The following is a 54,776-nucleotide window of genomic DNA, read 5'->3' as shown; positions in this document are numbered from 1 at the left end:
CTCGCCGTCGAGCGTCGCCGTGGCGTGCGCGAGCGACAGCTCGCTCCCCACGTCCAGCACGAACTCGCCGTCGTCGACGACGAACGGATACCCGTCGACGGTCTCCGCGAGGTCGACCGCGTCCGCGAGCCGCTCCAGCGCCCCAGCGTCCGTCTCCACGCGCGTCGGCGCGACCGAGCCATCCTCCAGCCGGAACCGGTCCTCGTCGTCGAACCGCGACGGCAGCTCCGTCGTCACCGTCCCGAGGACCTCCGGCCCGTGCCGACACGCCACCTGCACGGTCTCCTCGCTCGTCCGCAACTCGAGGGTCCCCGCGAACGCATCCTCGGGGTCACCGAGCAGGACGACGTCCACTTGCTCCGCCGCCAACCACTCCAACCACCCGAGCGCCGCATCGATATCGAAGATCGCGACCGCCGGACCATCGATGTGGACCGTCACGTCGTCGAACGCCTCGTGCGCGACCGTACAGTACGCCGCCATCGACGTGTCCCGCTTCCCCGCCGGCGTCTCCACGCGCTCCCCAGTCACGCGAACCAGCATCTCGTCGTAGTACACCCCATCGTCGGTCCCGAGCGCCGCCAGATCCACCATCTGCCGCAACCCCGACCGACTCGCTGACAACGTCGCCAACGGCTCCCGCGTCATACACCAACGCACCGAGTCCGTCGACAAAAACGAATCGCCTCACCGACAACCACCCCATACATCCCACCAGCAAGAAGCGACCAGGCCGCTACACCCAGACGCTCGCGCAATCAGACACCCCAGAACAGAAACAGCAACCTCGCGGCCGTCATATGCTCGTGCGGGCAGAAGAGGTAGAAACGGCGGCGTCGCGGCCGCCGTACGCTCGTGCGGGCAGTCTCTCCCAGAACAGAAACGGCGGCGTCGCGGCCGCCGTACGCTCGTGCGGGCAGTCTTCTCCCAGAACAGAAACGGCGACCTGGCGGCCGCCGTATGCTCGTCCGGGCAGGTTACTCGAACTTCTCGAACGGCTGCTCGCAGCTGTTACAGTAGTGCATCGACCGGCAGAGCGACGGTCCTTTCGGGTGTTCGCGCTCGGTCTCGGTCGAGCCACAGTACGGGCACTCCGCGCCCTCCATGTCGCCGCTCGTCTGGACGGATGGGTCGAGTCGTCGACTCATGCTAGACGCTCAGGCCGAAGTCGTTCAGGTCGGCCTTGCCCTGTTCGGTCACCATCTCGAGGCCCCACGGCGGGTTCCACACGAGGCGGAGCGACACGTCCTCGACGCCGTCGACGTCCGCGACCGCATCCTCGACGTCGCTCATCAGCATCTCGCGAGCGGGACACCCCGAGTACGTGAGCGTCATGTCGACCTCCGCGTGCCCGTCCTCGACGGTCACGCCGTACAGCAGGCCGAGGTCGACGATGCTCACGGGCATCTCGGGGTCCTCGATCGCGTAGAGGGCGTCCCAGACCGCGCGCTCGACGCCCTCGGCGTCGGCGCCCGTCGCCGGGAGCTCCTCCGTGTTCGGCGCGTCGACGTACTCGTACTCGGTGTACGCACACGCCGTCGCAGCGGGTTCGTCGCAGTCGTCTGGTGATGCGTCGACGTCCTTCGGGACGTCGCTTGGGTCGTAGGGTACGTCGCTATCCATCGTGTGGTATCTCTCTCAGTTTGTGACGAGACCTCAGGCCTCGTCGGGGTCTTTCATGATGCGGTTCGCCTCGTGGCGGTCGAGCTTCTGGTACGTGTGCGTGAACTCCTCCTGGAGGTCGAACCACGCGTCCGTATGGGACTGGTCGCGGCCGACGTGCTCGGGGAGGTCGAACTCGCTGTGGTGGACGTCGTACTGCTCGGGGAGTTCCGCGTCGTCCACGCTGACGCCGAGGTCCTCGAAGAACGGGACGACGACGTCCAGCCACTCCTCGCGCATGACGTCGAGCGGGTCCGACCGCAGGCCGAGTTCGTCGATCCGGTCCTCGACGTCCTCGTCGGTCGGCGCGAACAACGTGAGCGCGTACGGGAACAACCGGTCGAACGCGGTCTGGAGTCGCTCGAGGCCTTGCTTCTCCTCGGCGAGCCGGCTCATCCAGTTCTCCGCGTGCTCGCGGTGGTAATCCTCTTCCTGGATGATCTTCTGGATGCGGTCGCGGATACGCGGGTACGACGACTCCTCGAGGGCCTCCAGTCGGATGTACTCCGCCTGGTCGTAAAGGTACGATCGGACGATAGCGTCCGCCCAGTCGCCCTCCGCGAACGGCTGCTCGACGAGCGTGCTGTGACGCCACTCGCTCGGGTCGCGCTCCCAGACGAGCTCGCTCTCGGTGTACCCGAAGTCCTCGAGCAGGTCGTACCAGAGGCGAGCGTGCCCGAGTTCGTCCTGCGCGATGTTCGCGAGCGCCAGGTCCGATTCGAGCGTCGGCGACCGCACCTGCCACTCCGTGTACCGCTCCGCGACGACGAACTCGTCGTCAGCGAGCCGATAGAGGAGGTGCTCGACGGCCTCCTGCTGCTCGTCGGTCAACTCGTCGGGCGCCGGCAGCGACTCTTTGACCGCCATCAGTCACCACCCTGCGCTTCCTGCTTCTCCTGCTGGACCTTCCGGCGACGGTCGGCCTCGGCCTGCTCGTCCGTCGACTCCTCGACCTCCGACGCGGCGGCCTCGAAGTCGTAGGTGACCGCCCACCGGTAGGACTTGTCGGTCGTCCCACCGAACTTCGCGTCCTCGGTGTCGACCTCGCCGATCTCGTCCTTCGGCGCGACCCACAGGCTGTTCGTCGGCTTCCGTCGCGCGTGCTGGACCTCCGCGAACATGAGCGCCATCTCGCGGTCAGGCGCGTGCACGTTCCCGCAGTGCTCGTGGTAGTCGCCAGCGTTCTCCTGGCGGAATACTTCCCAGATCATGGCTGTATCAGTCCGCCGCCTGCTGTTGCGTAGACCCGAACTCTCGGGCCTCGTGCTCGTCGAGGACCTCGCGGACCCAGTCGACGGCCTCTTGGGCCTTCTGGCGGCCGTTTATCTGCTGGTGGCTGCCGTCGTAGTCGTTCTTCGCGATGGTGAAGAACTCGTCCCAGTCGAGGTCCTCCTCGACGACCTCGTACGTCCCGTCGTCGTTCTTCCGGATGCGCGGTTCGTCGGGGATCTCGAGCCCGTACTTCTCGGCCTTCGGGATGTACGCGTTCAGGAACGCGGTCCGGAGTTCGTCGTTCCCCATCTGCTTGAGGCCGACCTCGCTCGCGAACCCGTGGTGCGTGGACTTGTCGTTCGTCGGCCCGAAGAACTGGATGATGCGCGGCCACCAGACCTCGAAGGCCTCCTGGGTCATCTCCTGTTCCTTCTTCGAGCCCGTCATGAGCTCGTGGAGGATGGCTTCGCCGTGCTTGACGTGGAAGCCCTCCTCGAAGCAGACCTTGTCCATCGCGTGGGCGTACGGCTCCCAGCTGGTGCGCTTGAGTGTCGCCTGCCGGCGCATCGCGGCGCCGTCGACGAAGAACGCGATCATCGGCGTCTCGACCCAGCTCTCCATCGGGTAGTGGAAGCAGTTCAGGAACTTCCCTTCGCCGTTGGCGAGCTCGTCGAGCATCTCGTCGCGCGTCTTCAGGCCGAGGGATTCGGCCGCTCGGTAGAGGAGCTGGCCGTGCCCGATCTCGTCCTGGACCTTCGCGCTGCAGGCGAGCTTCCGGTCGAGGCTGGGCGCTTCGCGGATGAAGGGGCGTTCGAGGTACGCGCCCATGATCTCGGAGTTCGCGTGGAACTGGATCATGCGGGTCGCGGCTTTCCGGTACTCCTCTGGCAGGTCGTCCTTGGGGCTGAACTCGCGCGGGCCCGCTCGACGTTTGACCTCCTCGATGTCCATAATGGTTCATCATCACCTAGCACGTCCAGGGACAAACGAGTACACCACCACATGTGCGGGCCTTAAGTACCCGTGGGTGGTAGTGGCTGTCGTGATGGTCGCGTGATAGAGGAGTGCCTGGTCGTCGAATTCCGCGTCACCGGCGACGACTGCCCGCTCGCCGCCGCGACGCGCGAGACGGAGACGACCGTCGAAGCGAACCCGCCACAGTTGCGCCAGGACGGCAACGTGCTCCTGCAGTGCTCGACGAGCGCGAGCGACGCGGACGCGCTCGCGGACGTCCTCGACACCGACGACCGCCTCCGGTACCTGCACGCGGCCCGGGTCGGTGAACGCGTCAACTTCCGGTGTCTCTCGAAGCATCCCTGCGTCGTCCAGCGGCTCACCGACGCCGGGTTCATGGTGGAGTCGCTGCGGTACGACGAGGGCGAGGAGCGCTATACGGGCGCAGTCGTCGGCCGCGACGTCCTCGACGGCGTGATGGCGGCCGCGGGCGAGACGGTCGGCGTCACGCTCCAGCGCATCTACCCGCTCGGGTCCGAGGACGATCAGGCCGTCGCGGAACGCTGGCCGTTCACGACCGCACAGGAGGAGGCGATGCGGACGGCGTACGACCTCGGGTACTTCGAGGTTCCCCGTCGCGTGGACGCAGGCGAGGTCGCCGACGCGCTCGGCGTCAGCAAGTCCGCGTTCCTCGAACGACTCCGTCGCGGACAGGCCGCGGTGTTCGACCAGCTGTTCGGCTGACACCGACCCGACACCGCGTCGGTCGTCCGCGTGCTGGCCGTCCACGTCACCGCGTCGGTCGTCCGCGTGCTGGCCGTCCACGTCACCGCGTCAGCCGTCCGCGTGCTGGCCGTCCACGTCGCCGCCTTCGCCGTAGGCATCGCGGTTGCGGTCCGCGTCGATGTCCACGACGAACCGTGCACCGCCCGTATCGCTCTCGGTTGCACGAACGGCCCAGTCGTGTGCGTTCGCGATGGTCTCGACGATGGCGAGTCCGAACCCGGTCCCGTCCTCTCGGGACGTGACGCCGGAATCGAAGATGGAGTCGCGTTCGGCCGGCGGGATGCCGTCGCCGTCGTCACTCACGGCGAACGCCACGACTGGACGGTCCTCGGGCGCGTGCACGTCGTCGCCGTCGGCTTCGTCTCCGTACTCGACGTCGACGGTCACCGCGACGTCGCGGCCGCCGTGTCCGGGTGCGTTCCCGGACGCGCTCCGGGAGCAGGGAGAGCCGTGCTCGACGCTGTTCCGGAACAGGTTCTCGAGGAGTCGCTGGAGCCGCGACCGGTCGGCCTGGATGATCGCGCCCGTGCTGGCCTCGAGCGTCGACGCTTCGGTCGCGACCGAATCCCAGGCGTCCTCGACGACCGCATCGAGCGACACCGTCGTCACGCCGTCGACCGAATCGCCTTCGCGAGCCAACGCGAGCGCGTCGTCGATGATCCGCTCCATGCGGTCGTGCGCGGACGCGACCTCGTCGAGCGCGTCCAGGTCGCCGTCGCGCGCCATCTCCAGATAGCCGTTCCCGACCGTCAGCGGGTTCCGGAGGTCGTGACTGACGACGCTCGCGAACTCGTCCAGCCGCTCGTTCGTGCGTTCGAGTTCCCGCTCGCGGCGGTTCCGGTCGGTGACGTCCCGCGAGTTCAGGACGACGCCATCGACGACCGGGTCGTGCACGAGGTTCGACGCGAACGTCTCGAAGACGCGATACGAGCCGTCGGCGTGCCGGATGCGGTACTCGACGCGCGTCTCGTAGCCGGGGTTGTCGACGCCGTCGCGGAACTCCGCGACGATGCGGTCGCGTTCGTCCGGATGCAGGCGCTCGCGACCGGCGCGCCCGACCCACTCGTCCTGGTCGTACCCGAGGAGCGACTCGATGGCGGGACTGTCGTACTTGATCGTGCCGTCCGCGTCGAGGACGGTTATCATGTCCGAGGAGTTCTCGATGAGCCGCTGGTAGCGTTCCTCGACGCGACGACGTTCGGTGACGTCCCGGAGGAGAACGAGTCGCGTCCCCCTCTCGTCGTTCGAGAGCGACTGCACGTTCACGTCGAAGTGCTTCGTGACGTCGTCGGACTCGACCGTCACCTCGTCCGGCGTCTGGACGGCGGGCGAGACGGCGGGTTCGAGGAACGGGAACGCGTTCGTCACGTCCTTGCCGACGACTTCGGCGGCCGCCGGCGTGCCGAGCGTGGCGACGGCGGGGTTCGCGTCGACGATGCGGTCGGTGTCGTCGACGACGACGACCGCGTCCTGCATGTCCTCGATGACGGTGTCGCGAGCGACCGGCGAGATACGGAGCAGGTCGTGCCGGGAGACCGCGTACCAGAGCGGGAAGACGGCGAGCCCGAACCCGACGACGGTGAGGTCGACGTTGTTCTGCGGGCCCCGCCCGAGGAACCAGACGACGTTCGTGAGGAACGGGAGGGTGACGCCGACGACGACGGCGAGCGATTGCGCGCGGAAGAGGCTCTCCGACCGGACCGCCGACCGGACGAGGAGGCTGATGGACGCGAGGATGACGAGGTAGGAGACGACGACGTGCGCGCGAGCGGCCGGCCCGAGTGACCGTTCGAGTTGGACGACGCCCGCGACGGTCTGGGTGTCGACGGCGACGACGTAGAGCTGGTGGTGTCGCGGGCTCGTGAGGAGTAACGCGAGGACGACGAACGCTTCGGCGACGAGCGGGCCGACCGTCCACCGGTTCACCCAGCGGTCGTTGTCGGTGTACGCCAGCGCGAACGCGAGTAATCCCAGGGTGCCGCCGGCAGCACCGACGTACTGGACGGCGAGGAACGCTCGCTTCGCGGCGAGCGTCGTCGCGCTGAGCTGGAGGACGTCACCGAACCCCCAGACGGCGATGGAGAGCGTCAGGAGGACGAAGCTGCGGACGACCAGCAGGTCGAGTTTCCGTCGCCGGATCGTGACGATGTACGCGAACAGCGCGAACGAGAGCGTCGCGGAGACGGCGGTCGGGGTGACGTACGGCGTGAACTGCCAGGCCATGTCGACGGTTCTAGCTACAGACCGCTCTGCGCGTGCTTTAGTGTGATGGGCACGAGGGCGGCCAGCGCCGACGGTACTGGCCGATGTCTCCGTCTCCGGAGGTGGTTCGTCCTGGAACCGTCCGGGTTTCCGGCGGCCACCGGACCGCCGGTGCCGTTATCCGGTCTTGTACACGCCGCGAGCGTCGGCGACGAGGGTGTCGTCGGCGGCGGCGTACACTTCGACGTCGACGGTGCCGACGTCGCCGCCGACGCGGACGACGTCGGCTTCCGCGCGGAGGTCGCCGGTGCCGGCGTCTAGGTAGTCGATGCGCATGTCGATGGTGGGGACGGGCTGGTCGACCTCGGAGACGAGCGCGGCGCCGCCGACGGTGTCGGCGAGCGTGAACGTCACGCCGCCGTGAGCCATGAGGCGGTCGGCGTTCCACGACAGGTCCTCGCGCATCTCCAGGTAGCCTTCCGCGTGGCCGGCTTCGGCTTCGGTCACTTCCACGCCGAGCAGGTCGGCGAACGGCATCTCCTCGAAGAACGCTTCGATGTCCATACCGGGTCTGCGACGGGTGGCGAGATAAAACGTGGTGGGTCGACGCGAGCGTGGTGAGTAGACGCGGGGGCGGGTTTATCGGGTCGCGGGGTCGGCTGTCGCGGCCCCGTCACCGAACCGGTCGACGAGCGCGACGACGGCGTACACGAACGGCGTGTCGACGAGCGCGACGAGGAGCTTGAAGACGTACTGGCCGACGATGAGCGAGAGGATGACGTTCGTCGGCGTGCTCCCACCGGTGCCGAGGACGGCGGGCGCGAGGGAGAACGCGACCGACACGAAGATGACGGTGTCGAGGAACTGGCTGGTCGCGGTCGACCCGATGTTGCGCAGCCAGAGCTTCTCGCCGTCGGTGTACTCGCGGATGCGGTGGAAGACGAGGACGTCCCAGTTCTGGCTGACGACGTACGCGAGCAGCGACCCGAGGACGATGTTCGTGCTCGCCCCGAGGACGGTCGCGAACGTCGACGGGTCGATGGGCTGGTCGGGGAGGGCGGGTGCGGCGATGGTCGACCAGACGAGCAGCAGGACGACGAAGTTCATCGCGAACCCGACGTTCACCATCACGGTCGCCGCGCGACGCCCGTACAGTTCGGCGTAGCAGTCGCTCGCGAAGAACGTGAGAGCGTACGCGAGCGCCGCGCCGGGGAGGACCAGCGCGCCGCCGGCGAGCGGGAGCTCGAAGGGGAGGCCGAACATGAGGAGTTTGCTTGCGGTGAGCTGTGCGGTCGCGAGTGCCGTGACGAAGAGTCCGATGAGCGCGACCTGCCCGATGGCGGCCGCATCCCCGGCGCGAGGCGCCCGTGCTGTCATGTCGGATAGCCGTGCGCTCGGGAAGCTTTTCAGGGTTTCTATCCGCTGCGGCGAAATCCGGTGAGAGCGACCGGGCGGTTCATCGAGTCGCACCGAAGGAACCCTCGGTGGTGACCTGGGTCTTCCTCGAAGGCTACTGGCGTGCTCCGAGCGCGGGGGTCGGGACGACGAACCGTCCGGTAGCGACCCCCGAACAATTAAGCACCAATGGAGAGTTCAACGAGGTATGCGAGTAGAGGACGAAGACGGCGTGCGCACGATAACGTTCGACCGGCCGGGGATGATGAACGCGATGGACATCGAGGTCGCCGAGGAGCTCGCCGACGCGGTCGACGAGACGACCGTCGAGGAGCACGACGCGGTCGTCATCACGGGCGACGACCCGGCGTTCTCCGCGGGCGGGGACATCCAGGCGATGAAACAGCGCGAGGAGGGGCCCCACGAGGCCTACGAGCGCGTCGCGGAGTCGTTCAATCGCGCGGCGGCGACGATCATGCAGTCGCCGGTGCCGGTCGTGGCGAAGGTCAACGGCGACTGCGTCGGCGCTGGCCTCGCGATCGTCGCGGCCGCTGACTTCGCGTACACGGTCCCGGACGCGACGTTCTCGTGTGCGTTCATCCGGATCGGGCTCATCCCGGACACGGGCGCGACGTTCACGCTCCCGAAGCTCCTCGGGCTCCGGACCGCGAAGCGGTTGACGATGACCGGCGAGTTCTTCGACGGCGAGGAGGCCGAACGCATCGACCTCGTGAACGAGGCGGTCGACCCCGAGGACCTCGACGAGGCCGTCGACGCCATCTGCGGGAAGCTCGGTCGCCGGCCGACGCGCACGGTCGGGATGACGAAGCAGGCGATCCACGAGAACCTCGACAACGACTGGCGGAAGGCGCTGGACTACGAGAACCACATGCAGGTGCAGGCGTACATGATGGACGAGCACGAGGAGGGCGTGGACGCGTTCCTCGAGGGCCGCGACCCCGAGTGGGACTGAATCGGACCCGATTCCTGCGCGCTCGTGTCGTCAGTCCGCGTCGGCGAGGAACCGTCGGATGGCGCCGTCGAACGCCGCGGGGTGCTCGATGACCGCGTCGTGACCGACGCCGTCAAGGAGCGCGAGCCGGCCGTCGGGGAGGCGACGCGTGGCGTCGCGGAACCCGTCCTCGTCGAAGAACGGGTCGGCGGTGCCGCCGACGACGAGCGTCGGCACGGGCACGTCGTGGAGCGCGTCCCGGCCGTCGTGCGCGAGACTGGCGTCGACGGACGCCGTGAAGTCGCTCGGATGCCGGGGGGTCGCGACGAGGTCGTACCCCGCGCTCCCGGCCTGCATCACCCTGGCACGTAATCCGGTGGCGACGAGTCCGTACGCGTCCCGGTATATCGGTCCCCAGCGTTCCTGCCTGGCGAGCGCACGCCACCGCTGGAGGCGCGTCTCGCCCGCGGTCGACAGTTCGGTACCGGCGAGGCCGAGTATCGCGCGGTCGACGCGGTCCGGGCGGTCCGCGGCGATGTGCTGGACGACGAACCCGCCGAGGGACAGCCCCAGGAGGTCGACGGCCTCGACGCCCTCCGCGGTCGCGAGCGCGTCGAGCGCCGTCGCGTAGTGCCCCGCCATCTCGCGGGTCGTCCGCGCCCCGGCGAGCCCCGGCGGTCGGGACAGCATGTAGACCGTGCGGGCGTCCCGGTATCGACGCAGGTAGAGCGCCATGAGGCCCGCGAACCAGCGGGCGTCGCCGACTCGCTTCAGCGGGTCGTTCAACCCGGGAACGACGACGAGGACGCCGTCGGCGTCGCCGCCACCCTGGACGCGAACGTACGAATGGCCGTGTATCGACCCGGTGGCGACGACTCCCATCACGCTCCCGGTAGCGAGCGCACGGAGAAAAGGCGGTCGACTTCCCCGCGTCCACGACCGGTCGACGACGACGCCGTCCACACGGGGTCGCGACGACACGGTCCGCGCGGGGTCGCGAGCGAGCTAGCCCTGGCCGACCATCGACTCCTCGCCGTCCCACTCGCGCTGCCGGAGCTCGTACTTCTGGACCTTCCCGGTCGCGGTCTCGGGGAGTTCCTCGACGAACTCGACGCGCGTGATGCGTTTGAAGCTCGCGACGCGGTCGGCGACGAAGTCCTTCAGGCCGTCCGCGTCCACGCTCGCGTCCGCGGCGAGCACCACGAACGCCTTCGGCGTCTCACCCCACCGATCGCTCGGCGCGGGGATGACCGCGGCCTTCGACACCTCGGGGTGCTCGTAGAGGACGTCCTCGAGTTCGATGGTGGAGATGTTCTCGCCGCCGGAGATGATGATGTCCTTCTTGCGGTCCTGGATGGCGACGAACCCGTTCTCGTCCCACGTCGCGAGGTCGCCCATGTGGTAGTAGCCTTCGCGGCGTTCGCTGAACGCCTCCTCGGTCGCCTCCGGCTTGTTCCAGTACTTCTCCATCACCTGGTTGCCGCGGACGACGATCTCGCCGATCGTGGAGCCGTCCCGGGGGACGTCCTCGCCGTCCTCGTCGACGACGCGGACCTCGGTGCCGAGGTACCCGATGCCCTGGCGTTTCATGAGGCCGAACCGCTCGTCGTCGGACTTCCCCTCGAAGTGCCGGGGCGTGTGCGAGGTCGTGATGAGCGGGCCGGTCTCGGTCGCGCCGTAGACGTGCATGAGCGTCCACTCGAACTCGCCTTCGACGGTCCGGAGCGTCGACTCGGGCGGGGCGGCACCGGCGGTGGCGGCACGAACGTCGTTCGCGCCCGTGGTCTGGACGTCGCCGTCCTGCTGGTCGTAGTAGTCCATGAGCATGTTCAGGACCGTGGGGGCGGCGCAGAGGTAGGAGACGTCCTCGGTCTGGATGGCGTCGAAGACGTCGGGGGCGTCGACGCCGCGCGTGCAGACGTGGGTCGCGCCGTTGCCCGTGATGGAGTAGATGTGCCCCCAGCCGTTGACGTGGAACATCGGGAGCGTCCACAGGTAGACGTCGTCGTCGCTGATCTCCTGGTGCGCGGTGACGAGGTACGAGTGAAGGGTTTCGGCGCGGTGCGTGCGGCAGACGCCCTTCGGGTCGCCCGTCGTCCCGGACGTGTAGTTTATCGTGACGACGTCGTCCTCCGTCATCTCGGGACGCTCGTAGTCGGCGCCGGCGGCGTCCAGTTCCGTCTCGACGTCGCGCCAGTCGCCGTCGACGGCGTCCGGGTCGTCCGTCACGAACAGGTCGGTCGGGACGTCGTCGCGGACGGCCTGTATCTTCTCGGCGTACTCGTGATCCGCGTAGACGACGTCGACGCCGGCGTCCTCGAGGATGTACGCGTAGTCCGCGGGGGTGAGTCGGTAGTTCAGCGGCGTGTGGACGGCGCCAACCTGCATGATTCCGTACGCGGCCTCGAGCTGGTAGTGGGTGTTCGGGTCGAGGACGGCGACGCGGTCGCCCTTCGCGACCCCCTCGGACTGGAGGAACGCGGAGAACGCGTCGGCGCGCGCGCCGAACTCTCGGTACGTGTAGCGGTCGCCCGTCGTCGCAACGATGGCTGTCTCGTCGGCGTAGTGCCGGCGAGCCCGGTCGAGGAAGTCGGTGACCAGTAGCGGCTTGTGCATCAACGATGGTTACGTTCAGGCCCGTTCAATAACCCCGGTTTGATTCAATAGTTACCGGAATGCGGAACCGAGTGAACCACGCGACCGAACGCTGGTCGGTGCACGTGCCGTACTACGACGGCGTTCGACGTCCTGCGTCACCGCTCGACGTGCTTCGTCGGCGTTCGACGTGCTTCGTCGGCGTTCGACGTCCTTCGTCGGCGTTCATGCGTCAGTGCGCGTACTCGACGACGCCGAGCCACGCCTCGAGCGCGGGATGGTCGAACCACGCGACGGCGTCCTCGCCCCACCGCGTCGGGTCCCCGATCGCGAACGCGTCTCGCGCGGCCGCCAGGTCGGTCGTCTCCACGAGGACGGCACACGGCGCGGGCCCGTACGCCGCGAGTCGTTCGGTGAGCCGCTGGGCGTCCGGTTCGGCGAGCGCGACGCCCGCCCCGGCGAACCGATGGACGGTCGCGCCGAACGTCTCCGGGTCGACGACTTCGGGGCGAGGGACGCCGAACAGGCGGTCGAACGTCTCCGTCGACCGACTCGCGTCGTCCGCGAGCACGACGACCTCGGAGATACCGCGAAGGGGCCCGCCGGCGAGTTCGGGGTCGGGCGTGATGCGGTATCGTCGCGGGGTCCGGTCCTCGATGAGGAACGGGAGCGTCGCCCCGAGTGCGTCCCCGAGAACGGCGGTCTCCCACTCGACTGAGACGCCGTCCGGACGTTCCCGGCCGTCGCGGTCCGGACCCGCGACGCGGACGCCGGCGTCCAGTGCACGCGAGAGCGCGCGTCGAACGTCGTCGACCGCGACGCACCACGCCGCCGGCCCCGCGTCGCCCGCGATGAACGACGGCCAGCGCGCGGGCGTCGCCTCGCCCGTGTTCGTGATGAGTTCCAGGTACGTGCCGTCGGGGAACGCGACGAGACTCATCTCGGTCGTCCCGTCGGCGTGCTCGCCGCCGTCGGTCGTCGGCAGTCCGACGGCGTCACACGCGCTCTCGCCCGCCGTCCGGTCCGCCCAGGCGCTCGCGACGTGGTCGATGCGGATGTCCATAGCTGGTACGCGCACGGCACCGAGAAAAGGGTCGCGGCGGTCTCGTGAAGCGAACCGGCGCCCTCAGAGCCCGAGGAACTCCTCGGCGTTCTCCCAGAGGAGCTTGCGCTGGACCTCCTCGCTGTACTCGAGGTTCGCGAACTGCTCCATCCACTTCTGGGGGTCGAGCATCGGGTAGTCCGTGCCGAACATCACCTTGTCCTTGAGGACGGTCTTCGCGTAGTGCAGGACCTGGTCGTCGATGTACTTCGGCATCCATCCCGAGAGGTCCATGTAGACGTTGCCCTTCTGCTGGCAGATGGCGAGTTGCTCCTTCTCCCAGGGGAACGCGGGGTGTGCAATCAGCATCTGGAGGTCGGGGTGCTCGGCGGCGACGTCGTCGAGCAGCATCGGGTTCCCGTACTTGATCTTCAGGCCGCGGCCACCGGGCGCGCACGCGCCGAGCGTCGAGTTCCCGCCGTGGAAGACGCAGGGGACGCCGAGGTCCTCGATGGTGTTCCAGAGTTCCTCGTGCTCGGGGTCGCTCGGGTCGAACCCCTGCGCGATCTGCTGGAACTTGAACCCGGAGAGGTCGAGGTCCTCGACGCACCGGATCGCCTCCTCGACGCAGTCGTCCTTGAGGGGGTCGACGCTCCCGAATCCGACGAAGAACCCGTCGTGTTCGTCCCGGACCTCGGCGACGTAGTCGTTCGGCACCGGCGGGTTCCCCGTGTTCGTCTCCGCGTCCCAGCCGAGCAGGACCGCTTTCGCGATACCGGCGCGCTCGTACTCCTCGCGCATCTGCTCGTAGTCGTTGGGCACCATCTCCTTCCCGAAGCGCTCGGCGGCGTCCTGCATCATCTCGCCGCCGGCGGTGAACAGGAACTCCTCGGTCGGCTGGTGGGCGTGCGTGTCGATGGCCCGCGGTTCGTCCGCGAGCACGTCCGGGAGACTCATATGTGCCCCTGGTACTGCCACTCGCAAAAACGTACCCCATCGCGCGAGCCCGCGGCCGACGCTTCCGCGACGGCAATCGCGTCGCCGGCCGTCTCACCCTGCGGCCGACGCCGACCGCGGCCGCAGGGAACCCGAGCGCGGAGCGAACCGCCCGCGGTGGGGCGCCATCGCGGCCGGTCAGTCCGACCCGTCCACGTCGGTCGTCGCCGCGTCCTCGTCGCTCTCGGCGGCCGCCTCGGCCGATTCGAGCGAGCGTGTGGCGGCGGACAGCAAGATTTCGACGACGAGGAACGCGCCGACCGCAGCCCAGAACTCGCCGAGGAAGGCGCTCGTGCCGACGTGCGCGACGAGGAGGACGACGAGCGCGGCGACGCACGCGCCGACCGCCCACGCGACGCCGTGCCAGCGCGATTCGTGCTCGGGCCAGGACCGCGAGTACGTCCGCGGCACCGACACGCCGAGGACGAACATCGTCAGGAAGCCAAGCGAGTCGTTCGCGGCGAGGTCCGTGACGAGGTAGCCCGTGGGGATGGCGACGGCGATGGCAGTGACGACGACGGCGAATCGCGTCGAGGAGAGGTACGACCGAACGTCCATGCGCCGTAGTCCCAGCCCAGGACGCAAAACGCTTCGCACTCGCCGCGCTCGTGCTTCGAGGCGCGTCCCGCGTCAGAGGCCGACCGCGTAGAGGACGCTCGCAGCCACGACGATGGCGCCGCCGACCATCGCAGGGAGCCCGTACCGGCTCTTGCTCAGCAACTCGTCCTCGCTGCGCGTCGAGAGGATGAACTCGTCGTCGCCCGCGGGCGTCACGACCGCGTCCTCGGGCCGGAGCCGTCGGTCCGGGTGCGCGTCGCCGTCCTTCGGTTCGACCGTCCCGAGGAGGTAGACGCTGTCGCCGGGCTGGACGACGCCCTCCTTGTACTTGCGTTCGCCGTGCGCGTTCCCGAAGTCGATGGCGTTGAATATCGACCCGGTCTGCTCGTCGATGCCGGGAGCCCGACGCTCGAACTCCTCGACGCGCGCCGGCGTCGGGTCGTCGGGCTCGAGTTGGTGTTCGACGGGGAGATGCTGGAAGTCGACGGTGACGCCGTCGACGGCGACGCTGTCGTCCAGCCCGTCGAGCGAGATGTTCGACGTCCAGTTGCTCGCGTCCGCGTTCGACCCGGGGCGAACGAGTATCTCCGCGCTCCCGTCGTCGACGAGGAACGGGACGGAGTCGTATCCTTCCGCGATCTCGTGCCACGAGCTGTTGTCACCGCCCTCCTCCCATTCGTCGACCTCCCAGCCGGCGGCGACGCAGCGTTCGCCTGAGAGCGGCGCCTCCATGGTCCCGGCGTCGTCCCCGGTCGCGACGACCTCGCCCTTGAGTTCGACGAGGCCGGGTTCGTCGACGTCCAGGACGCGCGAGGTCGGCGTTCCCGAGATCGCCTGATGGTACGCGCGTCGGCGGTAGCCCCACACGGTCGCGAGGCCGCCGACGACGAGTCCGACGAGACTGAACAGTACCGACATACGCAACACTCGTCGTCATGCTGACAAAAATCCATTGGGTTGTGCTCGTGCGACGACGGCGACGCTCGGGGCGAGTCGGGGCTATCGCCGGGATCGACGCTCAGGGCTAGTCGGGGCTATCGCCGGGATCGACGCTCAGGGCTAGTCGGGGCTATCGCCGGAATCGACGCTCAGGGCGATTCGGGGTCGTCCTCGTACGCGGCGCGTTTCTTGAACATGAACTTCATGTCGCCCTCGAGGAGGACTTCGTCGTCCTGGTTCCACGTGGTACCGTCGATGACGACGAGGCCGGCGTCCTCGCGGCTCTCGAAGTCCTGCTTGTCCGTCACTTCGAACTCGGCGTTGATGGTGTCGCCGATGGTGAGCGGGTTCGGGACGTCCATGTAGTTCATGCCGAGGAACGCGATGACGGTGCGCTCGACGAACCCGCACCGCTGGACCATGCCGGTGGTGAGGATGAACGTCATCGGGCCGTGCCCGATGCGTTCGCCGAACGGGCCGTCCTCGCTGTACTCCGCGTTCGTGTGGAGTTCCGTCCAGTCGTCCGCGAACATCGAATGGAAGACGAAGTCCGACTCGGTGACGGTGCGTCCGGCGCTCTCGAACGTCTTCCCGACCTCCATGTCCTCGAAGTAGTGGGGTTCGTAGCTGTAAGCCATACCCCGCCTTCGCAGGGTGTCAGTAAAAACGATGGTGGTCGATTTCACCCCCTGAGGGCGGGAACGACCGGCCCGGTGTCGTCGCGACGCTACCGGTCGACGTCCTCGCGGTCGTCGCCGGTCGCGTCCTCCGTCTCCACGTGCGAGTCGTGGGCCTCGTGCGAGTCGTGGGCCTCGCGGCGGTCAGCGGACGGCGTCGTGTCGAACCGACGGTCGTCGCGGCCGGCGAGTTCCGCGCCGAGCCACCCGCCGAGTGCGGCGAGCGCGACGTGGTAGACGACGGCGACGACGACGACGAACACGACGACGACCCACGCGAACACCGGCAGGCCGAGCGCGACGCCGGGGCCGCCACCGTTCGACGCGACCAGGCCGACCCAGCCGACGGTGAACAGCGACCCGACGAGCCCGATGACGAGGAGGGCAGGTATCGCCGCGAGCAGGCCAGCGAGCGCGCCGACGCGGACGCCGCGTCGCGAGACCGACCGCGTCCCGTCGCGTTCCCCGGCTTCGAGGTAGCCCGAGAGCGCGCCACCGACGACGGGGACGAACGGGATCCAGCTGAAGACGACCATGACGACCGCACCGAGGAGGGCGTTGACGAACCCGCTGCGAGAGCGACCGGTATCGGAGGTGGTGGAGTACTCGTTCATGCATCTACTACGATGGCGGAGATAGTAAACCAGGCCCTCCTGTCTCAGGGGTCGAGAAACGGGTTCGCGGCCGGTTCGACCGTTCGAGGGTCGGTGGAGTGGTTCGGTCGCTTTGGTTCAGAACTGGGTGTCGTCGAACTGGTCCTCGCGCGTTCGCTGGCCGTAGGTGTCGTCGGTCGACGAGGGACGGTAGCGGCGCTGGTAGGCGACGACGCCGAGGTACCCGCCGAGCGCGCCCAGCCCGAGCGTGTACGCGACGCCGCCGAGCCCGAAGAGGACGACGACGAACCCGACGGCCGCGGGGATGGCGCCGAGGAGCGTCACGCCGAGCGCGACGGTGAAGATCGCCCAGAGCACGAGGACCGTCGGGAGCGAGAACAGGAACCCGGCGAGTGCGCCGGCGACGGCGCCGCGGCGGCCGTTCTCGCGGAGGAGCCACCCCGCGACCGCGCCACCGACGAGCGGTGACCCCGGGATGAAGCCGGTGAGGAACGCGACGACCGCGCCGACGAGGCTGACGGCGGGGAGGCTGGTGCCGGTGGCGTCTCGAAGCGGCTGGAGCGGGTCGTCGCGGGGAGCACCTGTGGACATACCGTGTGCTTCCGCGTTCTGGGTGAAAAGTGATGGGTCAGGCGACGACCGCGGCGGCGCCGACGAGTTGTGCGAGGACGGCGCTCACGACTGCGAGCGAGCCGACAGCGAGCAGGAGGGGCTCCCGGTCGAGCGGAACGTGGCACTCGGGACGACACCGAGCGCGAGCAGGGATGGACTGGGCTACTGTCCAGGTTCCGCGTCGGCGACTGGTTCCCTGAATTATATGCGCGCCGCCGACGCAGGTCCGAGTATGCGCGATGCTTACGTGGTCGGTGCGGGCCAGTCAGACTTCGGCTCGTTCCCGGAGGAGAGCTACCGGTCGCTGTTCGCGACCGCGTACGAGGAAGCCGTCGAGTCCGTGGACGGCGAGTTCCACCCGGACGCGGTCGACGAGGCCGTGCTCGGGACGCTCGGCGTCGGCGGCCGCCAGATCGGCCTGTCCGGGCCGGCGGTCACGGAGCACGTGGGGTTGCACGGCGTGCCGACGACGCGCGTGGAGAACGCGTGCGCCGCGTCGGGGTACGCGGTCCGCCAGGCGGTGCAGGCGGTGAAGTCGGGGATGGCGGACCTCGTGCTCGCGGGCGGGTACGAGGTGATGACGGACGCGTCGGGTGACGCGACGCGGTACTGGCTGGGCGTGAGCGGCGAGACGGAGTGGGAGCGCCTCTCGGGGACGACGTTCGCCGGCGTGTACGCGCAGATGGCGAGCGCGCACGTCGCGGAGTACGGCACGGACCCTGACGCGTTGTCGGAGGTCGCGGTGAAGAATCATAGTCACGGTGCGATGAACCCGCACGCGCACCTCGGCTTCGAGTGCACGCTGGAGGACGCGCGGGACGCGCCCGTCGTCGCGGACCCGCTCACGCTCTATCACTGCTGTCCGACGACGGACGGCGCAGCGGCGGTCCTGGTGGCGAGCGAGGACGTCGCGAGCGAGCTCTCGACGGACCCGGTCCGGGTCGCTGGCGTCGGTGCGGCGTCGGACGCGGTCGGCCTCTTCCAGCGGGACACGTACGCTGGCGTGCCTGCGTCGGCGATGGCCGCGGAGCGCGCGTACGACCGCGCCGGCATCGACGCGGACGAGGCTGGTGCGGTCACGGACGCGCTCGACTTCGCGGAGGTCCACGACTGCTTCGCCATCGCGGAACTCATGGCGTACGCCGACCTCGGGTTCTGCGCGCCGGAGGACGCCGGTGCGTTCGTCGCGGACGGCCGGAGCGACCACGGCGGCGACGTCGTCGTGAACTCCTCGGGCGGATTGAAGTCGAAGGGTCATCCCATCGGGGCGACCGGCGCGGGACAGGTCGTGGAGGCGTACAAGCAGTTACGTGGCGAGGCAGGTGACAGACAGGTCGCGGACGCCGAGCGCGGCGTGACGCACAACGTCGGGGGGAGCGGTGGTGCAGCCGTGGTTCACGTCCTCGAGCGGGCCTCGGAGGTGAGCGCGCGATGAGCGACGACGCTGCCCCCGAGACGGTCGAAGCCTCGGTGGGGTCGAACGGTATCCGGGCCGTTGGCGCGTACGCCCCACGGAACCGGCTGCCGGCGAGCGAGGTGGAGGCTGCGTGGGGATCGGTGCAGGCGTCGGGCGTCGGCGAGAAGGCGGTGCCGGGCGCGGACGAGGACGCGCTGACGATGGCGCACGAGGCGGCGACGAACGCGCTGCACGCGGACGGGACGGACGCGAGCTCGATAGGGCTGCTCGCGTTCGCGTCGACGACGCCGCCCGTCGAGGAGGAGGACGTCGCGGTGCGGCTCGGGTCGACGCTCGGCGTCCCGGAGACCGCGCGCCACGAGTCGTTCGGTGGGAGTACGCGCGCCGGAACGCGCGCGCTCGCTACGGGGTTGGACGCCGACCTCGGCGACGGCGAGCTGGCGCTCGTCGTGGCGAGCGACTGCCCGAAGGGCGAACCGGCGGGCGAACGCGACCAAGCCGCGGGCGCCGGCGCCGTGGCGTTCCTCGTCGTGGACGACGGACCGGCGAGCGCGCTCGCTCGCGGGACGTTCGTGCGCCCGAGCCCCGGGACGCGGTTCCGCGAGCGCGGGAGCGAGCGCGTCGACGGCCTCGGCGTGACATCGTACGACCGGGCGACGTTCACGGAGACGCTCGCTGGCGCGGTCGACGACCTCGATTCGGGAACCGGCGACGAGGGCGCAGGCGACGGTGGCCTCGACGTGGACGCCGCCGCCGTGCAGGCGCCCGACGGCGCGATGCCGTACCGCGCGACTGGCGCACTGGGCGTTGACGCGGAGGCGATCCAGCGGGTCGCGACCGTCCACGACCTCGGTGACACGGGCGCGGCGAGCGCGCTCCTGGGGCTCGCGCGAGCGCTCGACGACCCGGACGTCGGACCCGTGCTCGTCGCGGGGTACGGCAGCGGCGCCGGCGCTGACGCGTTCGTCGTCGACACGACCGATGCGGTGCCGGCGGCGCTCGTCCTGGAGCGCGACGACGAGCGCACGCTTTCCTACGCCGAGTACCTCCGCCTCCGCGACGAGATCGTCCCGGAGCCGCCGGAGGGCGGTGGCGCGTACGTGAGCGTGCCGTCGTGGCGGCGGACGCTCCCGCAGCGGCATCGACTCGTCGCAGGCCGGTGCAGCGAGTGCGGGTCGCTCGCGTTCCCGCCGGAGGGCGCGTGCGGCGACTGCGGGTCGCTGACGGCGTACGAGGACGTGCAGTTACCGGGAACGGGCCGGATAGAGGCGGCGACGACGATATCGCAGGGCGGGGCGCCGCCGGAGTTCGCGCAGCAACAGCAGCGCGACGGCGACTTCGACGTGGTCGTGGTCGCGTTCGACGCGCCCACTGGCGACGCGACCGTGAGCGCGCCCGCCCAGGTGACCGACGTCGACGGTGGCAGCGTCGACGTCGGCGACGACGTCGTCGCGACCGTCCGTCGGATATACACGCAGGAAGGAGTCACGCGGTACGGGTTCAAGGTCCGACCCGCCGGTCGGCGCTGACCGGGAACCGTCGTCGTCGCGCGGTCAGACAGGGATTTTGGGTGCGTCTCCGGGGACGAACGCGAGACAGATGGCGGCGACGACGACGTGCATGACGACGAGCGCGAGCACGCCCAGGGTCGTCGCGGCCGGGTCGAGCGCGAGGAGCGCGAAGTCCGGAACGAACGAGACGACGAGCACCGCGAGCGCGACGGTCCTGAAGAGGTCGTGCCCGGCGTCCGTGCGCTGGTCGAGGAACGCGTACACCGCGTCCGCGCCGACGACGCCGAGCACCGTCAGGAAGACGATCGGCGCCGGTGCGAGCGGACGGAATCCGGGTGCGAGTTCGAGCAGGAGCGCGACTGCGAGGACGAGGAGGTTCGCGACGCTCGCTGCGACGGCCGCGACGGCGACGCGGACGCGGAACGGCTTGGTGGCGACCCCTTCGACCGACGCTACGACCCTCGAGGACACTGACATGCACCACCGTACGCGATGAGAGATGGTAACTGTTGGCGCTCCAGGATGGGGGTGATACCGGCAAATCAACCGGAACGGGCAACGCTTACCTGCCAGGCCATCGCGGTTCCTGGTATGCGAATCTGCGTACTCGGAGCTGGCACGATGGGTCACGGCATCGCGCAAGTGAGCGCGATGGCCGGCCACGACGTCGCGATGCGCGACATCGACGAGACCGTCCTCGCCGACGGCGTCGACGCCATCGCGGACAACCTCCAGGGGGGCGTCGACCGCGACAAGGTCACGCCGGCCGAGAAGGAGGCGACACTCGACCGCATCACGACGACGACCGACCTCGAGGAAGCGGCTGCCGACGCCGACCTCGTCGTCGAGGCCGTGCCCGAACGCATGGACATCAAGCAGTCGACGTTCGAGGACGTCGAGGCCGTCGTCGACGACGACGCGATCATCGCGTCGAACACGTCGTCGCTCTCGATCACCGAGATCGCGAGCGTGCTCGAGGACCCGACGCGAGCCGTCGGCCTGCACTTCTTCAATCCCGTGCACATCATGGGGCTCGTGGAGGTCGTCGTCCCCGAGCAGGCCAGCGAGCGAACGGTTCGGTTCGGGACGGACTTCGCGGAGGACCTCGACAAGGAAGCGGTCGTCGTCCGGGATTCGGCGGGGTTCGCGACGTCCCGTCTCGGCGTCACGCTCGGCGTGGAGGCGATGCGGATGGTCGAGGAGGGCGTCGCCAGTCCGCGCGACATCGACGCAGCGATGGAACTCGGGTACAACCACCCGATGGGCCCCATCGAGCTCGGTGACGTCGTCGGGCTGGACGTCCGTCTGGACATCCTCGAGCATCTCCGGGAGGAACTCGGCGAGCGCTTCAAGCCACCGCAGAGCCTCCGACGGAAGGTCCGCGCCGGCAAACTCGGTAAGAAGACCGGCGAGGGCTACTACGTGTGGGAGGACGGCGAGATAGTCGGCGTGAGCGAGGACGCCGCGGCGGCCGGACAGGGCGAGCGCGACGACGAGGAGGGTCCGATATGGGAGTAGTCGACGTCGCGGGCGACTGCGACCTCGTCTCGGCGTCCGTCGGCGAGCACGCCGAGTACGTCGCGACCGTCACGCTCGAACGCCCTGACAAGCGGAACGCGCTGAACGCGCAGGTCCGCCGGGAGCTGAAGGACGTCCTGGACGCGGTCGAGGACGACGACGACGTGCGGGTGGTCGTCCTCACGGGGTCCGACGAGTCGTCGGCGTTCGTCGCTGGCGCGGACGTCTCGGAGCTCCGCGAGCGGAACGCCGTCGAGCAGCGCGAGGCGTCCAAGCGCCCGCGCGTCTACGAGTACGTGGACGACCTGGAGAAACCGGTCGTCGCGCGCATCAACGGGCACTGTCTCGGTGGCGGGAACGAGCTCGCGCTCGGGTGTGACGTCCGGATCGCGAGCGCGGGCGCGAAGCTCGGTCAGCCGGAGATCAACCTGGGCATCATGCCGGGCGGTGGCGCCACTCAGCGACTCCCGCGACTCGTCGGCGAAGGGCAAGCGATGCGCCTGATACTGTCGGGTGAGCTCGTCGACGCCGAGGAGGCAGCGGACATCGGACTCGTGGACGATGTCTGCGAGTCCGACGAACTGGACGACCGCGTGTACGAGCTCGCCGGGCGGATGGCCGAGAAGAGCCCGCTCGCGCTGGAGCTCGCGAAGGAGGCGGTGAAGGCAGGGTCGCGCATGGACCTGGAGCAAGGTATCGAGTACGAGGCCGAGCTGTTCGCGCTCTTGTTCTCGTCGGACGACAAGAACGAGGGGATCGACGCGTTCTTCGAGGACCGGGACCCCGAGTGGACCGGATACTGACCGGTTCGTGCCGTTCAGGCACCGATTGAAGACGTGTTGTTGTCGTCAAGCAGCCATTTCTATCCGCTTGCTTTACAATTCAGGGCTTCGATCCATCGGGCACAGTTTCCAATGGATATGGCCACTGGCTAAGGAAAGCCGAGAGCGCGTCTAGCGCGATTTCAAAAATTCTTCTGGGCAATATATCGTAGTACTATCCAACACGCGCGCTATTTTATCTTCGTTTCTAGCGCATCTTTACGTCATACATTTGGTAAGGGACGCTTTCTAGGGGAGTAATGCAACGTCCATCCCCTCGGGGCAGGGATACGGACGTCAGTCGTCGCGAGGTGGCTCACTGTGGCGACTGACGAGCGGAGAATGGTGACCATACGCGACGACGACGACGGGGCATCGTCCGTCCTCGCGGTGGTCCTAATGATGGGTTTCGTCGCCGCAGCGTCGGTATCGCTGTTCGTCGTCGGTACCGCGACCGTCGACGAGACCAGAGACACCGCACAGGAGAACCAGGTCGAGAATACGTTCCGACAGTTCAACAAGGACGTCTCCAGCGTCGCGTTCGGCCGCCAGAAGTACCGGTCGATGGAGTTCGACATCGAGGACCAGACCGCCGCGTTCCGCCAAGAGAACACGGGGCGAATCCGCGTCGTCAATGGCACAACCGAGGTTGTGAATAAGACCGTCGGATCCCTCGTCTACGAGAAAGGCGGTGAGACCATCGCGTACCAGGCAGGTGGCGTCTGGCGCGGCACTGGAAAGGAATCCCGCATGGTATCGCGGCCCCCAGTCGAGTACCAGAACGGTTCGCTTACGTTCCCGATTCCTGCTCTTGATGGCGACGAATCCGTGCATGCCGGGGAGCTCGATATTAACAAGCTAAAAACGGAGTCCCCGATTAACGATGACAGTTACGTGAAAGGAGAGCTCGTCACCTTGTACATCACCAGCGAGTACTATATGGGATGGGCAGAGTACTTCCGCAGCCAGACGAACGACGTGGCCGTGGAGGTTGACCACTCGCCTCCTGGCGAAATGGGAACCGTCAAGGTCAAACTTGGGCAACCAGTCGCAAACGGTGATTTCGAGAACGGTGTGCTGGCGACCGGTGGCGACGACGGGGACATCGTCACCGACAGCGGGAACGCAGAAATCACTGGACCGGTCGCAGCGACGGGCGAAGTGACCGACGGAACCGGCGGTATCGCGGACTCGAGTCCCGAGGAAAACGTCGAATCGGGCCTCTTCGAACTCGACGAGGCGATACAACGCAAGGTCAACGACGCTCTAACCAACGGCTCGATTCACGACGAGCAGATTGATTCCGGAGACGAGCTCCAGAACGGCAAGACCTACTACGATAACGACGGGTTCACGCTGAATAGTGGGACGATGCAGGTCGACCTCTCCGGCGGTAACGTGACTCTGATTGTCGACGGAGACATGACACTCAACGGCGGGAACATCAACGTCCAAGACCACGGCACCGACAACGTGTTCCGAATCTACACCACTGGAGACCTCAGCATGAAGAACTCGTACGCGGGTGACGCGGACGATGAAGATGCGAGGCATTTCCAAATCTACGGGAACTCCACGATGCTGATGGCCATGAACGGCGGGAGTGGGTCGCATTACATCGGAACGGTGTATGCTCCTCGCGATGAGGCAGTGCTGGATGACACGGATTCCAACCCGGCGCTCCTGAGTGGAAGTGGCTGTAAGGGCTACGACTTCTGTGTGATCAAGGGTAACTCGAAGGTGACCGGCGCACTCGTCGGTGGCCCAACTGAGATTGGGCAGTCCGCCTCGATGATCTACGACAGTAACCTGGGCAGTGTCGAGCCGACCCTCCAACTCCCTGACGGCGTGCTGCCGCCGCCGATCACGTTCCTGAAGGTGAGCGTGCACACGGTCGCGGTGAACAACAGTGGCGCGAACCACCTGGCGCCTGCTGGTGGCGTCGGCGCGCCTGCGAGCGTCGCGTCGCCGCCGGCCGCGACCGGGTTCGCGTCGGTCGACGCACCCTCGGACGTGATGGCCGCACCGGCCGTGCGCGCCGAGACCGCGTTCGACCGCTGACGGCACGCGGAGTCGCCCCCTCTCGCAGTCGCCCTATTCTTCCGTCCGCTGTACGCGTCCTGAGCGACGCCTTCGTCTCGACTCGTCCAGATGCGCGCCGTGGCGTCGTCGAACGAACGCGCCGTCGCGCGCCCTGCGCTACGAGCGCGCTTCTCATCGCTGAGACAGACATGCGGACAGGCTGGAGAGAACGGCTTGGTCGAGGTGACTGACAGCATGCCCCAGACGACGGATGGGCGGGCGCGGGTGCTGTCAGTCGACGGGGACGTCGGAGAAGAGTAACGCGGTTCGCTTACGATTCGGTCGCGTTCGTCGGGTGCTCGATGTTCCGCATGAGTTCCTTGACGGTCTCGTACTCGCCGTCCATCGCCTGTGGGTAGACGGCCATGGTGACGACGTAGTCGCCCTCGTGCTTCACGGGTTCGCTGACGACGACGTAGACGTCGACCTCCTGGCCGTTGAACGTCGCGGTGCCCTCGAACTGCGAGACGTTCGTCTCCTCGCCGGCGACCGCGACGGTGGTCTTGTCGACCTCGTCACCGACCGTGAGGCCCTGGTACTGGCCCTGCATGCGCTTCGCGAAGTCCTTCGTACTGAGTTTCGAGAGCGGGTTGAACGACTGGCCGAACACGCTCACTTCGGGGGACGTGAACGTCGCGAACACCGCCGCCTTCTGGTCGGCGAGCGGCCCGATGCCGACGGTCTTGTGGTACTCGACCGCCCAGTTCGTCACCTTGACCGTGCGTTCCTGGTCGGCCGCGGAGAACGTGCGGTTGACGCTCAGGTCGCGCGTCTCCGCCTTCTCGTAGTCACTGCTGCTTGCGGTCTCGTCGGCGACGATGGCCGGAGACGCCTCCACGGACGTCGTCCCCGAGAGGAAGCCCAGGCAGCCGGCCGTCGCGAGCGTCGCGGCGAGCGCGAGCGCGACCAGCGTGCGGTTGTCGAGTTGCATACCGGACTGGAACCGGTCACGAACCATAAAACACCCGTCAACGCGTCTCGGTCGAGCGGCCGACGGCGGGGACCCGCTCGGACCGGGGCGGTACCGGCCGTCGCCGTCACCTGACGGTCAGAGCCGGTACGTGGGGCCGTCGTCGGTGTCCTGGACCTCGACGCCGAGCGCCTCCAGTTCGTCGCGGAGTTCGTCTGCGCGCTCGTAGTTCCCCGCGTCGCGTTCGGCCTCGCGGACCTGGAGGACGAGGTCGACGACCTCGCCCGCGACGTCCGCGGTCCCGTCGGGTGCGGCGTCGAACGCGAACCCGAGGACGTCGCCGCCGAGTTCCTCGTACGCGTCGACGGCGTCGTGGAGCGCGCGGTAGTCGTACGCGTCGCGGGCGTCGACGTGCCGGTTCACGGCCGCGGTGAGGTCCATGAGCGCCGTCACCGCCTGGCGCGTGTTGAAGTCGTCGTTCATCCCGGCGACGAAGTCCTCGCGAGCGCTCGCGATGGCGTCGCGGAGGTCGTCGTCCGCGACCTTCGTCCGCGCCGCCTCGCTGTCGCACGCCGCGATCGCGGTCTCGTAGCCGCGCTCCAGGCGCTCCCAGCGTTCCTCGGCCTCCGCGAGCGTCTCCTCGCTGTACACCGCCTCGTTGTGGTACGCCGTGGAGACGAGGAACGAGCGGACGACGTTCCCGCCGACCGCGTCGAGCGCGTCGCCGACCGACCAGTAGTTCCCGAGACTCGAACTCATCTTCTCGCCTTTCGTCTGGAGGAGGCGGACGTGCAGCCAGTAGTTCGCGAACTGCTGGCCGGTCGCCGCCTCGCTCTGGGCGATCTCGTTCTCGTGATGCGGGAACACGAGGTCCTGCCCGCCGACGTGCACGTCGATCGTCTCGTCGAGGTGGGTCATGCTCATCGCCGAGCACTCGATGTGCCAGCCGGGGCGGCCGTCGCCCCACGGCGACGCCCAGACCTGGCCGTTCGGCAGGTCGGCGTCGCCGGCGCCCGGGTGGTCGTCGTGGCGGTGCTCGCGGACCGCGTCCGCGCTCACGCCGTCGGCCTTCCAGAGCGCGAAGTCCGCGGGATGACGTTTCTCCGCGAGCTCGTCGGGTTCGCCTTGCTCCTCGATGTCGTCGACCTGCTGGTTCGAGAGCTTCCCGTACCCCTCGAAGCTCGTGACGTCGAAGTACACCGACCCGTTGGATTCGTACGCGTACCCCTTCTCGACGAGCGTCTCGACGAGGTCGACGATCTCGGGGACGTGCTCGCTGACGCGCGGGTACACCTCGGCGCGCTTCAGGTTGAGTGCGCGCATCTCCTCGAGGAGTTCCTGGATGTAGTGACTCGCGACTTCGGCTTCGTCGTCGCCGAGGTCTGGGTCGCCGGCGCGTGCGACGATCTTCTCGTTGACGTCCGTGAAGTTCTCGACGTGCCGGACGTCGTAGCCCTCGTGTTCGAGCCAGCGATGCATGACGTCGGCGGCCACCCAGAGGCGAGCGTGCCCGAGGTGCGCGGGGTCGCTGGTCGTGAGCCCGCAGACGTAGAGCAGGACCTCCTCGGGGTCCTGGGGCTCGAAGACCTCGCGGTCGCCCGTCAACGTGTTCGAGACGTGCAGGGTCATTGCCCGCCTCTACCCCGGGAGCGAAAGAAAAAGCCTCGGTCTCGCGTGGGTCAGCGTCGGTCGCTCTGCGCGTCTCCCGTGGGTCAGCGTCGGTCGGTCCTGGCTGGCCCGGCGGGGACGGCGTCGAACGCGCGTTCGACCGACCGGAGGGCGTTCGCGGCGTCGAGTCGTGGGACGACGACGACGAGGGCGTCGTCGGCGTGCGCGAGCGCGTCCACGGCGACGTCGTCGACGGCGAGTGCGTCGAGGGCGGCGCGGACGCCGTCGAGGTCGACGTCGCCGGTCGCGAGTACCGCGGTCTTCCCGTCGTCCGCGGCCCCGAAGCCGGTCCCGGAGACGGCCAGGAGAACTTCGCGCGCGTCGACACTCGCGGGGTCGGGGAGGCGGCCGACGCCGCGTTCCATCGTCACGCGGACGTCTCGCGCGGTCGGCTCGCGATCGGGGAGGTCGTCGGCGAACCGACGGAGTGCGGTCGCGACCGCGTCCGGGTCGCCGTCGACGTCGAGGAAGCGGGCGGCAGCGGAGTAGTTCGCGACGCCCGCGCGGAGGGCGTCGACGAGGAACGGGTGCTCGCGGGCGGCGTCGCGAGTGCGTTCGGCGAGACTCATGCTCGAACGGGCGTCCGCCGGCGAGAAAAGTACCGCGGTCGCCCGCGTCGACCCGCTTCGACGCGCGTCGCCTTCGCCGCGCGCTCGTGCGGTCGACGCGACCGCCGGCTATCGGTATGGGCCGGTTTCTCGGCCGGAAGCCGACGACCGCGATTTAAGTCAATCCAGTGGGACGATGCGGGTGTGCCGGAGGACGTCGACGTGCGGACGGTCGTCGGGCTGCTCGACGACGACTACGCCAGAGACATCCTCGCGGCAGCGAGCGAGGAGACCCGCTCCGCGAAGGAGCTGGCCGAGGCCATCGACGCGTCGCTCCCGACGGTGTACCGGCGCGTCGACGACCTCGTCGACGCTGGCCTCCTCGCGGAGGAGACCGAACTGCGTAGCGACGGCAACCACCACAGCGTGTACGTCACGACGCTCTCGCGCGTCGAACTGACGCTCTCAGAGGGGACATTCGAGATGCAACTGGAAACGAAGACGGACGTCGCGGACAGGTTCACGGACATGTTCGAGCGCCTCTAGCCATGCTCGGGGCACTACCACCACCCGGTGACGTCGCGCGTTCGCTCGTCGCGACCGGCGAGGTCGCCGACGGGTCGTTCGTCGCGGCCGGTAAAGCCGCCGACGGGTCGTTCGTCGCGGCCGGCGAGGTCGCTGTGCTCGCACACCCGCTCCAGGTGGGCGTTGGCGGCCTCGACGCGCTCCAGGTGCTGTTGCTCGCGATGGCGGCCGCGTCGACAGCGCTCGGCCTGTACGTCGGCTATCAGGCGTACCGCGGGTTCAGGCGGAACGACAGCACGCCGATGAAGTTCCTGTCGCTCGGCCTCGTCCTGCTGACAGCGGTGACGTTCGGGCTGAGCTTCGGCGGGAGCCTCGCGTTCCAGTACGATGTCGCCCCCGAGGTGCTGCGTCCGGCGTGGCAGGTATCGGTGCGCGGGTCCCAGCTCGCCGGGCTCGCGTGCATCGTGTACGCGCTCCACCGCCGTCCCTGAGAGCCGGGGACGACCGCCGGTCCACGGCGTCGCTCCCGGCTGGTCACGGTCGCGTTCCGCCCTCGTCCCCTCGGGCGTCGCGCGCACCGAGCAGGGCGTCCCTCTCGCCACCCGATGCGACCGACGGTGGCGGGGAGCCAGCCGTCCGGTCGTCCGTGTCGTCGTCGCAGTCGAGGGACGCTGCGAACGCGACGAGCGCGTCCCGCGGGTACGGCCCGATGCTGGCAGCGGAGACGACGTACTCCTCGCAGTAGACGTACACCGCCTGCGAGCGGCCGAGGTCGACGTAGAGCGCGCGACGGCCGTCGACCGTGAGGTTCTCCGCGACGCCGCGCTCGCGGGACTGGATGATGCCGTCGCTCAGGTAGCGGCCGGCGACGAGCACGGTCGACTCGTTCGAGTAGATGAGCTGGCCGCCGGTCGCGTTCAGGTCGATGCCGGCAGCGTACGCGAACTCGAACCCGTCGGGGACGCTCGGGTCGGGGACGGGAACGGTCGTGTTCTCGGCGAGCGCGTCGACCGTCGGGAACCGGACGACGCCGGTGGCGTAGTCGACGACCTCCGTGCGCTCACTCGGTTCGTACCGGTAGGTCGAGGCGGAGACGTTCGCGCCGTAGGTCAGGTTCGAGAACGTCATGGCGTGCGACCAGCGTTCGCCGTCGGCGGTCGCGCGCCGTTCGACGCGCACCGGGAAGAACCGCTCCCGGTCGACGTAGTACGTGATGGTGAGGTTCCGGGCCGCTGTCGCGTCCGGGTCTGCGGGTTCGACGACGAGGACGTGCGTGCGTTCGTCCGCGACGGTTTCGGTGCCCGCGTACGTGACGACGAACGCGCTGACGTTCGCGGACGGCGCGGGCGCCGACGCCTCGCCGTCGTCGCCGCTGACGACGGTGGGTGCCGGGCCGACGCCGACGTTCGGGAGGGCAGAGACAGTGCCGTCGCTCTCGTTGGCGGCGTCGAACGCAGCGGCGAGGAACGCGCCGAAGTCGCCGTCGTCGCCCGTCCCGAACGTCGAGTTGAACGTCGCGGCGGTGTGCCCGTATCGCCGTGCGACGTCGGCCGATGCGTTGTACTGCCAGTAGTACGCGTCGTTCGAGACGAAGCGGTTCCCTCGGTAGGTGGCCGGTGCGGTGACGCGCTGGCGGACGTTCCGCGTGCCGACCTCCGCGGCGAACCGGAGCGTCGAACGGTTCTCGTGGTCGCCGGAGACGACCTCGACCTGGAGGTCGCCGGTGACGTTCCCGAGCGCCCGGTACGTCGAGGCGGCGTCGTCGCCGTCCGGGACCGGCGGAACGCCACCGTCGCCGGCCCCACCGGGACCGAACGAGCACCCGGAGAGGGCGACGGCGAACGCGACCGCGGCGAGGAGGACGACCGTACGCGTTCGTGTCATCTCGATTGGTCGTTCGCGGAGCGTGCACGTTAGGCGTTGCGGTCGCCTGCAGCGGCGTCGAGGCGAACACTGCCGTTCGGACACCCGGTGACGATGGCACTAAGACGGTTCGGGCCGGACGCCGAGGTATGCAAGCGCTGGTCATCGTCGCACACGGCTCGCACCTCAACCCGGAGTCGAGCACGCCGACGTACGGGCACGCCGACACCATCCGGGAGACGGCGGCGTTCGACGAGGTTCGCGAAGCGTTCTGGAAGGAGGAACCGCACTTCCGGGAGGTCCTGCGGACGCTCGAGAGCGAGGAAGTGTACGTCGTCCCACTTTTCATCTCGGAGGGATACTTCACGGAGGACGTCATCCCGCGCGAACTCCGTCTCGACGACTGGGACCCGGACGCGTGGGAGTCCGACGGCACGAGCGCGACGCACGTCACGCTCGACGCGGCGGACGTCGACAAGACCGTGCACTACTGTGGCCCGGTCGGGACGCACGACGCGATGAGCGACGTGATCGTTCGCCGCGCCGAATCGGTCACGGGCGACCCCGACGTCGGCGACGGGTTCGGGCTCGCGGTCGTCGGCCACGGCACGAAACGGAACGAGAACTCCGCGAAGGCCGTCGAGTACCACGCCGACCGCATCCGCGAGATGGGTCGCTTCGAGGAGGTGCAGGCGCTGTTCATGGACGAGGACCCGGAGGTCGACGACGTTACGGACTTCTTCGAGAGCGAGGACGTCGTCGTCGTCCCGCTGTTCGTCGCGGACGGCTACCACACCCAGGAGGACATCCCCGAGGACATGGGGCTGACGGACGACTACCGCGACGGCTGGGAGACGCCCGCGAAGGTCGACGGGCACTACCTCTGGTACGCTGGCGCCGTCGGCACGGAACCGCTGATGGCGGACGTCGTCCTCGAGCGCGCGCTCGACGCTGGCGCGGACGTCGCCGACGCCGTCGAGTACGTGAAAGAGCACACGCGCGACGCCGCGGTCACGGAGGCCTGAGAGCATGGACGACGAGCAACTCGCGGCGCTGTCGGCGGCGGTGACGGTCGAGGACGACGTCGCGTTCGACGGTCTGCACGTCACGCGCACGGACGACGGGTACCGGTTCGAGCTCCCGGACCTGGAACGCGGCGGGCTCTCGGAGGACGAACTGCGTCGGGTGGCGCGCGCGAACCCCGAGCACGTCTCGAACTGGTACTTCTGGCACGACGTCGCGCCCACCGAGGGCTCGGCGCGCTTCGACTTCCTCCGGTACCTGGAGCGCGTCGCCGACCACGATGCTCCGACGGAGACGCGCGGCCACGGCGGGGACGCGACCCACGGGACGACGTACGAACCGACGGACGTCCTGGACCGGTATCACGCGCTCGAACGCGGCATCGAGCGCCAGTGGGGCCAGCTCCTCGTCACCGTCGAGCTCGCCGACGACGGCTACCGACGGTACGAGGTCCGGCACGTCGACGACGCCGACGCCGACCCCGACGAACTCGACGCGCACCGCGAGGTCCGGGACGCACGAGACGTCGCGAAGTTCGACGAGAAGGGGCGCTACCGGCCGCTGAAGGCCGCACCGACGCTCGTCGACGGCTGGCGGTTCACGGCGCTGACGAGCGCGGAGGTCGTCAGCGTCGTCGAGACGATCTATCCTGCGACGATAGCGAACTGGCATCGGGAGCGCGAGGGGAACCTGGACGTCGACCACTGGGAGCCGACGATGGCGCGCCAGTCCGGCATCTACGGCGTCGTCCAGACGTGGAACCGCGGCGAGGGCACCGAGCACGTCGAACGCGTCGCGGAGACGTGCTGCGCGGACTCGGAGTGCCTGAAGCGCCGCGAGTGGCAGTACGACGAGGACACCGACCTCGAAGCGGACGGTGGCGTCGGCGCGTTCCCGTGTCGCGAACCGTGTTCGATGGTCGTCTCCGCCGCCCGCCAGTGGACGAAGCTCGAGGGCGAGGACGCCCAGACCTACGAGTTCGAGCTGACGCCGAGCGAGAAGGAACAGCTGGAGGCGATCGTCGACACCGTCGCGGACGGCGACGTCGACGAGGTGCGCGAGGCGGACTTCCGGCACGACGCGAACCGCTGGCGGACGCGCTACCTCCGCGAGAAACGCATGGACGACGAGGGCAACCTCTGCGGCGTCCCGACCGACGACGAGTAGCGCCCTCGGAGGTCGTCGAGGCCGAGCGTCACTCGCTGACGAGCGCGTACAGCGCTCCGAGGACGCCAGCGACGACGACGAGCGCGCCGACTGCGACGACGAGGTCGCCGAACGCGACCGCCGCACCGAGCGCGATGAGGACCGCGACGACGCCGAGCCCGAGCACCGGCAGGCTTTCCTCGGCGAGCAGGCGGTCGAGCGCGCTCCCCGAGGCGCCGGCCGGCTTCGGTTCCGGTTCCGCGAGCGTCTCGTCGACCGGCAGGTCCGGCTCGGGCCGTTCGACGATCCCGACGTCCACGGACGACCCGGTCGCGCCGTACCCCGCCGATATCTCGAGCGCGCCACGGAGCGGCCGCGGCCCGTCGGGGACCGCGACCTCGACGACGCGCGTCGAGTCCGTCTCCACGTAGAGGTTCGTCTCGTCGAGGTGGACGCCCCGAGCGAGCGCGTCGTCGGGATGCACGTGGACGTGACTGGCGCGACCGTGATTGACGAGTTCGAGCTCGAACGTGCCCCCCGTCTCGAAGTCGGCGGTCGCTGGCGCGACCTCGTGGAGTTCCCCGCGACTCAGGTGGACGGTGAGCGTGTCGACCACGAACCTACCTCACGACCGAGTGCAAAAAAGGTTCAGGCGGGGACGTCGTCGCGCATGTCCGGCGGGAGGAGGTTCGGGATGCCGTCCTCGATGGGGTAGCGTTCCCCGCACTCCGAGCAGACGAGCGTGCCGGCGAGGACCTCCTCGTCGTCCGCGCGCTCGTCGACCTCCAGTTCGAGTTCTGACTTGTCCATCGGGCAGCAGAGAACGTCCATCAGCGACTCCTTCATACCCGGAGCGTCGGGGACGGACAGCAAAAGGCTTCGGGAACGCGGCGACGGTGACCCCGTCGGGTGCGATGCCGGGGGTGGGACTGCACGCTGTGACCCGAACGTGTTCTTTGATCGTATTCTTCCGTGGGTCGCGTGCAAGCGCCACGAGCGAGGAGACGCTCTACGAGCGACCGGACGAACGGGTATCGTCGCCGCGCTCGCTGGCGACGCTGGCCGTTCAGAGCGAGTGCCCGCGGTCGATGACGGCCGTTCAGAGCGGGTGCTCGCGGTCGAACGCGGCGGCGACGCGTTCGCGGTCGGAGTCGCGGATGGGGACGGCGCCGCCGACGACGTCGTCGACCGGTTCGCGCCGGATCTCGAACCCGTCGGCTTCCGGTGAGAGCGTGCCGGTGGTGTCGGCGTACTCGAGCGCGTACGTCGCGAAGTGGAAGGCGACCGCGTCGGTCTCGGCGTGATACACGGTGACCAGCGAGAGCGCATCGGGGGTCGCCGCGAGCGCGGTCTCCTCCTCGAGTTCGCGGAGCACGGCCTCGCGCGGTCCTTCGTCGTGGTGAGCGTGCCCGCCGGGAAGGCTTAAGACGCCGTCGTGCTGGGGGATGAGTTCGTCGAGCAGGAGGACGTGGTCGTCGTCGCGGACCACCACGTGAACCGCGGCGATGGGGCCGCGGGAGAACACGAGCTCGCAGTCGCCACACCAGTCCATCGGGCCGGCGTCGAACTCGCGCGAGCCGACCTCGCTCCCGCACTGCGGACAGTACTCGGGGTCGAGTGCGACCGAGTAGATATCGAACCGGTCGTAGTCCTCCATGCGTATCGGTACCGTCGACCGCGAGTAAAGCGTTCCTCCGTCAGGAACGAGGTGCAGGTCCGGAGAGTCGCGAGGCGCGGTCCGCGCCGCCGAAGCCACTCACTCCTGGTCGAGCGCCTCGGCCTGCTCCGTCACGTCCGCGATGGCGGCCTCCTGTTCCCCGCGGGTCAGCCCGCCGGATTCGGCGTGCCGGCCGTCGTACTGCGACCCCGGAATCGCGTCCCAGACGTCGCCGTCGTCGCCGTCGTCGCTTGCCGGCCAGTACGACCTGACGAACGCGGTGAGTCGTCGGAGCATACTCCCCCCAACGAGACGACGTGTTAAGAAAGTAACTGTAACGCGTCAGTCGTCGTACGGCGACTCCAGGACGACGGTCTGGTCGCGGTCCGGGCCGACGCCGACCGCGTAGATGTCCGTCTCCAGCTCGTCGCTGACGTACTCGAGGTACGCGCGAGCGTTCTCCGGGAGGTCCTCGTACTCGTCGACGTCGTCCCAGTCGACCTCGGGCCAACCGTCGAACGTCCGGAGGTTCGCCTCGCACTCCGCCCACCGCTCGGTCGTCGACGGCAGCGTCTCGATCTCCTCGCCGTCGAGCGTGTACGAGTCGCCGACCTTCACCTCGTCGAGCCCCGCGAGCACGTCGACGTGATTCACCGCCAGCCCGGTGAACCCGTTGACGCGCGTCGAGTGCCGGAGCATCGGGAGGTCGAGCCAGCCGACGCGACGCGGCCGCCCCGTGACGGTACCGTACTCGCCGCCCTCGTCGCGGATGTACGTCGCGAGCTCCTCCTCGTCGTCGCCCGCGTGCCCGTCGTAGCCCGGCGTCTGCCCCTCGACGCCCGCTAGCTCCGTCGGGAGCGGTCCACGACCGACGCGAGTGAGGTACGCCTTCACGATACCGACGACCTCGCCCTGGCCGATGACCGTCGGCGCGAGCCCCGACCCCGTCGCCGCACCGCCGGCGGTCGGGTTCGAGGACGTCACGTACGGATAGTTCCCGTGGTCGATGTCGATGACCGTCCCCTGCGCGCCCTCCAGCATGACGTTCTCGCCGGCCGCGCGCTTCTCCGCGAGGAAGTTCCCGGCGTCGACGGTCATGTCCTCCGCGGCGAGGCGCTCGCCGTACTCCAGAGCGGTCTCGTACACCGCGTCCACGTCGAACGCGTCCGGGTCCTCGAGGTCGTCGACGTCGACGCCGTAGACGTCCTCGATGAGCGCGCGCTTCTGCGGGACGACGTACTCGATGCGCTCGCGGAGCACGTCCTCGTCGAGCAGGTCGCCGACGCGAACCCCGCGCCGACCGGCCTTATCCTCGTACGTCGGCCCGATGCCGCGGCCCGTCGTACCGACGGCGCTATCGGTCTCGCTCTTGACCTCCTCCTCGATACCGTCCAGTACGCGGTGATACGGGAGGATGACGTGTGCGCGCTCGGCGACGCGGACGTCCGGTTCCAGGCCGCGGTCGCGGAGCCCGTCCATCTCCTCGAAGAGCGTGGCGGGATTGACGACGCAGCCGTTCCCCAGGACGCCGACCTTCCCGCGGACGGCGCCGCTCGGGACGAGCGAGAGCTTGTACTCGGTTCCGTCCTCGACGACGGTGTGACCGGCGTTGTCGCCGCCCTGATAGCGGACGACGACGTCCGCAGGGTCGCCGTAGAGGTCGACGACGCCGCCCTTCCCCTCGTCTCCGAGTTGGGAACCGACGATGGTAACAGTCATTTACACGGGGGGTTTCACGAGGCCCCGATAAACCGATTTCGATACCGTCGGTCGTTGGTCGCTCCCCGCGGACCGTGGCCGCGGCGCGCGAGAGCCAGGCTGGCGCTGTCGCGGCCGGAACCCACCGACGGTATCCCGGTACCGACCAGAAGACCTATGTAGCGCGTCTGTCAATGGTAGACACTGTTCTGCGGAACCATGCCAATGGGAGAGTAAGGTTTAAAACCCCGAACGACAAGTTAACAAATGCCATGATAGACCGACTTGAGAAGGAAGTCGACATGCTGGAGCGGCATCTGCAGGTCCTGAAGATGGTCATCGAGAACGAACCCATCGGGATCGTCAAGATGTCCAACGAGACGGGTTACCCACATCACAAGGTTCGCTACTCGCTGCGCGTCCTCGAGGAAGAGAACCTCATCGAGCCCTCGAGCCAGGGCGCCATCACCACGGACCACACCTCCGAGTTCGTGGACGACCTCGACGAGAAGATCGACGAGATCGTCGACAAGATGGACAACATGAAGATCGACAACGCGGCCGAAGTCGAGAACTAGACCCCTCGTTCTTCTCTCGTTCGACGGACGACCCACAGCGACGGCGTCACCGACCCGGCTCGATCGGTCCATCGACACCCACAAACGGCCGCGACGGCCGCGAACGGCCGGGACGCGACTCGAGTTCCGTGACGCGATTACAGTTCCGGAACGTTCACGTGGAACTCGCCGTTGCGGGTCTCCACGAGACACAGGTGGTAGCCGCGCTTGCGCGACAGCTTCACGTAGGACTTCTTCGAGTCGCGGCTCAGGAGACCGCCGCTGGTCGCCTCGTTCGCGATCTCGAGCGCCTCCGGCGCGAAGAAGCTCGCGGTCACCATGAACGCACCGGCGAGCGCGTCACTCGTCCGTTTGACGCGAGTGCCGCGTTCCTGGAGGTCGACCATCATCTCCTCGGTCGCCGGGTCCCGTGACGCGTTGACGTTCGCGACCGCTAACGGATTCCCCATCCGGTCGCGGACGACGACGTCGAACGTCGTCTGCTCGCGGTGTTCCTCGCCGTCCTCCTCGTATCGCAGGGAGACGTCGCCGTACAGTTCGACGCGGTCGACCTTCGGGAACGCCTCGTAGAGCTCGCCGAGGTCGCTCTCGTTCCCCGTGTCGCGGATCTCGAAGACGAGGTCGTACACGAACCACTCGACGAACTGGTACGGCGTGGATTCGTAGAGGAACTCGTCGTAGGCCTTCCCGTCGACGACCGCGTTCTCCGCGTCGAAGCTCGTGTGATACTCGAGACGGAGGTTCGCTTCCAGGTCGGCGATCCCGACGTCGCTGTCGTGGACGTCCTCGAGCGTCGTCGCGCTCTTGGAGCCGTATCGAACGAAGAGGTTCGTGCCTTCGAGCGCTTCTCGCGGCGAGAGCTCGACGACGTCGTCACCGGGCGTCTCCGCTTCGAGGCGTTCGCGCGCCGCCGCGAGGTCGCGTTCGAGCGACGCGACCTCGTCCTCGAGCTCGTCGACGCGCGCCTGGAGCTCGTCGTTGCGTTCGGCGAGCCGGTCGCGTTCGGTTTCGAGTTCGTCGCGGTCGGCCGCGATCCGGTCGCGTTCCTCGCGCGCCGTCTCGAGTTCCTCGGAGAGCTCTGCGACGCGTTCGGGGTCCGCGCCGCCGGTCGCTGCGCCGTTCGTGGTCGCGCTCCGGGGCTCGTTCGCGCCCTGTCTCCCCGTGGCGCGTTCGTTGGACCGCGACGCCTGCGAGTTCGGTGGCGTCCGCCCGGGGTCGCGTTCGGTCGTCGAACGGGCCTCGGACGTCGTTCCGGTCGTCCCGCTGGCACCGGCCGCGAGCGGGTCCGGTTCGTCGTCCTCGGTCGTCCGGTCGGGGTTGATAGACGGGATGGTCGTGGTCTCGCGCCACGCGACCTCGTCGTCGACCTCGCTCGCTCGCGCCTCGTCCTCGACCTCCGCCATCACCTCGTCGGGGACCTCCGCCATCGCACCGCCGGTCGAGTCGTCGCTCGGAGCCGCAGTCGCGTCGGTCTCGGCCGTCGGGTCCGCCGGCCCGGTCGCGGTGCGACCGGCAGCGTTCCGACCGCTGGACGCCTCCGTCTCGCTCCGCGCTCGACGCCCGGACGCCGCGTCCTCGCTCCCCGCACGCTCGTCGCGGGCCGTAGTGTCACCGTCGTCGACCGGGCGCGCGCCACGTCGCTCCTCGTCGACCGAGTCGTCCGTCCGCCCGCGTTCGGCCGGCGCACCACGTCGAGACGTCTGGTCGGACGTCGGTTCCGCCTCGCTGACGACCGGGTCATCGCCCGTCGCCTGGGCGTCTCCGCTCCCGGCCTCCGCGTCGTCAATCGGTGGTGCTGCGACCGCGTCCTCCGCACCACCGTTCGTCGGGTCGCGGCCAGCGACCTCGTCCGCGCCCGACGGCGTCGACGCGGCGTCGTCCGCGGTCGACTCGATGTCGTCGACGCGCTCGTCCGCCGAAGCCCCGCCGCCTGCACCTGCAGCGCCGCCAGCGCCCGGAGCGCTGCCTGCACCCGCAGCGTTGCCAGCGCCCGCAGCGCCACCTGCCCCTGCAGCGCCGCCAGCGCTAGCGCCCGCTGCGGTGTCTTCGTCCGGTTCCTCGTCCGCGGGGATGTCCTGGACCTCGATATCGACGTCCCAGACCGTGTAGATGCCGACCTCGTCGTCCGCGCGGTCGAACGCCTCGTCGTCCGTTATCAGCTTCTCCTGATTCCCGACGAACGCGCAACTCATCGACCGACCGCCGTAGTAGACCACGTAGTAATCGCCCGACAGGACGTTCTCGGACAACTCCACGTAGCCCGTGAACGACCCGGAGGACAACGTCTCGTCGGCCTCCGAAATCGGGGTGTCGTTCGTGTAGTACTTCGCGCGCTCCTCGCCGCCCTGCTCGCGCATCGCGAACAGGAGCGGGAGACTCGGATGGGGTGCCTCGTAGATCGTGCCCGACGCGGCGTCGAACGACTCCACGTCGCCACCGACCACGCCGACGACCTTCCCGTTCAACACGAACGCCGTCGTCGACCCGGTCTCGACCGCCCCCGAGAACTCCGCGTCCGCGAGCTCTCGCAAGTCCTCGTAGCCGTCAGAGAACGGACGCGAATCCCAGTCCTTGACGCGCGCTTCCGTTCGGGAGTCCATGTACTGCCTTTCGCCCCACACGGACCAAATAGGTTCCGCCGTCGCGACCCGGCCACGCGAGCGGAATCAGCCCCTGGCGTCGTCACTCGGTGACGAAGCGATGACAGGAACAGTACGCGTTCATATCTTGGATTCGGCGTCCTCGGCGAGCTCCTTCATGCGCTTCCCGATCCGGCCGGCGCTCGAGAACTCGTCCTCGCTCATCGCGTTCGCGAGCGAGTTCCCCAGCACGAACACCGCGTGCTTGTGCTCGCTCTTGGACTTGTGGACGTCCGACGGGTCGATGTCGAGTTCGCGGTACGTCGAGAACAGGTCGTCGGGGACCTCGTCCTGGTCGCTGAAGTTCTCCATTATCGTCACCATGTGCTCGTGGAGCTCGAGGAGTTCGTCCTTGTGCATGCCCATTCGTATGCGTTCGCCGAGATTTAAGGGTTTGGCCCGGGTCGTGCGAACGTTCTCCACGCCGAGGGCTCGGTATCTTGCGCCACGATTTATAGGGGGGACGGGCGTAGCCGACGGTGATGCCCGAGATACGCCTCGAACTGTCCGCCGAGGACGTCCGGAAGCTCGACACGGAGGTCGACCTCCTGGGGTTCGAGGACCGCGGCGAGTACCTGCGCTGGATCATCGGGAACCGCGCCGCGATCGAACAGGGCACCGAACGCGACCAGTTGCTGACGGAGTACCAGGCGCGCGTCGACGAACTGGAGGCCCAGCTCTCGGCGCGCGACGAGGAGCGTGGCGGTGACGGCGGTGCTGCGGCCGGTGGCGTCGGCGAGCCGGAGCCAGCGGCCGTGACCGAGGGCGACGCCGGGCGTGCACGCGCGACCGACGGGAGCGGAGCGCGGACGACGGCCGAGTCGTCGTCGACGCCCGCAGACCCGCAGCCCGGAGCCGAGTCGGCATCGACGACGACCCCTGCAGAACCACGGACCACGGCCGACCCACAGGCCGCGGGGGACGTGGACGAGACCGCCAGCGACGGCGCCAGCCGACAGCGGCCGTCGCGGAGCGACGACGCCGGCGACGAGGCGAACGAGGCCGTCGACATCGCCGGGAACTTCGCGCCGGAGCGCGTCGAGCGCTTCGAGGACGAGTCCCTCGGGTCGCACGCGAACCAGCTGAAGGGCGTGGAGGGCGAACGTCTCGACGAGTTCGCGCGACGAGCGGTCGCGAAGACGCGCGAACGCCTCGGCCGAGAACCCTCGACCGGGCTCGAGTATCGGTCCGGGACGCGTATCGCGCGCTCCAGTCCGGACGTCCGCCCCGGGGAGGACCTCGTCGACCTGGACTCGCTCGACGTCCCCGGCCGGTCCGAGTCGACGTCCGCGCCCCGACGGGAGGCCGTCGGCGCGGCGCTCGCGTACCTCCGCGACGTCGACCGCGCGAAGCGCAGTGACTTCGTCGACGAGCTCTACGCGGAGTACCCCGCGGGGTACGACAGCGAGTCCGGCTGGTGGCGGTGCATCAAGCGCGGACTCAAGGACGCCCCGGTCGTCGACGGCGGCGACGGGTCGCGCGTCTGGACGTACGTCGCGCCGGGAAGCCGCGAGGGCGAACTCGTCGGTTCCGGCCCGAAGCGCGTCGTCGACCCCGAATGAGCGGCGGCCGTCGAGTGCCTACGCGAGCAGCTCTTTGAACCGGTTCGTCCCCGCGTCCGTGCCTGCAACGATGAGGTCGTCGTCCGCGCGGATCTCCGTGTCCGGGCCGACGTCCGTGTCGAGCTCGCCGTCCCGTTCCAGTGCGACGACCGTACACCCGGTCCGGGACCGGACGAGCGCGTCCGCGAGCGTCTTCCCCGCCAGTCCCGGGGCCTTCGTTCGCACGACCTCTATCTGGGTGTTCAGCGAGATGACGTCCTCGTCGAGGACCTCCGAGGCGACCATGCGACCGGTGACGGTCGCGAGCGACAGGACGTAGTCCGCGCCGGCGCGATACATCTTCTTCGTGGATTCGACCTCCTCTGCTCGGCACAGGATCTCCACGGAGTCACTCAGGTCGCGTGCGACGAGCGTCGCGAACTCGCCGGCGGTGTCGTCCGGGAGCGCGAGGATGAGTGACCGCGCCTCGTGGATGCCGGCGCGTTCGAGCACCTTCGCGTTCGTCGCGTCGCCGACGACGTCCACGCCGTCCTTGTCCTCGATGTCGAGGACCGTGTACGGGAGGTCCACCTCGTCGAACGCGGCCGCGATCTGCCGGCCGACCTCGCCGTAGCCCGCGACGATGGTCTCGCCGCGCGCAACCCGCCGGGATTCGCTGAGCGTCAGCTCCTTGGCACGTTCGAGCGCGGTCTCCTCGCCGGAGACGAGGAGGACGGTCCCGGACTCGATCGGTCGTTCCGGGTCCGGTGGCGACTCGAAGTCGCCGTCGAACCACGCGCCGATGACGTTCACGCCCGCTTGCTCGCGGAGCCCGCTCTCCGCGAGCGTCTTCCCGACGATCTCGCTCCCGCGATGGATGGGGAACTCGACGATGTCGAACTGGTCGCCGATCTCGATCGCAGCACCGACGTCCGCGGTGAGTGCCGCCGCGACCTTGTTCGCGAGACTCTCGCCCAGTATCGACCGCGGCGACAGCACGACGTCGGCGCCCGCGAGTTCGTGGTAGCGGACGCTCTCCGGTTCCTCGACGATGCTGACGAGCGGGACGTCGTCCGAGATTGCGCGCGCACCGAGGACGATGCTGGCGTCGACCTGGTCGGAGACGTCCGCGACCAGTGCGCGCGCGCCGGTGAGGTTCGCGCCGACGAGGCCCCGTTCCGTGTCGGGGTCCTCGTGGATGACGTCGTACCCGGCTTCGACGAGAGCGATGGCCTTCTCGCGGTCCGGTTCGACGATGACGTAGGGGACGTCGACGGCGTCGAGTTCCGCGACGAGCGGGTCGACGCGCGTCGTGTACGTGCAGATGACGACGTGGTCGGTGACGTCGTCCCCGACGGTGGTGGGAACCGTCGTGGAGATCGCTTCCTCGAACAGCGGAAAGACGAGGACGGGGAGTGCGAGGAAGATGAGGACGACCCCGGTGAGGTCCATGACGATGACGAGGACGTTCATCTCGGGGGTCTGCCACGGCGAGTCCGACCCGAATCCGGTCGTGGTGAACGTCTCGACGACGACCTGGAGCGCGTGCAGGAACGTCCGCGGACGGCCCTCTATCGCGTTCATCCCGTAGTAGTAGAGGCCGGCGTACGCGAACATCACGGCGGCCAGCCCGACGAGGTAGTACGCGGTTCGTTGCCGCCAGGTGTCCATGGTGAGTGTACCAGACGGCGTCGCCTAAACGGTTGCGGGAGCCATCGCGGTCACGAGCCCGTCTCGGGTCCCGTTGCCGTCAGAAGCCCCGCAGTTTGCGGGTGGCGAGCCAGATGGCCCAGCCGCCGAGCGCGAGCGCACCGACGAACTCTGGGACGGCGAAGTACGTCCACGTGTCGCCGTCGCCCGTGAACACCATCGCCTCGAGGATGATCCAGACGACCCACTGGACGGTGTACAGGTTCGCGAGCCACATCGTGAGGACGCCCGCGCGGGCGTCGCCGGCGAGCGCCATCCCGGAGCCGTGGATCCAGGGGGCGATGGCGATGGAGAAGAACAGGAGGACGGCGAACAGGAAGTGGAACTGGTCGAACGGCGCGGCGGCGGCGTCGGATTCGAGGAACGCGACGCCGACGCCGGACATGCAGACGAGCGCGAACCCGAACCAGGCGGCGCCGACGCGTTCCGGGCGGTTCCGTGCGTCCATCCAGAGGAGTGCGACGAACGGGAGCCCGAGGATGCCGCCCGCGAACAGGCCGCCGTTGAACAGCAGCCACGCGAGCTGGTTCGATGACCCGAGCGCGAGGAGGCCGAGTCCGGTCGATTCGCCCATGCTCGAGAGCGAGCGCGTCGCCCACGAGTACTTCGGGTCGACGAGCGTCGCGAGGAACACGAGACCGATAGATGCGGCAGGTGCCGCGAAGCCGAAGTACGCAAGCGTTCGACGAAGACGTGTCATCGACTCTCCGTTGAGGCCGGGGTGGGAAAAAGTTGATTGCCGACGGTCGGTAAGAATTACCTTCGAGTTGCGTCGAACGCAAGAATCGAACCCCTGCCGCGACGGGTGAGGACGACGCGGCCCTCACTGTCTAGGATGGGCGTCGAAGACCGTCTGCGGGCAGGGTCCAGGTGCCATGGACGAAGCACTGGAGGTCGTCGAACTGGTCGCAGACTCGGGACTCGAAGAGGCGTTCGCGTGGGTGCTGCGCATCGTCGGCATCCTCTGCTTGCTCGCCGGCCTCGGCCTCTGGCTCGGCGGGTTCATGAACCTCCTCTGGGTGCCCGCACTCCTCGTCGCGCTCGGGCTGTTCCTGCTCGTCGCCCCGCAAGTCCTGCTGTTCGTCGTCGAACTCACCGGCTGACGTCAGGCCGCCGACTGCATCGCACGCCGTCCGCTGACCCTCACCTCTCGGGCACCGGCAGTCGGTTCCTGCTACGCGAACGTCTTTGGTCGTGGTCCGCGGATGCATCGGTATGTCCGGAATCGTGTTCTTCGGGTGCGAGGACTACGAGTCGACCGCTGCGTTCTACGTCGAGGAGGTGGGCGCCGAGGTGTGGCTGGAGCAGTCCGCGTGCACGATCTTGCGGTACGACAACCTCCTGTTCGGGTTCTGTGCGAGCGACGAGACGGAGACCGACGGCGTCCTGACGTTCGTGACCGAGGACCGGGCGGGCGTCGACGAGTTCTACGAGCGGTTCGCCGACCGTGCGCGTGGCGAGCCGGAGGTGAACGAGGCGTTCGACATCTACCAGTTCTTCGCGACGGACCCCGACGGGCGGAAGATGGAGTTCCAGACGTTCCTGCACGAGACCGACCCGATCTGAGGACCACCTTCGGAGTTTTTGGTAAGCCTAAAGTCGGCGCGCAGGCTAGCCGAGGCCATGACAGACAGCGACGACGCTGCTGGCGACTCGACGACGACCGAAGACGCCGCGACCGGCGACGGAATCGCGACGGACGAAGCGACCACGACGGACGACGAAGTGACGAGCGGGTCGACGCCGTACACGTTCGACGACCTGGCGGTCGTGATGGGGACGTACAACGAGGAGGCCGCCATCGGCACCGTCCTCGACGACATCGAGCGCGTCACCGACGGGAAGGCGGAGGTCGTCTGCATCGACGGCTCGGACGACCGCACGCCAGAGATCGCTCGCGAGAAGGGCGCGACCGTCGTCGAGCAGGAACCCCAGGGGTACGGGGTGGCGGTCCGCGAGGCCGTCCTCACGCCGAACCGGCCCGTGGTCGTCACGACCGACTGCGACGACACGTACCCGATGGACGCGCTCCCGCGGTTCCTCGAGAAGATCAACGAGGGCTACGACGTCGTCTCCGGCGACCGCCTCTATCACGGCGCGGACGCGATGCCCGCGTTCAACCGGTTCGGGAACCACGCGTTCGCGGTGCTCGCGAGCGCCCTGATGGGGACGCGCGTCCACGACACCACGACCGGGATGCGCGCGTACCGGCGCGACGTCCTCCAGGACGTCGTGTGGACGACGAACACCGCCCTATCCGCGGAACTCCTCATCCGTCCCGCGATGCGGGGCTACGACGTCGTCGAGATACCCATCACGTACGGCGAACGCGCCGGCGAGACGAAGCTCGACCCCATCCAGGGTGGCTGGGAGATCGGCACCGGCATCCTCCGGGTCTGCCTGGAGGAACGCGGCCGGCGACTGTTCGACTGACTCGTTCTGGGACCGCGTCGACGTCGACCAGACGTCAACGGTGACGGTGACGCCGGGGTCGCTCTCGTCTGGGAGGTACGCGGCGCCGCCCCGGCAGGTGCCGAACTCGACGCACGTCTCGACGTACGGCGTCATCACCGCGCTCGCGCTCCCGCCGGCGCCGCCACGGACGGGCGTCTCGACGCGGTACGTCAGCCCCGCGGTGCCCTGTCCACCGAGGAACGCGGTGACCGTGACCGTGTCCGCACTCGCGACGCGCACGCTCCCGTTCCCGCTACGTGGCTGGACGTCGCTGCCGACGAGACGCGCGCGACCGTCCGCGACGACGAGGCGAACGTCCACGTCGTCCTCGGTGTCGTTCACGTAGTACGCGACGGTGTCGTCGTCGGCGGTCAACTCGACGGCGCCGCGGACGGTCCACTGGGGCGTCCCCAGGGAGACGTCGACGCCCGCGCGGCCCCCGCGCGCGACGTCGACGCGCTGGATTCGCGGCTCGATGGACTCGCCCTCGAACGGCAGCCACTCCCCGCGGTACGTGTACCGGTAGTACGACCGCTCCGGGAACGCGTCGACGACCGCGAAGTTCTCCGCGTCGCGGTCGAGCGCGTACACGGCGTCGCCGTCGAACCCGGCGTCGTTACGATACCCCTGGAGCGGGTGGTTCAGCCAGTCGCCGTAGATCTGCGGGAGGAAGACCACGGCGTCGTCGTACTCGCGGTCGACGTCGTAGGCGTCCGAGAGGTGCTGGCTGGTGACGTAGTTCGCGGCCACCGGATGTGCGAGCGCGCCGACGCCCACGGCAGCGACGACGAGCGCGAGCGCGACGCCCACGGCAGCGACGGCCCGGCGTCGGTTGCCGTCGGCCGCGGCGACGCGAGCGCGCACTCGGGTCGCGAGGTCTCGCACGCCCACGGCGCCGAAGACGGCGACGGGGACGAGGACGTCGAAGTGGTAGTACGGGCCGAGCGTCCACACGAGGCCATCGCCGAGGACGTCGAGGTCCCCGAGGACGTTGAGGTTCCCCCAGAACGCGACGTTCCCGACGACGACGACGGGCGCGATGGCGAGGAGGAGCGCGCGGAGCGTCCGGTCCGAGAGCCCGCGAACGGTCCCACTGGCAGTCTCGCCGACCGCGGTCGTGTTCGTCGCGAACGCGTCGGCGTCGAACGCCCGCCGCGCGCCCCAGCCCGCCAGGAGCGTTCCGGCGATACCGAGCGGCACCCAGCGGACGAGGAGCCTCGCGACGACCTCGGCGTTCGCGCGGAGTGCGAGCGCCGGCGTGTACTCTCGCGAGTAGCCGAGTATCTCGCGGGTGCCGAACCCGAGGCCGTCCTCGGGCGCGAACGCCTGGTAGGGGAACGTAAGCGCATCGCCGGTGACGAGGACGTTGTACGAGAGCGCGAGCGCGACGAACGCCAGGCCGAGCGCGCCCGTGACGGCGTTCGCGGCGAGCACGCGCCGCGACCGCACGGCGAAGACGCGGTAGGCGGCGTGCGCGACGAACGGCGTCGCGAACAGGACCGCGGTGTACGGCCGCGAGAAGAACGCCAGTCCGACCGCGACGCCCGCGACCGCCGCCCACGCGAGCCCGCGTCGACTCGCACCGAAACGCGCGGGAGCGTCGTCGCCGGACCCCTCGCCATCGACGCGGACGCTCCGGACGTAGGCGTACGCGAACGCGAGGTTGAACAGCGTCGTCGGCGCGTACGAGAGGAACACCGACGAGGAGACGACGAACAGCGGCGAGACCAGGAGGAGCGCGCCAGCGAGCAGCGCGGTCCGCCGGTCGAACGCTTCCCGGGCGAGCGCGACGACGAGCGCGACGTTCCCCGCAGCGACGACGCCGAGTGCGACGCGATACGAGCCCGCGAGCCCCTTCCCGAGCGCGAAGACGGCGGCGGTGACGGGCGTGTACTTCGAGTAGAGCGCGTCGCCGTCGCGCACGAAGAACCACGGGCGGAACGCCTCGGGGACCGGCGGCCGCATGAACACCTGTCCCTCCAGGAGGAGCGCGGCCTGCTGGAGGTACACCGCCTCGTCGTGATTCGTCGAGTGGTACGGGAATACGACCACGGAGACGACGAAGACGACGACGCCCGCGAACGCGGCGAGCGCGACGCGGACGGCGCGGTCGCTCGTCCAGGCACGCACAGACGCGAGGAAGGAGTCGACGTCGACCACGAGCGGCTACTGCGTCGGGTACCAGGCGATGGTGTGGTCGGCGACGAGTTCGACGTTCACGCGCTGGCCGAGCTCGAAGTCCGTGACGTGATTGTGCTGGCAGTGCACGACGTCCCCGGACTCCAATCGAACGCGGTAGACGAACGACGGCCCCATGTACTGCCGGTAGATGATCTCGCCGTTCCCACCGGACCCGTCCTCGACCGGGGTCGCGCGCAGGTCGTCCGGGCGGACGAGCAGGTCGACCTCGGCGTTCTCGTACTCGGTCGTCAACCCCTCGACCATCGACGCCGGGAAGTCACCGAGCGCGGTCTCGACCGCGCCGTGCCCGAAGTGCCCGGTGAGGAAGGAGGCCTGCCCGAGGAAGGACGCGACGAACCGGGACTCTGGGTGCTGGAACACCTTCTCGGGCGTCCCCGCCTGCTCGACGTCGCCCTCGTGCATGACCGCGACGCGATCCGAGATAGAGAGCGCCTCCTCCTGGTCGTGCGTCACCGACACCGCGGTCACGCCCGTCTCCTTGAGGATGGCGCGAACCTCCTCGCGCATCTGCTCGCGCAAACGCACGTCGAGGTTCGAGAACGGTTCGTCGAGCAGGAGGACGCTCGGCTCGGGTGCGAGCGACCGGGCGAGCGCGACGCGCTGCTGTTGACCGCCCGAGAGCTGCGCGGGCTTGGAGTCGCGCTGGTCGTCCAGCCCGACGAGCTCGAGGAGTTCCGTGACGCGGGCGTCGGTCGCGTCCCCGTCGCGGTCCTGGAGGCCGAACGCGACGTTCTCCGCGACCGAGAGGTGCGGGAACAGCGCGAAGTCCTGGAAGACGATCCCGACGTCGCGGTGCTCCGGCTTCCGGAACCGCCCGTCGCCGTCCGCGATGACGCGGTCGTTCAGTCGAACCTCGCCACCGTCCGGGCGTTCCAGACCGGCGAGCATCCGGAGTGTCGTCGTCTTCCCGCAGCCCGACGGCCCGAGGAGCGTGAGGAGTTCGCCGTCGTGCACGGACAGCGAGAGCTCGTCGACCGCGCACTCCGGCCCGAACTGCTTCGTGACGCCGTCGAGTTCGAGGACGACGTCGGTCGCCCCCGGATTCCCGACGTCGTCGCTCGACGCCGACTGCGCGTACGGGTCCTCGCGCTCCAAAGCGCGCTTGGGTTCGTTACGTGACATCCATCACACCATCCCTGACGTCGCTTGCATCTTCATTACGTGACATCGTTTCCACCTCGCGAGAGCAACACCAGCATGGAGATCGCGGAGATACCGACCAGCACGAGCGCGGGCACGGCAGCCTTCCCGTAGTGGCGAGACTCTTGTACCATCCAGATGTACGTGACGAGGGTTTCAAAACCTCCCGGTCTCAGCAAGAGCGTCGCCGGTAGCTCCTTCATCGTCGTCAGGAACACGAGCGCGGCCCCGGAGACGATACCGGGTGCGACCAACGGCAGGGTGACCTTCCGGAACGCCGCTCGCGGCGAGTGCCCGAGCGTCCGCGCGGCCTCGGTGAGTCGACCGTCGACCTGGAGGACCGACGAGCGGACGCTCCCGACGGCCTGCGGGAGGAACCGGACGACGTACGCGAACACGAGCAGCGGAATCTGCCCGTAGAGGAACGGCGCGTACTTGCTCCCGAGTGCGACGAGCGCGACGCCGACGACGATACCGGGGACCGCGTACCCGACGTACGTCCCGCGTTCCGCGAGCCGCGACAGCCGTCCGTCGTCGGTGACGGAGTTGTACGCGACCGGGAGCGCGAACAGGATGCTCGCCACGGCCGCGAGGACGCTCACGGAGAGCGAGTTCCAGCCGTACTCCCAGGAGAACGCGTACCCGAACCCGGTCTGGCCGGTGTCGCGGACGAGCCAGAGGACGAGCACGACGATGGGGACCGCGAGCGCGGCGACGACGACGAGCGAGCACACGACGAGCGCCGGACCCTTCAGCCACCCGAGTTCGAGCCGGGTGGCGGCGTCCGGGTTACTGGACGCGTACCCGGAGGCGTCGCCGGACTCGACCGCGGATTCCAGCGCGATGATGACCGCCGTCACCGCGAGCAACTGCACGGAGAGCAACGCGGCGAGCTGGAAGTCGTAGTAGTTCACGAAGAGGATGCGCGTGAACACGTCGTACCCCATGATGGCGGGCGTCCCGAAGTCGCTGAGCGCGTACAGCGCGACGAGCAGGCCGCCGGCGGCGATACCCGGGAGGACTTGCGGGAAGACGACGCGGAAGAACGCCGACGTCCGCGAGTGGTTCAGCGTCCGTGCGGCCTCCAGGAGCGTGCCGTCGAACGACGCGAGGCTCGCGCGCGTCGACAGGAACACGTACGGGAACGTGAACAACGTGAGGACGACCGCGGTCCCCACCAGTCCCGTCATCTCCGGGAGCGAGACGGCGACGCCGGCGTCCGCGAGCGCCGCGGTGAGCGCGCCATCCTCCCCGAATCCGGTGAAGTACGCGAACGCCCCGATGTAGCTCGGGACGACGAGCGGGAGCGAGATGGCGACCGTGAAGAACCGGCGGAACGGCAGGTTGGTCTGGCTCGTCAGGATGGCGAGCGGGACGCCGAGGACGACCGACGCACCGGTGACGATACCGACGAGCAGGAGGCTGTTCACGAGGACCTGCACCATCCGCGCTCCCGCGAGCAGGTTCACGGCTCGCGCGAATCCGACGGTGCTCGCCTCGAGGAGAATCCACGCGACCGGGGAGAGCACGAGCGCGGCGATCGCGGCGCTCAACAGGGTGAGTGCGAGCGTCCGTTCACCGCGTGCTTCGCGACGCAACGCGTCGACGAGGCCCTCCTCGGTCGCCATCAGTTCTCGCCCTCCGCGACCCCCATCAGAGGACGCCGACTTCGCGCATCAGTTCGAGCGTCGGTTCGAGGTCGCTGAGCTCGGTGAGGTCGAGCTCCGGCGGGTTCAGCTCGTCGATCGTCGGCAGGTCGCCGACGGGCTGGACGCCCGCGATCATCGGGTAGGCGTAGGCGCGGGTCGCGAAGAACTCCTGTGCTTCCGCGGTGAGGAGGTGCTCGGCGAACAGTCCCGCGAGGTCCGAGCGCTGCGTGCCCTCGATGATCTCGACGCCGGAGACGTTGACGAGCGCACCGGCGTCGTTCTCGGTGAAGGCGAGGTCGATGGGCGGGTTCTCGCGGGCGGCCTTCACGCGGAGCGCGTAGTAGTGGTTCGCGAATCCGGCCGACACGGCGCCGGTCGCGACGCCGCGTGAGACGAAGTACTCGTCGCGGAACTCCTCGGTGCCCTGGTCGAGCATCCCCTGGAGCCACTGCTTGGTGGCTTCGCGGCCGTCCATGATGCGCATCGCGGTGACGAAGGACTTGAACGCGCCGTAGGTCGGCCCCCAGCCCATCGAGTTCGCGAACCGCTCCTGGTTCGCGAACGCGTCGACCTTGTTCGGGATGTCGCTCGCGCTGAAGCGGTTCGTGTTGTACGGGATGGCGCGAGCGCGACCGGCGACGCCGACCCAGCGGCCGTTACTGTCCTGGAGTTCGCTCGGGACGGGGTCGGTGACGGCGCTCGGGAGCGACGTCGCGTACCCCGCGTTGGCGACGAGGCCGAGCGAGGAGGCGTCGATGCTCCAGAAGACGTCGGCGCGCGGGTTCCCGTTCTCGCTCTCCTGGATGATGGTGTTCGCGAGCTGGGTGGAGGGCGCGGACTTCAGTTGCGCGTCGAAGTCGGGGTACTTCTGCTGGAGGAGTTCGATGAGGCCGCGATAGAGGCCGCCTTCGCCGCCGCCGATGTAGATGGAGAGGGTGCCCGAGAGGTCGTCGAGGTCGTCCATGGAGGTGCCGTCCGGTGCGGGGCGCCCGGAGACGAACGGGCCGGAGCCGCGGAAGTCGGAGAGCGAGAGTTCGTTCTCCGAGTTGTTGTCACCGAAGATGCTGCCGACGCAGCCGGCGGTCGCCGCTGCGGCGCCGGTTGCTGATGCCGCGAGGACCTCGCGGCGACCGAGACGTCGTCGTGGTCCGTCGTCTTCGCTCATGTATTGATTTAGGCCGGCCTAAAACTTATATACTTGCCGGTTTGCGCTCGTACGTACGGGCGATGCTTTCGTGAAACAAACCAGTCCCGGCGGTGACGGGACGTCGGAAGCCCATCGTGCTCGTTCGACGGTGAACGCGTCGAACGACGGCCCAAGCGTGCGAGTCACGGGCCGCGACGCGGCGGCGTCGAGAAACGGAACGTCGACCGGTGACGCAGTCGACCGTCGGTCGGTTCGGCCGGTCGACCGTCGAGCCAGCCTTCGATCGGTTCGGTCGGTTCGGCCGGTCAGTCGTCCGCGAGCGCCGCGGCGCGCGTCCGACCGGGGAGGCCGTCGAGCGCTTCGAGCGCGTCCAGCCAGTCGTGCATGTACTCGCCGACGTGGTTCAGGAACTCGCCGTTCTCCCAGTCGTCGAAGTCGCCGTCGGCGAGCGCGGTCGCCATCGCGTCCATCACGGCCGCGTACGAGTCCGCGTCCGCGCCGGACTCGTCGACGAGCTCCCAGACGTGCTCGTTCAGTTCCAGGCCGGGGACCTCGTTCGCGAGGTCGCCGAACGTCGACCGCGCGGCCTTGTTGTGCTCGCAGAGCGGGTCACCGTTGTAGATGCGCTTCCCGAGGACGTCGCAGGCGCGCTTGAGGAACAGCCCGCTCCAGATGTCGTCGAACCGGCCGACGTCCCACGCGTTGTCGTCCATCGGGCACTGGTAGAACGCGGGCACGACCTCGCGGCGGAACGCGAGGTTCATCGAGCACACCGTGAGGTAGTTCTCGCGTGCGGCGACGAAGTCCTCGCCGAAGTCGTCCTTCGAGGTTCGGGTCTGAGCCTGCCCCTGGAGGTCGCCGTCCATGAGGATGCGGACCGCGTCCAGGTCGGGGACGTTCGTCCACAGGCCCTGCGAGGCGACGACGTCCTCGACGTGCGTCGTGCCGACCTCGCGCTCCTCGTCCATCGCCGAGTAGGGGTACCCGCGGGGGTAGAGGTCGTGCTCGTCGAAGTTCTGGTAGAGGACGTTCACCCACTGTTCGTCGGAGGCGACCTCGGTGAGTTCGCCCTCGTACTGGAGGTTGTCCATGTGCGTGCCGAAGAAGTCGACGTCGTCGTGGGGCAGCGTGTCGTCGTCGATGAACAGGCAGTAGGGGTGGTCGTGCGCCCAGAGGTACAGCAGACCGAATGAGGTCTGGGCGTGACTCGCCGCGGGGACGAGGTGACCGTACTCCTCGATGCCGTGGGCCTCGTACCAGTCCTCGCGCGCGGACTCGTCGAACACCGAGCCCTCGACGCCGAGGTCGTCGAGCATCGCTTGCATCTCGTCGGTCGGACAGAAGTCCTCGGTGACGAGGACGAACTCGAGGCGGTCGGTGTCGAAGCCGTGGTCGCGCGCGTTCGCGACGTAGTCTTCGATGCATTCCCACTCGCGGATCGTCGGGACGACGACGCAGATGTCTGGTTTCGTCATCAGTTACACGTAGCGTGTTTAGGCACACCTAAAAGATTGTCCATCTCTTTCGGCGAGCCTAAACCGAATGAGTGCGGCCGAATCGACCCCACGATCGCCCGTTCATCCCACTCAGACGGCCCGGCTCGCCTCACTCCATCCCGCCTCGACCCTCCCCCACCCGGCTCGCCTCCACCCCGCCTCCACCTCACCACTGGGCGACGACGTCCCCGATGCAGCCCTCTCCGGACTGGTCGTACGAGAAGTGGTCGGGGACGTAATCGACGTTGTGGTCCTGGTAGTTCCCCGGCTGCGTGCCCTCGCAGCCCTCCTCGCCGACCGCGGAATCCCATTCCGCGGTCGTGTACGCCCAGTTCAGGACGTCGTCCTCGTCCTTCCAGAAGTTGTCCGCCTGCCCGACCGCGTTCGCGACGTGCGGGCCGTACCGGCCGCCGGTCGACACCGCGTCGTTGTCGGCCGCGCCACCGAGCAGCGAGACGGAGTCCACGTAGTCCGTCACGTCGGAGTCGTCGAGGACCTCGACCGCACGAAGGAGGACGCGTGCGCCCAGGGAGTGACAGACCAGGCGAACGCGCGTATCCGGGTTCTGGTTGCGGTAATCGTACACGAACTGCGCGAGCTTCAGGCCGTTCGCCTCCGCGATCTCCGTGGAGTCCCACCACCCGAACACCGTCGAGTCCGAATCCCACGTGAACCCGACGACCGGGTGGTCGTAGCCGTTCGCCCGGTACGCCTCGCGGGCCTCCCGGAACCCGTCGACGGCCTCGTTCGACTCGTTTCGCCACCCGTGGACGTGCACGAGCAGTTCCGCTGGCGCGCCGCCGTCAAGGCCCGGTATCGACCCGACGGTGTCGTACTCCCACTTCGTGTACTCGTCCTTCCGATAGACCGACCCGTACCAGGTGATGTCGTAGTGCCCTCGCGTACTGATCCGCGGGAAGGTCGCCGCCTCCTCGGCGGTCGCTCCGCTACTCGTCGCGACCAGTCCCGTTGCTGCGGCGCCTACCGCGCCCGCTCGGCGCAAGAACTGTCGACGGCCGGTCTCGATACCAGTGCCCGTGGTAGCCTCTGACAAGTGAGACATAATCTCGCATGAGTAGTATGAGGAATTTATAGCTATCGAGCGAGCAATCAAGCAACGTTTTACTCGGTTTGCGATTTGTAAGACAGAACTAATCTCCAGACCGACATCCTACAGGACGCACGTCCGCGGTGGTCCTCCGGGTCGGGGCGAGGTCTGCGGACGACTGGATTCAGTTCTCCGGCAGTTCGTCGATGAGGACGACCGCTTCGCCGTCGACGACCGGCTTGTCCGAGGATTCGTCGTGGATGACCGTCGATAGCCGGTACTGGTTGTTCCCGAGGTCCTCGAGGACCTCCACGGTCGCACTCACGCGGTCGCCGATCTTGACCGGACCCTGGAACTCGAGGTCCTGGCCGAGGTAGATGGTGAGTCCGGGGAGGCGTGCGAGTGCCGCGCTGATGAGTCCGGAGACGAGCGTGCCGTGAGCGATGCGCCCACCGAAGCGCGTGTCGGCAGCGAACTCGTCGTCGAGGTGCAGGCGATTCGTGTCCCCGCTCGCACGTGCGAACGCACGAACGTCGTCCTCGTCGAGTTGCTTCTCGAAGGAGACGGTGTCGCCGACCGTGATGTCGCTCGGCGCGTCGACCGTTCGCTCGAACGTCCAGTCCAGCTCCTCGTACGCGAGCGACGGGACCGACGCCTCGCGTACCGCTTCCGGGTCGTCGTCCCTCGGCGCGTACGCGTCGGCGTATCCGTCGACGGTGAACGCGGAGAACGCAGCTCGATTCGCCGCGGTCGCACCCTTCACGGCAGTCTCGGCGAAGCGCGTCCACGCTGACGCCATCGCGGTCAACGGGGTCGCAACCTCGCTGTGTCGTTCGCTCATGTTAGAGAGCATACGTCGGACGGCGTTAAGTCTCCTTTGGCTCGTGGTGAATTCACCGGTAGGTGGCCAGAGGACCCCGATATCCGACAGACTGGGGGTCTGTAATCCGGGGACGGCGCCACATTGAGTCCCGGATTACGCCGTTCGTTGGTATTGAGAACCATCTGCCACCATTCAGCGGAACGCTTATGATGGATGCGGTCGTACATGTTGGTGATGACGGACGAGTCGCCGAAGATGCCCTGGTCGCCCGCGATGATGCAGCAGTTCCAGGAACAGATGCAGGAGGCGAGCGAACAAGCGGTGAGTTCCCAGCAGGAGCTCTTCCAGCAGTTCCTCCAGGCCTCCACCGGTAGTTCCGACGCGATGACCGACCTTCGCGGCCTCACGATGGGGTCCGCGATGTTCAAGACGCGCGTCCAATCCGGCGGACGCATCAGCATCCCCGACGCCGAGCGCGAAGCGCTCGACATCGAGGAGGGCGACATCGTCCAGACGATCGTCATCCCCGTCAAACGCAACCGTGATTCCAATGAGTGAAACCACCAACCCCATGACCGCAGCTTTCGAGATGCAGCGCCAGATGATCGAGCAGACCCAGGAGATGACCCACGAGGCCGTCGACGTCCAGAAGGAGACCGTCCACCAGTTCGTGGACGCCATGGAGAACATGGAGTCCCTCGCCGAGCAGAACAACGACGTCTCCAAGCAGACCTGGCACGCGATGTTCGACGCGATGGAGTCCATG

The 54,776-nt window shown here is 68.4% G+C and carries 56 protein-coding genes and 1 pseudogene (2 of these 57 cut by a window edge); 18 read left to right on the top strand and 39 right to left on the bottom strand.

All coding sequences use genetic code 11. The features are described 5' to 3' along the window. The 6 genes from LI336_RS01095 to paaA all read right to left on the bottom strand — a co-directional run. Positions 1–648, bottom strand: partial view of a hypothetical protein gene (locus LI336_RS01095; RefSeq protein ID WP_227130774.1) — the 5' portion only. The gene continues 168 nt to the left of window position 1, outside the view; only the first 648 of its 816 coding nucleotides appear in the window; the start codon lies at positions 646–648; its stop codon lies off the left edge, out of view. Between the two features lie 329 nt (positions 649–977). Next, on the bottom strand, positions 978–1,148 hold the full coding sequence (gene paaE, locus LI336_RS01090; protein ID WP_227130773.1) for a 1,2-phenylacetyl-CoA epoxidase subunit PaaE: 171 nt from the start codon (positions 1,146–1,148) through the stop codon (positions 978–980). Between the two features lies 1 nt (position 1,149). Then, positions 1,150–1,623, bottom strand: a complete 474-nt coding sequence (paaD, locus tag LI336_RS01085) for a 1,2-phenylacetyl-CoA epoxidase subunit PaaD (RefSeq protein ID WP_227130772.1) — start codon at positions 1,621–1,623, stop codon at positions 1,150–1,152. Between the two features lie 33 nt (positions 1,624–1,656). Next, on the bottom strand, positions 1,657–2,529 hold the full coding sequence (paaC, locus tag LI336_RS01080; RefSeq protein WP_227130771.1) for a 1,2-phenylacetyl-CoA epoxidase subunit PaaC: 873 nt from the start codon (positions 2,527–2,529) through the stop codon (positions 1,657–1,659). Next, positions 2,529–2,873, bottom strand: a complete 345-nt coding sequence (gene paaB, locus LI336_RS01075; RefSeq protein WP_227130770.1) for a 1,2-phenylacetyl-CoA epoxidase subunit PaaB — start codon at positions 2,871–2,873, stop codon at positions 2,529–2,531. Before paaB ends, paaC begins: the two co-directional genes overlap by 1 nt. Before the next feature lie 7 nt (positions 2,874–2,880). Continuing rightward, positions 2,881–3,825 (bottom strand): 1,2-phenylacetyl-CoA epoxidase subunit PaaA, encoded by a 945-nt coding sequence (paaA, locus tag LI336_RS01070; RefSeq protein ID WP_227130769.1) that lies wholly within the window; start codon positions 3,823–3,825, stop codon positions 2,881–2,883. Between the two features lie 102 nt (positions 3,826–3,927). On the opposite strand from paaA, the gene LI336_RS01065 reads away from it, so the two are divergent. Beyond that, the gene (locus LI336_RS01065; protein ID WP_227130768.1) at positions 3,928–4,572 is read left to right on the top strand and encodes a helix-turn-helix domain-containing protein; all 645 of its coding nucleotides are present in this window, start codon (positions 3,928–3,930) and stop codon (positions 4,570–4,572) included. A 90-nt stretch (positions 4,573–4,662) separates the two neighbouring features. On the opposite strand, the gene LI336_RS01060 is transcribed toward LI336_RS01065, so the two are convergent. The 3 genes from LI336_RS01060 to LI336_RS01050 form a co-directional block, all read right to left on the bottom strand. Continuing rightward, positions 4,663–6,837 carry a histidine kinase N-terminal 7TM domain-containing protein gene (locus LI336_RS01060; RefSeq protein ID WP_227130767.1) on the bottom strand — a complete coding sequence of 725 codons (2,175 nt, stop codon included), beginning with the start codon at positions 6,835–6,837 and terminating at the stop codon, positions 4,663–4,665. Between the two features lie 156 nt (positions 6,838–6,993). After that, positions 6,994–7,380 (bottom strand): PaaI family thioesterase, encoded by a 387-nt coding sequence (locus LI336_RS01055; RefSeq protein WP_227130766.1) that lies wholly within the window; start codon positions 7,378–7,380, stop codon positions 6,994–6,996. A 75-nt stretch (positions 7,381–7,455) separates the two neighbouring features. Beyond that, the gene (locus tag LI336_RS01050; protein WP_227130765.1) at positions 7,456–8,193 is read right to left on the bottom strand and encodes a queuosine precursor transporter; all 738 of its coding nucleotides are present in this window, start codon (positions 8,191–8,193) and stop codon (positions 7,456–7,458) included. A 226-nt stretch (positions 8,194–8,419) separates the two neighbouring features. On the opposite strand from LI336_RS01050, the gene LI336_RS01045 reads away from it, so the two are divergent. Further along, positions 8,420–9,184 (top strand): enoyl-CoA hydratase/isomerase family protein, encoded by a 765-nt coding sequence (locus LI336_RS01045; protein ID WP_227130764.1) that lies wholly within the window; start codon positions 8,420–8,422, stop codon positions 9,182–9,184. A gap of 30 nt (positions 9,185–9,214) precedes the next feature. Here LI336_RS01045 and LI336_RS01040 read toward each other — a convergent pair whose 3' ends face one another. From LI336_RS01040 to LI336_RS01000, 9 genes are all read right to left on the bottom strand, one after another. Then, positions 9,215–10,045, bottom strand: coding sequence for an alpha/beta fold hydrolase (locus LI336_RS01040; RefSeq protein WP_227130763.1), 831 nt, complete (start codon positions 10,043–10,045; stop codon positions 9,215–9,217). Positions 10,046–10,168: 123 nt separating this feature from the next. Further along, positions 10,169–11,779, bottom strand: a complete 1,611-nt coding sequence (locus LI336_RS01035) for a long-chain-fatty-acid--CoA ligase (RefSeq protein ID WP_227130762.1) — start codon at positions 11,777–11,779, stop codon at positions 10,169–10,171. Between the two features lie 211 nt (positions 11,780–11,990). Continuing rightward, positions 11,991–12,821: a VOC family protein gene (locus tag LI336_RS01030; RefSeq protein ID WP_227130761.1), complete on the bottom strand. Its 831-nt coding sequence runs from the start codon at positions 12,819–12,821 to the stop codon at positions 11,991–11,993. A 63-nt stretch (positions 12,822–12,884) separates the two neighbouring features. Further along, a complete protein-coding gene (locus LI336_RS01025; RefSeq protein WP_227130760.1) occupies positions 12,885–13,757 on the bottom strand; it encodes an amidohydrolase family protein in 873 nt (290 codons plus the stop codon). A gap of 177 nt (positions 13,758–13,934) precedes the next feature. Beyond that, on the bottom strand, positions 13,935–14,354 hold the full coding sequence (locus tag LI336_RS01020) for a hypothetical protein (RefSeq protein ID WP_227130759.1): 420 nt from the start codon (positions 14,352–14,354) through the stop codon (positions 13,935–13,937). Positions 14,355–14,426: 72 nt separating this feature from the next. Then, positions 14,427–15,272, bottom strand: coding sequence for an E3 ubiquitin ligase family protein (locus LI336_RS01015; protein WP_227130758.1), 846 nt, complete (start codon positions 15,270–15,272; stop codon positions 14,427–14,429). Positions 15,273–15,442: 170 nt separating this feature from the next. Then, the gene (locus LI336_RS01010; RefSeq protein WP_227130757.1) at positions 15,443–15,931 is read right to left on the bottom strand and encodes a MaoC/PaaZ C-terminal domain-containing protein; all 489 of its coding nucleotides are present in this window, start codon (positions 15,929–15,931) and stop codon (positions 15,443–15,445) included. Positions 15,932–16,020: 89 nt separating this feature from the next. Beyond that, positions 16,021–16,584 carry a DUF5518 domain-containing protein gene (locus LI336_RS01005; protein WP_227130756.1) on the bottom strand — a complete coding sequence of 188 codons (564 nt, stop codon included), beginning with the start codon at positions 16,582–16,584 and terminating at the stop codon, positions 16,021–16,023. Positions 16,585–16,701: 117 nt separating this feature from the next. Further along, a complete protein-coding gene (locus tag LI336_RS01000; RefSeq protein WP_227130755.1) occupies positions 16,702–17,175 on the bottom strand; it encodes a DUF5518 domain-containing protein in 474 nt (157 codons plus the stop codon). Between the two features lie 253 nt (positions 17,176–17,428). Here LI336_RS01000 and LI336_RS00995 point away from each other — a divergent pair, with 253 nt between their 5' ends. Both LI336_RS00995 and LI336_RS00990 read left to right on the top strand, forming a co-directional pair. After that, positions 17,429–18,631 (top strand): thiolase C-terminal domain-containing protein, encoded by a 1,203-nt coding sequence (locus tag LI336_RS00995; protein ID WP_227130754.1) that lies wholly within the window; start codon positions 17,429–17,431, stop codon positions 18,629–18,631. Beyond that, positions 18,628–20,142: a zinc ribbon domain-containing protein gene (locus LI336_RS00990; protein ID WP_227130753.1), complete on the top strand. Its 1,515-nt coding sequence runs from the start codon at positions 18,628–18,630 to the stop codon at positions 20,140–20,142. The genes LI336_RS00995 and LI336_RS00990 overlap by 4 nt, the downstream gene beginning before the upstream one ends. Before the next feature lie 24 nt (positions 20,143–20,166). Here LI336_RS00990 and LI336_RS00985 read toward each other — a convergent pair whose 3' ends face one another. Then, positions 20,167–20,601 carry a DUF6069 family protein gene (locus LI336_RS00985; protein ID WP_227130752.1) on the bottom strand — a complete coding sequence of 145 codons (435 nt, stop codon included), beginning with the start codon at positions 20,599–20,601 and terminating at the stop codon, positions 20,167–20,169. Between the two features lie 114 nt (positions 20,602–20,715). Between LI336_RS00985 and LI336_RS00980 the strand changes: the two genes are divergently transcribed. From LI336_RS00980 to LI336_RS00970, 3 genes are all read left to right on the top strand, one after another. Next, a complete protein-coding gene (locus LI336_RS00980; RefSeq protein WP_227130751.1) occupies positions 20,716–21,642 on the top strand; it encodes a 3-hydroxyacyl-CoA dehydrogenase family protein in 927 nt (308 codons plus the stop codon). After that, positions 21,633–22,445, top strand: coding sequence for an enoyl-CoA hydratase/isomerase family protein (locus LI336_RS00975; RefSeq protein ID WP_227130750.1), 813 nt, complete (start codon positions 21,633–21,635; stop codon positions 22,443–22,445). The genes LI336_RS00980 and LI336_RS00975 overlap by 10 nt, the downstream gene beginning before the upstream one ends. 339 nt (positions 22,446–22,784) lie before the next feature. Continuing rightward, complete coding sequence (locus LI336_RS00970; protein ID WP_227130749.1) at positions 22,785–24,524, top strand: DUF7289 family protein; 1,740 nt, start codon at positions 22,785–22,787, stop codon at positions 24,522–24,524. 292 nt (positions 24,525–24,816) lie between these two features. On the opposite strand, the gene LI336_RS00965 is transcribed toward LI336_RS00970, so the two are convergent. The 3 genes from LI336_RS00965 to LI336_RS00955 form a co-directional block, all read right to left on the bottom strand. Then, positions 24,817–25,476 (bottom strand): DUF6517 family protein, encoded by a 660-nt coding sequence (locus LI336_RS00965; RefSeq protein ID WP_227130748.1) that lies wholly within the window; start codon positions 25,474–25,476, stop codon positions 24,817–24,819. A 117-nt stretch (positions 25,477–25,593) separates the two neighbouring features. Then, a complete protein-coding gene (gene cysS / locus LI336_RS00960) occupies positions 25,594–27,084 on the bottom strand; it encodes a cysteine--tRNA ligase (RefSeq protein ID WP_227130747.1) in 1,491 nt (496 codons plus the stop codon). Positions 27,085–27,167: 83 nt separating this feature from the next. Beyond that, positions 27,168–27,692 carry a DUF7523 family protein gene (locus LI336_RS00955; protein WP_227130746.1) on the bottom strand — a complete coding sequence of 175 codons (525 nt, stop codon included), beginning with the start codon at positions 27,690–27,692 and terminating at the stop codon, positions 27,168–27,170. A gap of 183 nt (positions 27,693–27,875) precedes the next feature. Here LI336_RS00955 and LI336_RS00950 point away from each other — a divergent pair, with 183 nt between their 5' ends. Both LI336_RS00950 and LI336_RS00945 read left to right on the top strand, forming a co-directional pair. After that, positions 27,876–28,217 (top strand): ArsR/SmtB family transcription factor, encoded by a 342-nt coding sequence (locus LI336_RS00950; RefSeq protein WP_227130745.1) that lies wholly within the window; start codon positions 27,876–27,878, stop codon positions 28,215–28,217. A gap of 2 nt (positions 28,218–28,219) precedes the next feature. Next, the gene (locus tag LI336_RS00945; protein WP_227130744.1) at positions 28,220–28,687 is read left to right on the top strand and encodes a DUF7521 family protein; all 468 of its coding nucleotides are present in this window, start codon (positions 28,220–28,222) and stop codon (positions 28,685–28,687) included. A gap of 43 nt (positions 28,688–28,730) precedes the next feature. Here LI336_RS00945 and LI336_RS00940 read toward each other — a convergent pair whose 3' ends face one another. Continuing rightward, positions 28,731–30,080, bottom strand: coding sequence for a LolA family protein (locus LI336_RS00940; RefSeq protein WP_227130743.1), 1,350 nt, complete (start codon positions 30,078–30,080; stop codon positions 28,731–28,733). A gap of 128 nt (positions 30,081–30,208) precedes the next feature. On the opposite strand from LI336_RS00940, the gene LI336_RS00935 reads away from it, so the two are divergent. Together LI336_RS00935 and LI336_RS00930 are read left to right on the top strand one after the other, a co-directional pair. Beyond that, positions 30,209–31,084 carry a CbiX/SirB N-terminal domain-containing protein gene (locus tag LI336_RS00935; protein WP_227130742.1) on the top strand — a complete coding sequence of 292 codons (876 nt, stop codon included), beginning with the start codon at positions 30,209–30,211 and terminating at the stop codon, positions 31,082–31,084. A 4-nt stretch (positions 31,085–31,088) separates the two neighbouring features. Then, on the top strand, positions 31,089–32,249 hold the full coding sequence (locus LI336_RS00930) for a DR2241 family protein (RefSeq protein ID WP_227130741.1): 1,161 nt from the start codon (positions 31,089–31,091) through the stop codon (positions 32,247–32,249). Between the two features lie 28 nt (positions 32,250–32,277). Here LI336_RS00930 and LI336_RS00925 read toward each other — a convergent pair whose 3' ends face one another. The 5 genes from LI336_RS00925 to LI336_RS00905 form a co-directional block, all read right to left on the bottom strand. Then, on the bottom strand, positions 32,278–32,844 hold the full coding sequence (locus LI336_RS00925) for a DUF7524 family protein (protein ID WP_227130740.1): 567 nt from the start codon (positions 32,842–32,844) through the stop codon (positions 32,278–32,280). Between the two features lie 32 nt (positions 32,845–32,876). Next, the gene (locus LI336_RS00920; RefSeq protein ID WP_227130739.1) at positions 32,877–33,074 is read right to left on the bottom strand and encodes a methytransferase partner Trm112; all 198 of its coding nucleotides are present in this window, start codon (positions 33,072–33,074) and stop codon (positions 32,877–32,879) included. Between the two features lie 253 nt (positions 33,075–33,327). Then, the gene (locus tag LI336_RS00915; RefSeq protein WP_227130738.1) at positions 33,328–33,885 is read right to left on the bottom strand and encodes an NUDIX hydrolase; all 558 of its coding nucleotides are present in this window, start codon (positions 33,883–33,885) and stop codon (positions 33,328–33,330) included. Between the two features lie 99 nt (positions 33,886–33,984). After that, the gene (locus LI336_RS00910) at positions 33,985–34,182 is read right to left on the bottom strand and encodes a hypothetical protein (protein ID WP_227130737.1); all 198 of its coding nucleotides are present in this window, start codon (positions 34,180–34,182) and stop codon (positions 33,985–33,987) included. A gap of 45 nt (positions 34,183–34,227) precedes the next feature. Beyond that, entirely contained in the window at positions 34,228–35,604 is a 1,377-nt protein-coding gene (locus tag LI336_RS00905; RefSeq protein WP_227130736.1) for an adenylosuccinate synthase, read from the bottom strand. 251 nt (positions 35,605–35,855) lie between these two features. Between LI336_RS00905 and LI336_RS00900 the strand changes: the two genes are divergently transcribed. Then, on the top strand, positions 35,856–36,161 hold the full coding sequence (locus tag LI336_RS00900; RefSeq protein WP_227130735.1) for a hypothetical protein: 306 nt from the start codon (positions 35,856–35,858) through the stop codon (positions 36,159–36,161). A gap of 137 nt (positions 36,162–36,298) precedes the next feature. On the opposite strand, the gene LI336_RS00895 is transcribed toward LI336_RS00900, so the two are convergent. After that, entirely contained in the window at positions 36,299–38,761 is a 2,463-nt protein-coding gene (locus LI336_RS00895) for a DUF7527 domain-containing protein (RefSeq protein WP_227130734.1), read from the bottom strand. A 120-nt stretch (positions 38,762–38,881) separates the two neighbouring features. Beyond that, positions 38,882–39,160 (bottom strand): UPF0058 family protein, encoded by a 279-nt coding sequence (locus LI336_RS00890; RefSeq protein WP_227130733.1) that lies wholly within the window; start codon positions 39,158–39,160, stop codon positions 38,882–38,884. Positions 39,161–39,282: 122 nt separating this feature from the next. Here LI336_RS00890 and LI336_RS00885 point away from each other — a divergent pair, with 122 nt between their 5' ends. Next, the gene (locus tag LI336_RS00885; RefSeq protein WP_227130732.1) at positions 39,283–40,362 is read left to right on the top strand and encodes a hypothetical protein; all 1,080 of its coding nucleotides are present in this window, start codon (positions 39,283–39,285) and stop codon (positions 40,360–40,362) included. Between the two features lie 18 nt (positions 40,363–40,380). Here LI336_RS00885 and LI336_RS00880 read toward each other — a convergent pair whose 3' ends face one another. Together LI336_RS00880 and LI336_RS00875 are read right to left on the bottom strand one after the other, a co-directional pair. Continuing rightward, entirely contained in the window at positions 40,381–42,012 is a 1,632-nt protein-coding gene (locus LI336_RS00880) for a potassium channel family protein (protein WP_227130731.1), read from the bottom strand. A gap of 79 nt (positions 42,013–42,091) precedes the next feature. Further along, positions 42,092–42,751, bottom strand: a complete 660-nt coding sequence (locus tag LI336_RS00875; RefSeq protein WP_227130730.1) for a DUF998 domain-containing protein — start codon at positions 42,749–42,751, stop codon at positions 42,092–42,094. 175 nt (positions 42,752–42,926) lie between these two features. On the opposite strand from LI336_RS00875, the gene LI336_RS00870 reads away from it, so the two are divergent. From LI336_RS00870 to LI336_RS00860, 3 genes are all read left to right on the top strand, one after another. Beyond that, a complete protein-coding gene (locus LI336_RS00870; protein WP_227130729.1) occupies positions 42,927–43,154 on the top strand; it encodes a hypothetical protein in 228 nt (75 codons plus the stop codon). A gap of 112 nt (positions 43,155–43,266) precedes the next feature. Then, positions 43,267–43,617, top strand: a complete 351-nt coding sequence (locus LI336_RS00865; RefSeq protein ID WP_227130728.1) for a VOC family protein — start codon at positions 43,267–43,269, stop codon at positions 43,615–43,617. A 57-nt stretch (positions 43,618–43,674) separates the two neighbouring features. After that, positions 43,675–44,484 carry a dolichyl-phosphate hexose transferase gene (locus tag LI336_RS00860; RefSeq protein ID WP_264475216.1) on the top strand — a complete coding sequence of 270 codons (810 nt, stop codon included), beginning with the start codon at positions 43,675–43,677 and terminating at the stop codon, positions 44,482–44,484. A 42-nt stretch (positions 44,485–44,526) separates the two neighbouring features. Here LI336_RS00860 and LI336_RS20485 read toward each other — a convergent pair. From LI336_RS20485 to LI336_RS00825, 7 genes and pseudogenes are all read right to left on the bottom strand, one after another. Next, positions 44,527–46,665: pseudogene (locus LI336_RS20485) on the bottom strand (DUF7846 domain-containing protein); the annotation flags it as partial. 6 nt (positions 46,666–46,671) lie between these two features. Further along, positions 46,672–47,829 (bottom strand): ABC transporter ATP-binding protein, encoded by a 1,158-nt coding sequence (locus tag LI336_RS00850; protein WP_227130727.1) that lies wholly within the window; start codon positions 47,827–47,829, stop codon positions 46,672–46,674. Between the two features lie 35 nt (positions 47,830–47,864). Continuing rightward, positions 47,865–49,475 carry an ABC transporter permease gene (locus LI336_RS00845; RefSeq protein ID WP_227130726.1) on the bottom strand — a complete coding sequence of 537 codons (1,611 nt, stop codon included), beginning with the start codon at positions 49,473–49,475 and terminating at the stop codon, positions 47,865–47,867. A 25-nt stretch (positions 49,476–49,500) separates the two neighbouring features. Then, positions 49,501–50,661 (bottom strand): extracellular solute-binding protein, encoded by a 1,161-nt coding sequence (locus LI336_RS00840; RefSeq protein WP_227130725.1) that lies wholly within the window; start codon positions 50,659–50,661, stop codon positions 49,501–49,503. Between the two features lie 287 nt (positions 50,662–50,948). Further along, on the bottom strand, positions 50,949–52,118 hold the full coding sequence (locus LI336_RS00835; protein ID WP_227130724.1) for an alpha-1 4-glucan-protein synthase: 1,170 nt from the start codon (positions 52,116–52,118) through the stop codon (positions 50,949–50,951). Positions 52,119–52,305: 187 nt separating this feature from the next. Further along, entirely contained in the window at positions 52,306–53,202 is an 897-nt protein-coding gene (locus LI336_RS00830) for a DUF726 domain-containing protein (RefSeq protein ID WP_227130723.1), read from the bottom strand. A gap of 169 nt (positions 53,203–53,371) precedes the next feature. Next, positions 53,372–54,028 carry a MaoC family dehydratase gene (locus LI336_RS00825; protein WP_227130722.1) on the bottom strand — a complete coding sequence of 219 codons (657 nt, stop codon included), beginning with the start codon at positions 54,026–54,028 and terminating at the stop codon, positions 53,372–53,374. A 216-nt stretch (positions 54,029–54,244) separates the two neighbouring features. Here LI336_RS00825 and LI336_RS00820 point away from each other — a divergent pair, with 216 nt between their 5' ends. Beyond that, positions 54,245–54,568, top strand: a complete 324-nt coding sequence (locus tag LI336_RS00820) for an AbrB/MazE/SpoVT family DNA-binding domain-containing protein (RefSeq protein ID WP_227130721.1) — start codon at positions 54,245–54,247, stop codon at positions 54,566–54,568. A gap of 13 nt (positions 54,569–54,581) precedes the next feature. Beyond that, on the top strand, positions 54,582–54,776 hold the start of the coding sequence (locus tag LI336_RS00815; protein WP_227130720.1) for a hypothetical protein. Its footprint extends 249 nt past the window's final position; 195 of the gene's 444 nt are visible here — the first part of the coding sequence; it begins with the start codon at positions 54,582–54,584; its stop codon lies beyond the right edge, outside the window.

Origin of the sequence: Halorubellus salinus (assembly GCF_020567525.1) — an archaeon.
GTDB lineage: Archaea > Halobacteriota > Halobacteria > Halobacteriales > Natrialbaceae > Halorubellus > Halorubellus salinus.
The sequence above is the reverse complement of the archived record's forward strand: the minus strand, read 5'-3'. Positions and strand labels throughout refer to the sequence as shown.

Excerpts from the sequence above, each read along its gene's own strand:
- LI336_RS01015 (WP_227130758.1), bottom strand. The coding sequence starts at position 15,272 with ATGTCGGTACTGTTCAGTCTCGTCGGACTCGTCGTCGGCGGCCTCGCG.
- LI336_RS01005 (WP_227130756.1), bottom strand. The coding sequence starts at position 16,584 with ATGAACGAGTACTCCACCACCTCCGATACCGGTCGCTCTCGCAGCGGG.
- LI336_RS01025 (WP_227130760.1), bottom strand. The coding sequence starts at position 13,757 with ATGAGTCTCCCGGACGTGCTCGCGGACGAACCGCGGGCCATCGACACG.
- LI336_RS01000 (WP_227130755.1), bottom strand. The coding sequence starts at position 17,175 with ATGTCCACAGGTGCTCCCCGCGACGACCCGCTCCAGCCGCTTCGAGAC.
- paaB (WP_227130770.1), bottom strand. The coding sequence starts at position 2,873 with ATGATCTGGGAAGTATTCCGCCAGGAGAACGCTGGCGACTACCACGAG.
- LI336_RS00840 (WP_227130725.1), bottom strand. The coding sequence starts at position 50,661 with ATGAGCGAAGACGACGGACCACGACGACGTCTCGGTCGCCGCGAGGTC.
- LI336_RS00915 (WP_227130738.1), bottom strand. The coding sequence starts at position 33,885 with ATGGAGGACTACGACCGGTTCGATATCTACTCGGTCGCACTCGACCCC.
- LI336_RS00865 (WP_227130728.1), top strand. The coding sequence starts at position 43,267 with ATGTCCGGAATCGTGTTCTTCGGGTGCGAGGACTACGAGTCGACCGCT.
- paaD (WP_227130772.1), bottom strand. The coding sequence starts at position 1,623 with ATGGATAGCGACGTACCCTACGACCCAAGCGACGTCCCGAAGGACGTC.
- LI336_RS01030 (WP_227130761.1), bottom strand. The coding sequence starts at position 12,821 with ATGGACATCCGCATCGACCACGTCGCGAGCGCCTGGGCGGACCGGACG.
- LI336_RS00935 (WP_227130742.1), top strand. The coding sequence starts at position 30,209 with ATGCAAGCGCTGGTCATCGTCGCACACGGCTCGCACCTCAACCCGGAG.
- LI336_RS00905 (WP_227130736.1), bottom strand. The coding sequence starts at position 35,604 with ATGACTGTTACCATCGTCGGTTCCCAACTCGGAGACGAGGGGAAGGGC.
- LI336_RS00900 (WP_227130735.1), top strand. The coding sequence starts at position 35,856 with ATGATAGACCGACTTGAGAAGGAAGTCGACATGCTGGAGCGGCATCTG.
- LI336_RS00820 (WP_227130721.1), top strand. The coding sequence starts at position 54,245 with ATGACGGACGAGTCGCCGAAGATGCCCTGGTCGCCCGCGATGATGCAG.
- LI336_RS01010 (WP_227130757.1), bottom strand. The coding sequence starts at position 15,931 with ATGGCTTACAGCTACGAACCCCACTACTTCGAGGACATGGAGGTCGGG.
- LI336_RS00860 (WP_264475216.1), top strand. The coding sequence starts at position 43,675 with ATGACAGACAGCGACGACGCTGCTGGCGACTCGACGACGACCGAAGAC.
- LI336_RS00945 (WP_227130744.1), top strand. The coding sequence starts at position 28,220 with ATGCTCGGGGCACTACCACCACCCGGTGACGTCGCGCGTTCGCTCGTC.
- LI336_RS00825 (WP_227130722.1), bottom strand. The coding sequence starts at position 54,028 with ATGAGCGAACGACACAGCGAGGTTGCGACCCCGTTGACCGCGATGGCG.
- paaE (WP_227130773.1), bottom strand. The coding sequence starts at position 1,148 with ATGAGTCGACGACTCGACCCATCCGTCCAGACGAGCGGCGACATGGAG.
- LI336_RS00955 (WP_227130746.1), bottom strand. The coding sequence starts at position 27,692 with ATGAGTCTCGCCGAACGCACTCGCGACGCCGCCCGCGAGCACCCGTTC.
- LI336_RS00995 (WP_227130754.1), top strand. The coding sequence starts at position 17,429 with ATGCGCGATGCTTACGTGGTCGGTGCGGGCCAGTCAGACTTCGGCTCG.
- paaC (WP_227130771.1), bottom strand. The coding sequence starts at position 2,529 with ATGGCGGTCAAAGAGTCGCTGCCGGCGCCCGACGAGTTGACCGACGAG.
- LI336_RS01020 (WP_227130759.1), bottom strand. The coding sequence starts at position 14,354 with ATGGACGTTCGGTCGTACCTCTCCTCGACGCGATTCGCCGTCGTCGTC.
- LI336_RS00985 (WP_227130752.1), bottom strand. The coding sequence starts at position 20,601 with ATGTCAGTGTCCTCGAGGGTCGTAGCGTCGGTCGAAGGGGTCGCCACC.
- LI336_RS00990 (WP_227130753.1), top strand. The coding sequence starts at position 18,628 with ATGAGCGACGACGCTGCCCCCGAGACGGTCGAAGCCTCGGTGGGGTCG.
- LI336_RS00910 (WP_227130737.1), bottom strand. The coding sequence starts at position 34,182 with ATGCTCCGACGACTCACCGCGTTCGTCAGGTCGTACTGGCCGGCAAGC.
- LI336_RS00975 (WP_227130750.1), top strand. The coding sequence starts at position 21,633 with ATGGGAGTAGTCGACGTCGCGGGCGACTGCGACCTCGTCTCGGCGTCC.
- LI336_RS01050 (WP_227130765.1), bottom strand. The coding sequence starts at position 8,193 with ATGACAGCACGGGCGCCTCGCGCCGGGGATGCGGCCGCCATCGGGCAG.
- LI336_RS01055 (WP_227130766.1), bottom strand. The coding sequence starts at position 7,380 with ATGGACATCGAAGCGTTCTTCGAGGAGATGCCGTTCGCCGACCTGCTC.
- LI336_RS00875 (WP_227130730.1), bottom strand. The coding sequence starts at position 42,751 with ATGACACGTCTTCGTCGAACGCTTGCGTACTTCGGCTTCGCGGCACCT.
- LI336_RS00895 (WP_227130734.1), bottom strand. The coding sequence starts at position 38,761 with ATGGACTCCCGAACGGAAGCGCGCGTCAAGGACTGGGATTCGCGTCCG.
- LI336_RS01035 (WP_227130762.1), bottom strand. The coding sequence starts at position 11,779 with ATGCACAAGCCGCTACTGGTCACCGACTTCCTCGACCGGGCTCGCCGG.
- LI336_RS00885 (WP_227130732.1), top strand. The coding sequence starts at position 39,283 with ATGCCCGAGATACGCCTCGAACTGTCCGCCGAGGACGTCCGGAAGCTC.
- LI336_RS00940 (WP_227130743.1), bottom strand. The coding sequence starts at position 30,080 with ATGACACGAACGCGTACGGTCGTCCTCCTCGCCGCGGTCGCGTTCGCC.
- LI336_RS00835 (WP_227130724.1), bottom strand. The coding sequence starts at position 52,118 with ATGACGAAACCAGACATCTGCGTCGTCGTCCCGACGATCCGCGAGTGG.
- LI336_RS00845 (WP_227130726.1), bottom strand. The coding sequence starts at position 49,475 with ATGGCGACCGAGGAGGGCCTCGTCGACGCGTTGCGTCGCGAAGCACGC.
- LI336_RS00880 (WP_227130731.1), bottom strand. The coding sequence starts at position 42,012 with ATGGACACCTGGCGGCAACGAACCGCGTACTACCTCGTCGGGCTGGCC.
- LI336_RS00980 (WP_227130751.1), top strand. The coding sequence starts at position 20,716 with ATGCGAATCTGCGTACTCGGAGCTGGCACGATGGGTCACGGCATCGCG.
- LI336_RS00965 (WP_227130748.1), bottom strand. The coding sequence starts at position 25,476 with ATGCAACTCGACAACCGCACGCTGGTCGCGCTCGCGCTCGCCGCGACG.
- LI336_RS00830 (WP_227130723.1), bottom strand. The coding sequence starts at position 53,202 with ATGTCTCACTTGTCAGAGGCTACCACGGGCACTGGTATCGAGACCGGC.
- LI336_RS00930 (WP_227130741.1), top strand. The coding sequence starts at position 31,089 with ATGGACGACGAGCAACTCGCGGCGCTGTCGGCGGCGGTGACGGTCGAG.
- LI336_RS01040 (WP_227130763.1), bottom strand. The coding sequence starts at position 10,045 with ATGGGAGTCGTCGCCACCGGGTCGATACACGGCCATTCGTACGTTCGC.
- LI336_RS01045 (WP_227130764.1), top strand. The coding sequence starts at position 8,420 with ATGCGAGTAGAGGACGAAGACGGCGTGCGCACGATAACGTTCGACCGG.
- LI336_RS00920 (WP_227130739.1), bottom strand. The coding sequence starts at position 33,074 with ATGAAGGAGTCGCTGATGGACGTTCTCTGCTGCCCGATGGACAAGTCA.
- LI336_RS00890 (WP_227130733.1), bottom strand. The coding sequence starts at position 39,160 with ATGCACAAGGACGAACTCCTCGAGCTCCACGAGCACATGGTGACGATA.
- LI336_RS00850 (WP_227130727.1), bottom strand. The coding sequence starts at position 47,829 with ATGTCACGTAACGAACCCAAGCGCGCTTTGGAGCGCGAGGACCCGTAC.
- paaA (WP_227130769.1), bottom strand. The coding sequence starts at position 3,825 with ATGGACATCGAGGAGGTCAAACGTCGAGCGGGCCCGCGCGAGTTCAGC.
- cysS (WP_227130747.1), bottom strand. The coding sequence starts at position 27,084 with ATGACCCTGCACGTCTCGAACACGTTGACGGGCGACCGCGAGGTCTTC.
- LI336_RS01060 (WP_227130767.1), bottom strand. The coding sequence starts at position 6,837 with ATGGCCTGGCAGTTCACGCCGTACGTCACCCCGACCGCCGTCTCCGCG.
- LI336_RS00870 (WP_227130729.1), top strand. The coding sequence starts at position 42,927 with ATGGACGAAGCACTGGAGGTCGTCGAACTGGTCGCAGACTCGGGACTC.